The following is a 56,331-nucleotide window of genomic DNA, read 5'->3' on the forward strand; positions in this document are numbered from 1 at the left end:
ACGCCAGGCCCCACAAAAACCCCCCCCCCCCCCCCCCGGCGGGGGGGCCGCGGCGGGCCCCCCCCCCCCCCCACCACACCCCCCCCCCCCCCCCCCCCCCCCCCCACCCCCCCCGGGGGGGGGGGGCGCCCGCCCCCGCCCCCCCCCCCCCCCCCCCCCCCCCCCCCCCCCCCCCCGCCACTAGGGTGCGGGCATGCTGCACCTGCGGATCATCACCCCCGGCCACCTCACCGAGGAGGTGGTCACGCTCGTCGAGAAGACGGTCGGCACCACCCACCTGGTCGTCCTGCCGGGCGCCGCCCGCGACCCGGCCGGTGACGTGGTCCTGTGCGACGTGGCCCGCGAGGCCGCCGACGACGTGCTCACCGGGCTGCGCGCCCTGAAGCTGGACGAGGTCGGCTCCATCTCCGTCGAGAACATCGACCTCTGCCTCTCCGCCTCCGCCGACCGGGCGGAGGCGGACGCCCCGGGCGAGGCGGCGGACGCGGTGATCTGGGAGCACCTGACCGAGGCGACCCACGAGGAGTCCACCCTCTCGGTCACCTACCTGGCCTTCCTCGCCCTCGCCACCATGATCGCGGCCTGCGGTGTGGTGCTGGACAACGCGATCCTGATCGTGGGGGCGATGGCGGTCGGCCCGGAGTTCGGCCCGATCGCCGGGTTCTGCACCGGCCTCGTCCAGCGCTCCGCGCGGCTGGCGGCGCGCTCCCTGACCGCCCTGCTGGTCGGCTTCGCCGTGGCGATGGTGGCCACCACCGGGTTCAGCCTGCTGATGGACGCCCTCGGCCAGTTCGACCGGGACATGCTGGAGAACCCGCGCCCCAACACCAGCTTCATCTGGCAGCCCGACCCGTTCTCCTTCATCGTGGCCGTGCTGGCCGGCGTGGCCGGGACGCTCTCCCTGACCTCCGCGAAGTCCGGGGCCCTGGTCGGCGTGGCCATCTCGGTGACCACCGTCCCGGCCGCGGCCAACGCCGCCGTGGCCCTCGGCTACGGGGAGTACGCCCAGATGTGGGGCTCCGCCGAACAGCTGCTGCTGAACCTCGGCGGGATCATGCTGGCCGGCACGCTGACCCTGCTGACCCAGAAACTGCTGTGGCGCACCCAGCAGAACCGGATGGTCCGGAAGCCGGGCGCGCCACAGAAGGAGAAGCGGACGGGGTGAGTGGACGGGGGTGAGCGGCTCGATCAGCCGAGCGCCGACTTCACGACGTCCGCGAGCCGGCCCGCCACCGCGCGGGCCTGCTCGATGTCGGCGGCCTCGACCATCACCCGTACGAGCGGCTCCGTGCCGGACGGACGGAGCAGCACCCGACCGGTCGCGCCCAGCTCGCGTTCGGCCTCGGTGACCGCCGCCGCCAGCTCGCCGGAGGTCGAGACCCGGGACCTGTCCACGTCGGGAACGTTGATCAGCACCTGCGGCAGCCGCCGCATGACGCCCGCCAGCTCCGCCAGGGACCGGCCCGTCGCCGCGACGCGCGCCGCCAGCAGCAGGCCGGTCAGCGTGCCGTCGCCCGTCGTCGCGTGGTCGAGGATGATCACGTGCCCGGACTGCTCGCCGCCGAGCGCGTAGCCGTTCTCCTTCATCGACTCCAGCACGTACCGGTCGCCGACCCCGGTCTGTACGACCGCGATGCCCTCGGCCTCCATGGCCAGCTTGAAGCCCAGGTTGGACATCACGGTGCCGACCACGGTGTTCTCGCGCAGCTGCCCGGCCTCGCGCATGGCCAGGGCCAGCACCGCGAGGATCTGGTCGCCGTCGATCTCCTCGCCCGCGCCGTCCACGGCCAGGCAGCGGTCCGCGTCCCCGTCGTGCGCGATGCCGAGGTCGGCGCCGTGCTCGATCACGGCCCGCTTGAGCAGGCCCAGGTGGGTGGAGCCGCAGCCGTCGTTGATGTTCAGGCCGTCCGGCTCGGCGCCGATCGTGACGATCTCCGCGCCGGCCCGGGCGAACGCCTCGGGCGAGACGTGGGACGCCGCGCCGTGCGCCTCGTCCAGGACGACCTTCAGGCCGTCGAGACGGTTGGGCAGGACCCCGATGAGGTGGGCGACGTACTTGTCGAAGCCCTCGTCGTAGTCGGAGATCCGGCCGACGCCGGAACCGGTGGGCCGGTCCCAGGGGGCGCCGGTGCGGTGCTCCTCGTAGACGGACTCGATCCGGTCCTCCAGGTCGTCGGCGAGCTTGTGGCCGCCGCGCGCGAAGAACTTGACGCCGTTGTCGGGCATGGCGTTGTGGCTGGCGGAGAGCATCACACCGAGGTCGGCGCCCAGCGCGCCGGTGAGATACGCCACCGCCGGAGTGGGCAGCACACCGACGCGCAGGACGTCCACGCCCGCGCTCGCGAGGCCCGCGACGACCGCGGCCTCAAGGAACTCGCCGGAGGCCCGGGGGTCCCGGCCCACCACGGCGGTCGCCCGGTGGCCCGTGAAGGAGCCCGCTTCGGCCAGTACATGGGCAGCCGCCACGGAGAGGCCGAGCGCGAGCTCCGCCGTCAGATCCGCGTTGGCGACACCGCGTACACCGTCCGTCCCGAAGAGTCGTCCCACTGTTGTCCTCCCGAGTTCACGCTTCGCTTGTGACCACTTGTGACAGATATTGCCGCTTATGGCGGTAAACGAACCGCCCCGACAGCACAGAGAGTGCTGCCGGGGCGGTTTCGTTGCAGAACAGCAGGCGCAGATTAACGCTTGCTGTACTGCGGAGCCTTACGGGCCTTCTTGAGACCGGCCTTCTTGCGCTCGACCGCACGGTCGTCGCGGGAGAGGAAGCCGGCCTTCTTCAGCGCCGGGCGGTTGTTGTCCACGTCCGCCTCGTTCAGCGCACGGGCCACACCGAGGCGCAGGGCGCCGGCCTGGCCGGACACGCCGCCACCCCCGATGCGGGCGACGACGTCGTAGCGGTTGTCCAGCTCAAGGAGCTTGAACGGCTCGTTGACTTCCTGCTGGTGCACCTTGTTGGGGAAGTAGTCCTCAAGGGTGCGACCGTTGATCTTCCACTTGCCGGTGCCCGGAACGATCCGGACGCGGGCGATGGCGTTCTTGCGACGGCCCAGGCCGGCGGCCGGCTGGGGGTCGCCGAAGCGGCCGGCAAGGGACTCGGAGGTGTAGTCGCCCTCGGCGACAACCTCGGTCTCGGTGGTGTACTCCTCGACGCCCTCGAACTCTTCGACGGGGGTCTCGGCGGTGGTCTCGGCCACGATGCTCCTCAGAATTTTCTACGTCTTAGGGGGTGGCCGGAACTACTGCGCGACCTGGGTGATCTCGAACGGCACCGGCTGCTGGGCAGCGTGGGGGTGCTGGTCGCCCGAGTAGACCTTCAGCTTCGAGAGCATCTGACGGCCCAGGGTGTTCTTGGGGAGCATGCCCTTGATGGCCTTCTCGACGGCCTTTTCCGGGTTGTTCGCCAGGAGGTCGTCGTAACGGACCGAACGCAGACCACCCGGGTAGCCCGAGTGGCGGTACGCCATCTTCTGCGTCGCCTTGTTGCCGGACAGGTGAACCTTGTCGGCGTTGACGATGATGACGAAGTCGCCCATGTCCATGTGGGGGGCGTAGGTCGGCTTGTGCTTGCCTCGCAGGAGGGCAGCGGCCTGAGTCGCCAGACGGCCGAGGACAACGTCCTGGGCGTCAATGACGAGCCACTGGCGCGAGATGTCGCCGGGCTTGGGGCTGAACGTACGCACGCGTATGCCTTCGCTTCTTCAGTGGTGGTATCCCACGGGCGCAAGCCCCACGGGAAGGTCCTGACAGGGTCACCACGGACGATCACGACAGCCCTCGTTCGCATCGGGGACGCACCCGCCGCGAACGTGTGAACCGCTGGTCATCGGTCCGGTGGACCGGGCGTAAGGCCCTTTCACGTGAGAATGAGAAAGCCCATACGCATAACAAACCAGCAGGGTACCCAAGCAAACCCGTACGGGTCAAAACGCGGTCCGCGATGCCGACTCCGCCGGCCTCGTGGCGCACTCCGGTTCGGTCCTGGGTGGGGACCCCGCAGTTGTTACGGGCTCCAGAGTAACCCGACCTGGGACCAGCGCACGACGCGCCAGCAGAATCGCGAGCCCGCACAAGGTGGCGCAGTCCTTGAACGCCCGCCGCTTGCGCTCCAGCTCCGAGGGCCACGGGATCCCCGCCACCTGCGGCCCCAGACCCACCCAGAACCAGGGCGAACGCGGCATCGACCCCGGCCGCACCGCCGACGCCAGCAGCAGCGGCACCACCACCAGCAGGTAGTGGTCGAAGGACGGCCGCGAGACCAGGAATGCGGCGAGCATCACCATGCACGCCGTCTCCACCAGCCTCAGCTCACCCCCGTCGGCGTCGTCCGTACGCCGCCACCGCGCCCAGGCCGCCCACAGCCCGACCAGCGCCCCCGCCCCGGCCACCACCAGGGCCAGCGGCCCCGGGACCCCCAGCCGGGGCAGCACCGCGATCGGCGAGGCGTCCCACGGCAGCGCGTACGCGTCCTGCCCCTGCAACAGGAACGGCAGCGTCTTGGTGAAGAACAGCGTCGGGCTCGGCATCAGCAGCGCGCCCACCAGCGAGAGCCCCAGCGGCACCAGCACCGCCACCGCCAGCCCCCGCCACCGCCGGGCCAGCAGGAAGAGCAGCCCCACCGGGACCAGCATCGGCTTGCACGCGATCGCCACCCCCACCACCAGCCCCGCGGCCACCCACGACCGCCGGTGCGCCAGCAGCAGCGCCACCGGCAGCGCCGCCGCCGAGACGGCCGTCCAGTTGCCGATCAGCACGAGGTTCACGTACGGCTTGTAGGCGAGGGCGAACAGCGCGAAGACCCCCACCGCGAACCGGGAGCACAGCGGCACCGAGAACAGCCGCAGCGCCGCCCACCAGCCGACGGCCAGCAGCCCCGACATCCCCACCGGCAGCACCCACCGCAGCACCTCGCGCGGCAGCAGCGCCTCCGGCACCGCCATCAGCACCGCGCTGGGCAGGTAGAGGAACCGCTTGTCCTCGTACGGGGAACCGCCGTCCAGCAGCGCCTGCGCCGCCTTCACCACGAAGGCGTTGTCCGAGCCCCAGTTCGCCCGCAGGCTCGTCGAGACGCAGATCCCCAGGAGCACCACGAGCGAGAGCACCCGCCAGGACCCCGGCGCGGGCCGCAGCAACCACGCGACCCACCGGTTCCCGGACTCCGGCCCCCCCGCCCCGGAACCCGGCTCCTCCCGCTTCATGGGCCAGATGCCCGACCGCAGCCCCACCACGCCTCCCTCGGCCGCCGAGGGACCTCGTTCCCCTAGCGCTTGCGCTCGACCCTACGTTCGTCCCGGACGGGCTCCTGAGACCCGCCCCCTTCGGCCGCCCTCGCACCCCTCGGCCCCAGGGGGCCCCAGGGGCTTCGGGCGGCTGCGTCGGACTCCGTCCGCCGAACGGTCCGCCCCGGTCTCAGCGCCGACGTTCCACACGTCGTTCGTCCCAGACGGGCTCCTGAGTCTCCCTCACGACACCGTCCGAACCGAAGACCAGATAACGGTCAAATGTGCGCGCGAACCACCGGTCGTGCGTGACGCAGAGCACAGTGCCGTCGTACACCTCCAGCCCGTCCTGCAACGCCTCCGCCGACTCCAGGTCCAGGTTGTCCGTCGGCTCGTCCAGCAGCAGGGCCGTGGTGCCCGCCAGCTCCAGCAGCAGGATCTGGAACCGCGCCTGCTGCCCGCCCGAGAGCTTCTCGAAGGGCTGGTCCCCCTGCCGCTCCAGCTCGTACCGGCGCAGCACCGACATCGCGGCGCCCCGGTCCTTGGCGCTCTCCGTCCACAGGATGTCGACCAGCGTGCGCGCGAACAGCTCCGGATGCGCGTGGGTCTGCGCGAAATGGCCGGGGACCACCCTCGCCCCCAGCTTCCAGGCACCGGTGTGCGCCACCTCCTCGCCCGCCAGCAGCCGCAGGAAGTGCGACTTCCCGGAGCCGTTCGAGCCGAGCACCGCGACCCGCTCCCCGTAGAAGACCTCCAGCGAGAACGGCTTCATCAGGCCCGTCAGCTCAAGGTTCTCGACGGTCAGCGCGCGCACGCCCGTACGCCCGCCCCTGAGCCGCATCCGGATGTCCTGCTCGCGCGGCGGCTCCGGCGGCGGGCCGGCCTCCTCGAACTTCTGGAAACGGGTCTGCATCGCCCGGTAGCGCGAGGCCATGTCGGGGCTGATCGCCGCCTGGTTGCGCAGCCGCAGCACCAGGGCCCTCAGCCGGGCGTGCTCCTCGTCCCAGCGCCGCTTGAGCTCCTCGAAACGGGCGAAGCGCTCCTTGCGGGCGTCGTGGTAGGTGTCGAAGCCCGCGCCGTGCACCCAGACGTCGGTGCCCGTGGGGCTCGCCTCCAGACTGATGATCTTCTGGGCGGCCCGGGAGAGCAGCTCCCGGTCGTGCGAGACGAACAGCACCGTCTTGCGGGTGGCCCCGAGCTGCCCCTCCAGCCACCGCTTGCCCGGGACGTCCAGGTAGTTGTCCGGCTCGTCGAGCAGCAGCACCTCGTCCGGCCCGCGCAGCAGCGCCTCCAGCACCAGCCGCTTCTGCTCACCGCCCGACAGCGTGCGCACCTCGCGGAACTGCGCGCTGTCGTACGGGACGCCCAGCGCGGCCACGGTGCAGACGTCCCACAGGGTCTCCGCCTCGTAGCCCTGGACGTCGGCCCAGTCGCTGAGCGCCTGCGCGTACGCCATCTGCGCGGCCTCGTCGTCCACCGTGAGGATCAGCTCCTCGGCCCGGTCGACGGCCGCCGCCGCCTCCTTGATCCGGGGCTGGGAGACCGAGACCAGCAGGTCACGGACGGTCGTCTCGTCCCGCACGGAGCCCACGAACTGCGACATCACGCCGAGCCCGCCGCTGACGGTGACCCCGCCGCCGTGCGGCTGGAGCTCACCGGAGATCAGCTTCAGCAGGGTGGTCTTGCCGGCCCCGTTCGCCCCGACGAGGGCCGCCACGGCCCCCTCCCCCACCCGGAAGGAGACGTCGGGGAGGAGAACCCGCCCGTCGGGAAGGTAGTACTCCAGATGGCCGGCCTCAAGATGTCCCATGCCGGGCATTGTCGCCGCCCGCCCGGCCCCGGCCCAAACCGTTTACCCGGAGCCCGGCCCCGGGCCCTCCCCGGGGCCGTTCCCGACCGCCGCGCGCCGCCGGATCAGCAGCAGCCCGCCCCCGGCAGGGTCCGCACGTTGCGGGCCTCCTTGCTCCGCGCGGCCAGCAGCTCGTCCGCCGGGTAGCCGACCTCCTCCAGCGTCAGCCCGTGCGGCTTCACCACGTGCACCGAGGAGTCCCGCACCCCGGCGGCCAGCACCTTCCCGGGCCACTCCACGGGCCGGTGCCCGTCCCCGACGTGCAGCAGCGCGCCCACCAGCGAGCGGACCATGTTGTGGCAGAAGGCGTCGGCCCGCACGGTCGCGGTGATGATCCCGTCCCCGGCCCGCTCCCAGCTCAGCTGCTGGAGCGTACGGATGGTCGTGGCCCCCTCGCGCTTCTTGCAGTACGCGGCGAAGTCGTGCTCGCCGACCAGCGCGGCGGCGGCCTCGTTCATCGCGTCCACGTCGAGCGGCCACTGGTGCCACAGCACATGGCCCCGGCGCAACGGGTCCACCCCGGCCTGGTGGTCGCCCACCCGGTAGGCGTAGCGGCGCCAGACGGCCGAGAACCGCGCGTTGAAGCCCTCCGGGGCCTCGGCGGCCCGCCACACCCGTACGTCGTGCGGCAGCCGGCCCGCGAGGCGGCGCAGCAGCTTGTCGTGGTGCTCGGCCCACACCTCCTCGGCCAGGTCGAACTGGGCGACCTGCCCGCGCGCGTGCACCCCGGCGTCCGTCCGCCCGGCCACGGTCAGCTCGACCGGTCCGGGCAGCCGCATCACGGTCCGCAGCGCGGACTCCAGCTCGCCCTGGACGGTCCGCAGCACGCGCTGCTTCGCCCAGCCGGAGAAGTCCTTGCCGTCGTAGCTCAGGTCCAGCCGCACCCGGACGTGCCCGGGCTCCACCTCGTCACTCACGTGACCGATCCTCTCAGAAGCACACAAACCCACAGCCGGCCGCGGACAGCCGAGGACAGCCGCGGGCGCAGACGCGGACAACGCAGAACGGGCCCGCCCCGGAAGGGGCGGGCCCGTTCAGAGCCGGTCAAGCAGGCTCGATCCCGGAAGGGGATCAGGCCTCCTCGGCCGAACTACTTGGCCGAGTCCTCGGCGGTCTCGGTCTCGGTGGCCTCGGCCTTGGCCTCCGCCTCCTTGACCGCACGCTTGGTGGCGGCCTCGGCCTCACCGGTGGCGGCCTGGGCCACGGTCAGGGCCTCGACCAGCTCGATGACGGCCATCGGGGCGTTGTCGCCACGACGGTTGCCGATCTTGGTGATGCGCGTGTAACCACCGGGGCGGTTCTCGTAGCGCGGGGCGATCTCGGTGAACAGCGTGTGCACGATGCTCTTGTCCGTGATCGTCTGCAGCACCAGGCGACGGTTGTGGATGTCGCCCTTCTTGGCCTTGGTGACCAGACGCTCGGCGTAGGGACGCAGGCGACGGGCCTTGGCCTCGGTGGTGGTGATGCGGCCGTGCTCGAAGAGCGCCTTCGCGAGGTTCGCGAGGAGGTGCTTCTCGTGCGCGGCGCTGCCGCCCAGACGGGCACCCTTTGCGGGACGCGGCATGGTGATACTCCTTCATATCTGCACCGGCCGTGTCAGGTACCGGTGTCAGTTCCCCCGGGGCGGCTGCCCCGGGAAAGTCTTCGTACTGCTGGGTACGACTAGTACTGCTCGGTCTCGACGAAACCGGCGTCCGCGTCGTCGTCGGCGCCGAAGGCGTCGGCGGCGGCGGTCGGGTCGAATCCGGGCGGGCTGTCCTTGAGCGCCAGGCCCATGCCGGCCAGCTTCGCCTTGACCTCGTCGATCGACTTCGCACCGAAGTTGCGGATGTCGAGCAGGTCCGCCTCGGAGCGGGCCACGAGCTCACCCACGGAGTGGATGCCCTCGCGCTTGAGGCAGTTGTACGAACGGACCGTGAGTTCGAGCTCCTCGATCGGCAGCGCCAGATCGGCGGCCAGGGCGGCGTCCGTCGGGGACGGGCCCATGTCGATGCCCTCGGCGTCGATGTTGAGCTCGCGCGCCAGACCGAACAGCTCGACCAGGGTCTTGCCGGCGGACGCCATGGCGTCACGCGGGCGCATGGCCTGCTTGGTCTCGACGTCGACGATCAGCTTGTCGAAGTCGGTGCGCTGCTCGACTCGGGTCGCCTCGACCTTGTAGGTGACCTTGAGGACCGGGCTGTAGATGGAGTCGATCGGGATGCGACCGATCTCCTGGCCCAGCTGCTTGTTCTGGACGGCGGAGACGTAGCCGCGACCGCGCTCGACGGTCAGCTCCATCTCCAGCTTGCCCTTGCCGTTGAGCGTGGCGAGGACCAGGTCCGGGTTGTGCACCTCGACACCGGCCGGGGGCGCGATGTCGGCGGCGGTGACCAGGCCGGGACCCTGCTTGCGCAGGTACATCACGACCGGCTCGTCGTGCTCCGAGGAGACGACCAGCTGCTTGATGTTGAGGATGAGGTCGGTGACGTCCTCCTTGACACCCGGCACGGTGGTGAACTCGTGCAGGACGCCGTCGACGCGGATGCTCGTGACAGCGGCACCCGGGATCGAGGAGAGGAGCGTGCGGCGCAGGGAGTTGCCGAGGGTGTAACCGAAGCCCGGCTCCAGCGGCTCGATCACGAACCGCGAGCGGTACTCGTCGACGACCTCTTCGGTCAGCGAAGGACGCTGAGCGATCAGCATGTCTGTGTTCCTTCATTCGTGGACGCCCACTATTTGACGCCCGACGGGTACTACGGGAGGGACAAGGGTACGGGCGGTACGTCCCCCGAAGGGTGCGTACCGCCCGGACCCTCAAGAACGCAGCAGGTGCGTCCACCACGCCGGGCTCAGTGGTCCCGGCAGGACCACCGGCCGACGCCAGGCCGTGCGTCAGACGCGGCGGCGCTTCGGCGGACGGCAGCCGTTGTGCGGGGTGGGGGTGACGTCCTGGATCGAGCCGACCTCCAGGCCGGTGGCCTGGAGGGAGCGGATCGCGGTCTCGCGGCCGGAGCCCGGACCCTTGACGAAGACGTCGACCTTGCGCATGCCGTGCTCCTGCGCGCGGCGGGCGGCCGACTCGGCGGCCATCTGCGCGGCGAAGGGGGTGGACTTGCGCGAGCCCTTGAAGCCGACGTGGCCGGCGGAGGCCCAGGAGATCACGTTGCCCGAGGGGTCAGTGATCGACACGATGGTGTTGTTGAACGTGCTCTTGATGTGGGCGTGCCCGTGAGCGACGTTCTTCTTTTCCTTGCGGCGCACCTTCTTGGCAGCGCCCTGACGACCCTTGGGGGGCATCTAAATCTCCTACGGGAGGTGGTCGGTCCTACAGCGCAAGACCGCTGAACAGGACTACTTCTTGCCCGGCTTCTTCTTACCGGCGATCGCGCGACGCGGACCCTTGCGGGTACGGGCGTTCGTGCTGGTGCGCTGACCGTGCACCGGCAGGCCACGACGGTGGCGAATGCCCTGGTAGCACTGGATCTCGACCTTGCGGCGGATGTCGGCCTGGATCTCGCGGCGGAGGTCACCCTCGGTGCGGAGGTTGGCGTCCACGTACTCGCGGATCTTGACCAGGTCTTCTTCGGCCAGGTCACGAACGCGGGTGTTCGGGTTCACACCGGTGGCCTCAAGGATTTCCTTGGACCGGGTGCGACCGACACCGAAGACGTAGGTGAGTGCGATCTCCACACGCTTTTCGCGCGGGATGTCAACACCGGAAACGCGTGCCATTCAATGGCTCCTGTGTGTTCGGGGGTCTTCCGCAGAATCAAACCCCGACCGCCGACCACTCCTGCATGGGTGGTGGTACGTCCGGGTCCCCGGCCCCCGCCGGAGGTGCCGCCGACCCTCTTCAGGGCTGGGCGGACTCTGCGTATGTACGTTTTCTTACGTCGCGCGAAGAACTGCGGAAGGCAGGTCGGTCGGCGTGCGTCAGCCCTGGCGCTGCTTGTGGCGCAGGTTGTCGCAGATGACCATGACCCGACCGTGACGGCGGATCACCTTGCACTTGTCGCAGATCTTCTTGACGCTCGGCTTGACCTTCATGTGGGTGAGGTTCTCCGGGTCAGTGCCACCACCCGCGCCGGGGCGAAATGCCCAGACAGGAGTGAAGACAAGATCTACTTGTATCGGTAGACGATCCGGCCACGCGTCAGGTCGTACGGGGAGAGCTCCACGACAACCCGGTCATCAGGGAGGATGCGGATGTAGTGCATGCGCATCTTGCCGCTGATGTGCGCGAGGACTTTGTGACCGTTCTGCAGTTCCACCTTGAACATCGCGTTCGGGAGGGACTCGATCACGGTGCCCTCGATTTCGATGGCACCTTGCTTCTTGGCCACGCTTCGCCTTTCGAATCGGCTACCTTGATCGACTCACAGGCATGGAGGTGCATGAGAGCCGACGAGTCAGTCTACGTCAGGGCACCCAGAAAGACGAATCCGGAAAGTTTGCCCCACAGTCTAGATCATTAACCTGCCCGGCCCGGCGGGTCACCGCTCCTGGACGCCGTCCGCCGGAGGGGCCCGCAGGCAGCGCGGGCTAACCGAGCGGGTCGGGGGCCGTGGTGACCCCGTACTCCGCCAGCTTCGCCCTGCCGCAGTCCGGACTGGTCAGGACGATCGGTCCGGCCTCCGTCAGTGCGACCGAGTGCTCCCAGTGCGAGGACCAGGTGCCGTCCGTCGTGACGACCGTCCAGTCGTCCGCCAGGACCTCCGTCTGGGCGGTGCCCAGCGAGACCATCGGCTCGATCGCCAGGCAGACGCCCGGAACCAGCTTGATGCCCTTGCCCCGCTTGCGCGAGACGTAGTTCAGCAGGTGGGGGTCCATGTGCATCTCGGACCCGATGCCGTGCCCGCCGTAGTCCTCGATGATCCCGTACTTGCCGGTCGAGGGGCGGGGCTGGCGGCGGATGTACTGCTCGACCGCCTTGGAGATGTCCACGAGGCGGTTGCCGAGCTTCATGGCGGCGATACCGGCCCACATGGACTCCTCGGTCACCCGGGAGAGCTCCAGGAGCTCAGGGGCGTGCCCAGAGCCCACGAAGGCGGTGTAGGCCGCGTCGCCGTGCCAGCCCTCGACGATCGCGCCCGCGTCGATCGAGATGACGTCCCCGTCCTTCAGGACCGTCTTCTCGTCCGGGATGCCGTGGACGACGACCTCGTTCACCGAGGTGCAGATGGTCGCGGGGAACCCGCCGTAACCGAGGAAGTTCGACTTGGCCCCGGCATCGGCGATGACCTTGCGGGCCACCATGTCCAGATCCCGGGTCGTGGCGCCCGGCACGGCCGCCTCACGGGTCGCCGCGTGGATCGCGGCGACGACCAGCCCTGCCTCGCGCATCTTCACGATCTGCTCGGGGGTCTTGAGCTGCACCATGGACGTGCCTTCCCTCTGTGCGGCGAGACCGCCGCCGCTCCCGCGGAGTGGTTGCCCTCCGCTGTCGTTCCTCAATTATCGGCTGATGTCGTGCTGCCCCGCGTCATGCGGACGGCCGCGGCGCCCCGAGGGACACCGCGGCCGTCTCTGCGCGAGCAGGGGTACTACTTCTTCAGGGCGTCCATCGCGCGCCGGGTGACGTCCGCGACGTCACCGAGGGCCGGGATGGTGACCAGGAGACCCTGGGCCTTGTAGTAGTCGATGATCGGCTCGGTCTGCGTGTGGTAGACCTCCAGCCGGTTGCGGACCGTGTCCTCGGTGTCGTCACCGCGCTGGTACAGCTCGCCGCCGCAGATGTCGCAGACACCGTCGGCCTTCGGCGGGGCGTACTCGACGTGGAAGACGTGCGCCGAGTCGTTGCGGCAGGTCCGGCGGCCGGCGATCCGCTTGACCACCTCGTCCTCCTCGACCTCCAGGTCGAGGACGGCGTCCAGCTTCATGTCCTCGGCCTTCAGCATCACGTCGAGCGCCTCGGCCTGCGAGACGTTGCGCGGGAACCCGTCGAGCAGGAAGCCGCCCACGGCGTCCGGCTGCTCCATCCGGTCCTTGGCCATGCCGATGGTGATCTCGTCGGGGACCAGGTCGCCGGCGTCCATGAACGCTTTGGCGCGCTGCCCGAGCTCGGTGTTCCGGCTGATGTTGGCGCGGAACAGGTCGCCCGTGGAGATGTGCGGGATCGAGAGGTTCTTGGCAAGGAACGCGGCCTGCGTTCCCTTGCCCGCACCGGGAGGTCCGACGAGGACGATTCGCATCAGCGGAGGAACCCTTCGTAATTGCGCTGCTGAAGCTGGCTCTCGATCTGCTTCACGGTTTCCAGACCCACACCCACGATGATCAGGATGCTCGTCCCGCCGAAGGGGAAGTTCTGGTTCGCGCCGAAGCCCGCCAACGCCATCGTCGGCACAAGAGCGATGAGACCCAGGTACAGCGACCCCGGCCAGGTGATGCGGTTGAGCACGTAGCTCAGGTACTCAGCGGTCGGCCGGCCCGCCCGGATGCCCGGGATGAACCCACCGTACTTCTTCATGTTGTCCGCGACTTCCTCGGGGTTGAACGAGATCGCCACGTAGAAGAACGCGAAGAACACGATGAGGAGGAAGTAGACCGCGATGTAGTACGGGTGGTCACCCTTGACGAAGTGCTTGTTGATCCACGTGGCCCACCCCGCGGTCGACCCGCTGAACTGGACGACCAGCGCCGGGATGTACAGCAGCGAGGAGGCGAAGATGACGGGGATGATGCCCGCCTGGTTCACCTTGAGCGGGATGTAGGTCGAGGTGCCGCCGTAGGCACGGCGGCCGACCATGCGCTTCGCGTACTGGACGGGAATCCGGCGCTGCGCCTGTTCGACGAAGACCACCAGGCCCACCATCGCGAGCCCGACGAGCATCACGACACCGAACTCGACCCAGCCGTCGGCGATCTTGCCCTGGACCTTGATCGTCCACAGGGCACTGATGAAGCCGGCGGCGATCGAGATGAACATGAGGATCGACATGCCGTTGCCGATGCCCCGGTCGGTGATGAGCTCGCCGAGCCACATGACGACACAGGTACCGGCGGTCATGGTGATGACCATGACCACGGTGGTGAAGATCGAACGGTCGGGGACGATCTGGCTGGCGACCTGGCACCCCTGGAAGAGGGCGCCGGTACGGGCGGTGGCCACGAGGCCGGTGCCCTGGAGGATCGCGAGCGCGACCGTCAGATAGCGCGTGTACTGAGTGATCTTCGCCGTGCCGGACTGTCCCTCTTTCTTGAGGGTCTCCAGCTTCGGGATGACCACGGTCAGCAGCTGCAGGATGATGCTCGCCGTGATGTACGGCATGATGCCGAGCGCGAAGATCGTGATCTGTAGCAGAGCACCACCGCTGAACATGTTGACCAGTCCGAACAGGCTGTTGCCGGTGTCAGCCTGATTGACACAGATCTGGACGTTCTTGTAGTCCACGCCGGGTACCGGGATGTGGGACCCGAGCCGGAACAGCACGATGATGCCGAGCGTGAAGAGCAGCTTCTTGCGCAGGTCGGGCGTCTTGAACGCCCGGGCGAACGCGGTGAGCACGGTGCCTCCTGCGACCCCCGCGCTACTGCGTCAGAGGTGACGGTCTGAATGGATCGACGAATACGTACATGCAAAGGTGCAGGCCACCTTACCGGCGACAGTGCCCCCCGTGGAACGACCAACCGGGGATGCCCCATATGTGAGGCACCCCCGGTAGGGTTTCGAGCTATTTAGTCACGAAAATCGTCTTAGACGAGCTCGGTGACAGTGCCGCCCGCAGCAGCGATCTTCTCCTTGGCGGAGCCGGAGACGGCGTCAACCGAAACCTGCAGCGCCACGGAGATCTCGCCCTGGCCCAGGACCTTGACGAGACTGTTCTTGCGCACCGCGCCCTTGGCGACCAGGTCGGCCACCGTGACCTCTCCACCCTCGGGGTAGAGAGCGCCGAGCTTGTCCAGGTTCACGACCTGGAACTCGGTGCGGAACGGGTTCTTGAAGCCCTTGAGCTTCGGCAGACGCATGTGGAGGGGCATCTGCCCGCCCTCGAAGCGCTGCGGGATCTGGTAACGGGCCTTCTGGCCCTTCGTACCACGACCGGCCGTCTTACCCTTCGACGCCTCACCACGACCGACACGGGTCTTCGCGGTCTTGGCGCCGGGGGCGGGACGGAGGTTGTGGGCCTTCAGCGGGCTGTTCTCAGCCATGTTAGTCAACCTCCTCAACCGTCACGAGGTGGCGGACGGTCTGCACCATTCCGCGGAACTCGGGGCGGTCCTCCTTGACGACCACGTCGTTCAGGCGCTTGAGCCCGAGCGAACGCAGAGTGTCGCGGTGGTTCTGCTTGCTGCCGATGTACGACTTCGTCTGCGTGATCTTGAGGCGAGCCATTACGCACCCGCCCCGGCACGTGCACGAAGCAGAGCCGCGGGGGCGACGTCCTCGAGGGGCAGACCACGGCGAGCCGCGATCTCCTCGGGACGCTGCAGGCCCTTGAGGGCCGCCACGGTCGCGTGCACGATGTTGATCGCGTTGGAAGAGCCGAGCGACTTCGACAGGATGTCGTGAACGCCGGCGCACTCCAGAACGGCGCGCACCGGACCACCGGCGATAACGCCGGTACCCGGGGAAGCCGGCTTCAGCAGCACGACGCCCGCGGCGCGCTCGCCCGTGATCGGGTGAGGAATGGTGCCCTGGATGCGCGGAACCTTGAAGAAGTTCTTCTTGGCTTCCTCGACACCCTTGGCGATGGCCGCGGGAACTTCCTTGGCCTTGCCGTAACCGACACCTACAGTGCCGTCACCGTCGCCCACCACGACCAGCGCGGTGAAGCTGAAGCGGCGACCACCCTTGACAACCTTGGCGACGCGGTTGATCGCGACAACGCGCTCAACGTAAGCGGTCTTCTCGGCGGCAGGGCCACCGTCGCGACCCTTCCGGTCCCGCCGCTCGCCGCCACCGGCACCGCTTCCGCGGCGCTGGGGTCCAGCCATTGGATTACCTCTCTCTGTTACGTCCGTGAGTCCCGGAACCGGGGCTTAGAACTTCAGCCCGGCTTCGCGGGCGGCGTCAGCCAGAGCGGCAATGCGCCCGGCGTATCGGTTGCCACCGCGGTCGAACACGACGGTCTCGACACCCGCGGCCTTGGCACGCTCGGCGACGAGCGCGCCGACAGCCTGGGCCTGGGCGCTCTTGTCGCCTTCGCCACCGCGGATCGAAGCGTCCAGGGTCGACGCCGACGCCAGGGTGTGACCCTGGAGGTCGTCGATGACCTGAGCAACGATGTTGCGGTTGGAACGCGTCACGACGAGGCGCGGACGCTCCGCCGTACCCGAGACGTTCTTGCGAATGCGGATGTGGCGGCGAGCCTTGGCGGCACGCTTGTACGCGTCGCCCTTGGCGATCTTCACACCGTATGCCATGGCTACTTACCAGCCTTTCCGACCTTGCGGCGGATGACTTCGCCGGCGTACTTGACACCCTTGGCCTTGTACGGGTCGGGCTTCCGCAGCTTGCGGATGTTGGCGGCGACCTCGCCGACCTTCTGCTTGTCGATGCCCTCGACCGAGAACTTGGTCGGCGACTCGACCTTGAAGGAGATGCCCTCGGGCGCCTCGATCAGGATCGGGTGGCTGTAACCAAGCTGGAACTCCAGGGAGGAGCCCTTCGCGGCGACGCGGTAACCGACACCGCTGATCTCGAGAGCCTTGACGTATCCCGTGGTCACACCGGTGATCATGTTCGCCACCAGCGTGCGGGACAGGCCGTGCAGGGCCTTGTTCTGACGCTCGTCGTTCGGACGGGCGACGTTCAGAACGCCGTCCTCACCCTTAACGACAACGATGGGCGCGGCCACGGTGTGCGTGAGGGAGCCCTTGGGACCCTTCACAGCGACCGTGCGGCCATCGATGGTGACGTCCACACCGGCGGGAACCTGGATGGGGAGCTTGCCGATTCGCGACATTGCTTTTCCTCCGTTCCCGACTACCAGACGTAGGCGAGGACTTCCCCACCTACGCCCTTCTTGCCTGCCTGCTGACCGGTCAGGAGACCGTGGGACGTGGAGATGATCGCCACGCCCAGGCCGCCGAGGACCTTCGGCAGGTTGGTGGACTTCGCGTACACGCGCAGACCGGGCTTCGAGATCCGCTTGATGCCCGCGATGGAGCGCTCACGGTTCGGCCCGAACTTCAGCTCGAGGACGAGGTTCTTGCCGACCTCGGCGTCCTCGACCTTCCAGCCGGTGATGAAACCCTCCTGCTTGAGGATTTCCGCGATGTGCGACTTGATCTTGCTGTGCGGCATCACGACGGTGTCGTGGTACGCCGAGTTAGCGTTACGCAGACGCGTGAGCATGTCTGCGATCGGGTCAGTCATGGTCATGAAGTGGCCTTCGGCCTCTCTCGCCGGGGTTTCCTGTATGCGCCATCCCTCTCCCCACTCAGTGGCGGGACGGGTGCGGTGCGGGGACCTACGGCGTAGTAAGTCGTTATGGACGGCGGACGCCCAACCCCACAAGCCTACGGCATGCGGGGGAGGGCACCCACCGACCAGATGCTTACCGAGAGTCTCTGGTTACTTCCCAAGTCCTTACGGACGGAAGGGAACTACCAGGAGCTCTTGGTCACGCCCGGCAGCTCGCCACGGTGAGCCATCTCACGAAGGCAGACGCGGCACAGGCCGAACTTGCGGTACACGGAGTGGGGACGACCGCAGCGCTGGCAGCGGGTGTACGCGCGCACACCGAACTTGGGCTTGCGGGCAGCCTTCGCGATGAGAGCCTTCTTCGCCATCTCGCTTACGCCTCCTTGAAGGGGAAGCCGAGGTGACGAAGGAGGGCACGGCCCTCGTCGTCGTTGGTCGCCGTGGTGACCACGGTGATGTCCATACCCCGGGTACGGTCGATCTTGTCCTGGTCGATCTCGTGGAACATGACCTGCTCCGTGAGACCGAAGGTGTAGTTGCCACGGCCGTCGAACTGCTTCGGCGACAGACCGCGGAAGTCACGGATACGCGGCAGCGCGAGCGACAGCGTACGGTCCAGGAACTCCCACATGCGGTCACCACGGAGGGTGACGTGGCAGCCGATCGGCTGACCCTCGCGAAGCTTGAACTGCGCGATGGACTTGCGGGCCTTCGTGACGGCCGGCTTCTGACCGGTGATCGTCGTCAGGTCCTTGATGGCGCCGTCGATCAGCTTGGAGTCGCGGGCGGCGTCGCCCACACCCATGTTGACCACGATCTTCACGAGGCCGGGAATCTGCATGACGTTCTCGTAGGAGAACTCCTCACGCAGCTTGCCCGCGATGTCCTCGCGGTACTTCGTCTTGAGACGCGGAGTGGTAGCCATCAGATGTCCTCACCCGTCCGCTTGGCAACGCGGATCTTGTTGCCCTCGTCATCGAAGCGGAAACCGACGCGGGTAACGACCTTCTGGCCGTCCTTCTCCACAACCAGCTGAACGTTGCTGACGTGGATCGGCGCCTCGGTGATCACGATGCCACCGGTCTGCGAACCACCAGCGGTCTGACCGGCCTTGGTGTGCTTCTTGACCCGGTTGACACCCTCGACCAGGACGCGGTTCTCAGTCGGCATGGCCGCGATGACCTTGCCCTGCTTCCCCTTGTCCTTACCGGTGATGACCTGAACCAGGTCGCCCTTCTTGATCTTCATGCTTACAGCACCTCCGGCGCGAGCGAGATGATCTTCATGAACTTCTTCTCGCGCAGCTCACGGCCCACCGGGCCGAAGATACGGGTGCCGCGAGGGTCGCCGTCGTTCTTCAGAATGACGGCGGCGTTCTCGTCAAAGCGGATGTACGAGCCGTCCTGACGGCGACGCTCCTTGACGGTGCGAACGATGACCGCCTTGACGACGTCACCCTTCTTCACGTTGCCACCGGGGATCGCGTCCTTGACGGTGGCGACGATGACGTCACCGATGCCCGCGTAGCGGCGACCGGAACCACCGAGAACACGGATGCAAAGGATTTCCTTGGCACCAGTGTTGTCGGCGATACGCAGTCGCGACTCCTGCTGGATCACGTGTATCTCCTGTTTGTCTGCCGGTTCCCGGCGGGGGCCTCACTCCGAAGAGCTACCGCCCCCACCGAGCCTGGCGGAACGAACCTGAGGGGCCCCTGGACCTGTTGTCCAGGGCCTCAGATACTTACTTGGCCTTCTCGAGGATCTCGACGATGCGCCAGCGCTTGCTCGCCGACAGCGGACGCGTCTCCATGATGAGGACGCGGTCGCCGACGCCGGCAGCGTTCTGCTCGTCGTGCGCCTTGAGCTTGTTCGTACGGCGGATGACCTTGCCGTACAGGGCGTGCTTCACGCGGTCCTCGACAGCGACGACGACGGTCTTGTCCATCTTGTCGCTGACGACCAGACCCTCACGGGTCTTGCGGAAACCGCGCTCGGTCTTCTCAGTCACGTTGTTCTCGCTCATCAGGCGCTCTCCACCGTCTCGATACCGAGCTCACGCTCGTGCATCAGGGTGTAGATGCGAGCGATGTCCTTACGGACGGACTTGAGCCGGCCGTTGTTCTCCAGCTGACCCGTGGCCGCCTGGAAGCGGAGCTTGAACAGCTCCTCCTTGGCCTCGCGCAGCTTGCCAACGAGCTCCTCGTTGCCGAGCTCACGCAGCTCGGACGCCTTGGTTCCCGTCGCCATCACGACTCACCTGCCTCGCGCCGAACAATCCGGCACTTCATCGGAAGCTTGTGAGCAGCGCGGGTGAGCGCCTCACGAGCAATCTTCTCGTTCGGGTAGGACAGCTCGAACATGACCCGGCCCGGGTGCACGTTCGCGATCCACCACTCGGGAGAACCCTTACCGGAACCCATGCGGGTCTCGGCCGGCTTCTTGGTGAGCGGACGGTCCGGGTAGATGTTGATCCAGACCTTGCCGCCACGCTTGATGTGGCGGGTCATCGCGATACGAGCCGCCTCGATCTGGCGGTTCGTCACGTAGGCGGGGGTGAGCGCCTGGATGCCGTACTCGCCGAACGAGACCTCAGTACCGCCCTTGGCCATACCGCTGCGCTTCGGGTGGTGCTGCTTGCGGTGCTTGACCCTACGAGGGATCAGCATGTCGGTCAGGCCTCCGTTCCGGTGCTCTCGGCCGGAGCGGCGGCGGGGGCGTCGGCCTTGGGGGCCTCGGCACCAGCAGCCTGCTGCGGCTTGCGGCCACCACGGCCGCCGCGCTCGCCACCACGGCCACCACGGCCGGCGGGACGGTCGCCAGCGCCCTGCGCGCCACGGGCCGGGCGGTTACCCGCACGGGCCGCGGCGTTCTCGGCGCGAACCTCGGCGATGTTCTTGACGTCGCCCTTGTAGATCCAGACCTTCACGCCGATACGGCCGAAGGTGGTCTTGGCCTCGAAGAAGCCGTAGTCCACGTTCGCGCGCAGCGTGTGCAGCGGCACACGACCCTCGCGGTAGAACTCGGACCGGGACATCTCGGCGCCGCCGAGACGGCCACCACACTGGATCTTGATGCCCTTGGCGCCGGCCTTCATCGTGCCCTGCATGCTCTTACGCATGGCGCGACGGAAGGAGACGCGGGAGGAGAGCTGCTCGGCAACGGCCTGGGCAACCAGCTGAGCGTCGAGCTCGGGGTTCTTGACCTCGAGGATGTTCAGCTGGACCTGCTTGCCCGTGAGCTTTTCGAGGTCACCGCGGATGCGGTCGGCCTCGGCGCCACGGCGGCCGATGACGATGCCCGGACGAGCGGTGTGGATGTCCACACGCACGCGGTCACGGGTGCGCTCGATCTCCACCTTCGAGATGCCGGCGCGCTCCATGCCGGACGTCATCATCCGACGGATGGCGACGTCTTCCTTGACGTAGTCCTTGTACAGCTTGTCGGCGTACCAACGCGACTTGAAGTCGGTGGTGATGCCGAGCCGGAACCCGTGCGGGTTTACCTTCTGGCCCATTACCGGGAACCTTCCTTGCTGCTGACGACCACGGTGATGTGGCTGGTCCGCTTGCGGATCCGGTAGGCACGGCCCTGCGCACGCGGACGGAACCGCTTCAGGGTCGGGCCCTCGTCCACGAACGCCTCGCTGATGAACAGCGAAGTGGCGTCCGGGTGGTTGTAGTTGTGTGCAGCGTTGGCAATGGCGCTGTCCAGCACCTTGCCAACCGGCACGCTCGCGGCCTGCGGGGCGAAACGCAGGACCGCCTGAGCCTCCGTGGCATCCATGCCACGGATAAGGTCCACCACTCGGCGGGCCTTCATGGGCGTGACGCGGATGTACCGCGCCTGGGCCCTGGCTTCCATGGTTGTCCCTTCGGTGTAAGTCATAGTCGTAACCACCCCGCCTTTAGCGGCGCTTCGACTTCCGGTCGTCCTTGACGTGGCCGCGGAAGGTGCGAGTCGGCGAGAACTCGCCGAGCTTGTGGCCGACCATCGACTCGGTGACGAACACCGGGACGTGGGTCTTGCCGTTGTGCACCGCGATGGTGTGACCCAGCATGCTGGGGATGATCATCGAGCGACGGGACCAGGTCTTGATGACGTTCTTGGTGCCGGCTTCGTTCTGGACGTCCACCTTCTTTACGAGGTGGTCGTCGACGAAGGGCCCCTTCTTGAGACTGCGCGGCATCTAAACCCGCTCCTAGCGCTTCTTGTTCGTCTTGCGGCGGCGGACGATGTACTTGCTCGAAGCCTTCTTCGGCGAGCGAGTACGACCCTCCTTCTGACCCCACGGGGAGACCGGGTGGCGACCACCACTGGTCTTACCCTCACCACCACCGTGCGGGTGGTCGACCGGGTTCATCGCGACACCGCGGACGGACGGGCGAACGCCCTTCCAGCGCATGCGGCCGGCCTTGCCCCAGTTGATGTTCGACTGCTCGGCGTTGCCGACCTCGCCGACCGTGGCGCGGCAGCGCGCGTCGACGAGACGGATCTCACCGGACGGCATGCGAAGGTGGGCCATGGTGCCCTCCTTCGCCAGCAGCTGCACGGAGGCACCCGCGGAGCGGGCGAACTTCGCACCGCCGCCGGGACGCAGCTCGATGGCGTGGATGGTCGTACCGACCGGGATGTTGCGCAGCGCCAGGTTGTTACCGGGCTTGATGTCGGCCGTCGGGCCGTTCTCAATCCGGTCACCCTGCTTCAGGGCCTTCGGCGCGATGATGTAGCGCTTCTCGCCGTCGGCGTAGTGCAGCAGCGCGATGCGCGCGGTGCGGTTGGGGTCGTACTCGATGTGCGCGACCTTGGCCGGCACGCCGTCCTTGTCGTGACGACGGAAGTCGATCACGCGGTAGGCGCGCTTGTGTCCACCACCCTGGTGGCGAACGGTGATCCGACCGGTGTTGTTACGGCCGCCCTTGCTGTGCAGCGGGCGAACCAGCGACTTCTCCGGCGTGGACCGCGTGATCTCGACAAAGTCGGCGACGCTGGAGCCACGACGGCCCGGGGTCGTCGGCTTGTACTTGCGGATACCCATTTCTCAGTCCTCGTCCGATTCCGGACGACTAGGACTCCGTTAGGAGCCCTGGCCGCCGAAGATGTCGATACGGTTGCCCTCGGCAAGGGTCACGATGGCGCGCTTGGTGTTGGCGCGCTTGCCGAAACCGGTCTTGGTGCGCTTGCGCTTACCCTGACGGTTGATCGTGTTGACCCCGGTGACCTTGACCGAGAAAACCGCTTCCACGGCCTGCTTGATCTGGGTCTTGTTGGCGCCGGGCGCGACGATGAACGTGTACTTGTTCTCGTCCAGCAGCGCGTAGCTCTTCTCCGAGACGACCGGCTTGATGAGCAGGTCGCGCGGGTCGGAGAAGGTCTTGCTGGTAACGGTCGCCTCAGACATCAGGCGTCGCTCCCTTCGGTCTCAGCGGTCTGGGGGCCAGACACGAAGGACTCGAAAGCGGCCTGAGTGAAGACCACGTCGTCAGAGACGATCACGTCGTACGTGTTCAGCTGGCCCGGCTCCAGGATGTGAACCTGGGGCAGGTTGCGGGCGGACAGCCACGCGGCCTCGTTGGCGCGCTCGACGACCAGGAGCAGGTTCTTGCGCTCCGAGATCTTGCCGAACAGCGTCTTGGCGGCCTTCGTGGAGGCGGCACCCTCGACCACGTCGGTGATGACGTGGATGCGGGAGTGACGCGCGCGGTCCGAGAGGGCACCGCGGAGAGCGGCGGCCTTCATCTTCTTCGGGGTCCGCTGGGAGTAGTCACGCGGCTGCGGGCCGTGGACGACGCCACCGCCGACGAACTGCGGAGCGCGGGTCGAACCCTGGCGAGCGCGGCCGGTGCCCTTCTGGCGGTACGGCTTGCGGCCACCACCACGGACTTCGCCACGACGCTTGGTCTTGTGCGTGCCCTGACGGGCAGCTGCCAGCTGGGCGACAACGACCTGGTGGATCAGCGGAACGCTGGTCTTCGCGTCGAAGATCTCCGCGGGGAGCTCGACGGTACCGGCCTTGTCGCCTGCCGGCGAAAGGATGTCAATGGTGCTCATTACCTCAAGCCCCCTTGGCCGCGGTACGGACCAGGACGAGGCCGCCGTTCGGACCGGGGACCGCACCCTTGATGAGGAGCAGACCCTTCTCCGCGTCAACCGCGTGGATGGTCAGGTTCTGGGTGGTGACGCGCTCGTTGCCCATACGACCGGCCATGCGCATGCCCTTGAAGACACGCCCAGGGGTGGCGCAGCCACCGATCGAACCGGGGGAGCGGTGCTTGCGCTGCACACCGTGACCGGCGCCGAGGCCCCGGAAGTTGTGCCGCTTCATGACACCGGCGAAGCCCTTGCCCTTGCTGTTGCCCGTGACGTCAACCTTGACGCCGGACTCGAACACCTCAGCAGTGATCTCCTGGCCGAGCGTGTACTCGCTGGCGTCGGAGGTGCGGAGCTCCACCAGGTGGCGGCGGGGGGTGACGTCGGCCTTGGCGAAGTGGCCCTTGAGGGGCTTGTTCACCTTGCGAGGGTCGATCTCGCCGAAGGCGATCTGGACCGACTCGTAGCCGTCGATGTCGTTCGTACGGACCTGGGTAACGACGCAGGGTCCGGCCTTGACCACGGTGACCGGGACGACACGGTTGTTCTCGTCCCAGACCTGGGTCATGCCGAGCTTCTCGCCCAGGACGCCCTTGATCTGCTTTGCCATCTTCTCGACGCCTCTCAGAGCTTGATCTCGATGTCAACGCCGGCCGGAAGGTCCAGGCGCATCAGCGAGTCAACGGTCTTGGGCGTCGGGTCGAGGATGTCGATCAGGCGCTTGTGCGTGCGCATCTCGAAGTGCTCGCGCGAGTCCTTGTACTTGTGCGGCGACTTGATGACGCAGTACACGTTCTTCTCAGTGGGCAGCGGCACCGGGCCCGCGACCGACGCACCAGTGCGCGTCACCGTCTCGACGATCTTCTTCGCCGAGGAGTCGATGACCTCGTGGTCGTAGGCCTTGAGCCGGATGCGGATCTTCTGTCCCGCCATGGCTACTCCGTAGTCCTGTCTCTATGTGGAAACGCTCTGGCTCCCGGTCGGCCGCGGAACTGGTCCGCCGCCTCTCCTCCGACCCACGCGGTCGGGCGTGTCGCACTCCCTCTACAGAAAATTCCCATACGGAAATTCCCTCTCCAAGGGGGTGCGGTCCCAAGACCGCGGTTCGGGGGAGAAACACCCACCGAGCGCCTGGTGTGCGCCGTGCTGACACTTCCCAGAAGATTCCCGTACGTCCGCTCTCATTGCTGCCCCGAGGGGCAGATTAAGGGCGACGAGTACTGTGGGACTCGCTTCCGGTCCTCCCGGCGGGAGGCGCGCAGCATCGGCACTCAACCGAGCAACTTGATTAGTCTGCCACACGAGGCACGTACTGCGCCAATCGGGCCGATGAGAATACCCCGCCGCGCGGAGAGGTCAAACTGCGCGGCGCGACGGGGTCCGGCCCGGAGGGCAGCGGCCGGCCGGGCCGGAGTGGCTCGGACACCTCGCCCGGGGCCCGCGTCGGCACCGGCTCCGCCCCGCCCGCCCTCTGGGGCTGCGGAGGGGCCCCTGGAAGGCCCCGCAGCCCCCGGGCCGGGGGGCAACGACAAAGGGCCCTCTCCCACCGCCGGAGCGGTGGGAGAGGGCCCTTCTGTCCAACATGGTGCCCGCTCGCGCGAGCTACCAGGTCAGCGCACGAAATTACTTCGTGATGCTGATGACCTGGCCGGCGCCGACGGTACGACCACCCTCACGGATGGCGAACTTGAGGCCCTCCTCCATGGCGACCGGCTGGATCAGCTCGACCGTCATCTCGGTGTTGTCGCCCGGCATGACCATCTCCGTGCCGGCCGGCAGGGTGACGACACCCGTGACGTCCGTGGTACGGAAGTAGAACTGCGGGCGGTAGTTGTTGAAGAACGGGGTGTGACGGCCACCCTCGTCCTTCGACAGGATGTAGGCCTGGGCCTCGAACTGGGTGTGCGGCGTGACCGAACCCGGCTTGATGATGACCTGGCCGCGCTCGACGTCCTCGCGCTTGATGCCGCGGAGGAGCAGACCGACGTTCTCGCCGGCCTGGCCCTCGTCGAGCAGCTTGCGGAACATCTCGATGCCGGTGACCGTGGTGGTGGTCTTCTCCTGCTTGATACCGATGATGTCGACGGTCTCGTTGACCTTCAGGACACCACGCTCGATACGGCCGGTGACGACGGTACCGCGACCGGTGATCGTGAAGACGTCCTCGACGGGCATGAGGAACGGCTTCTCGGTGTCACGCGGCGGGGTCGGGATCGCCTCGTCGACGGCGTCCATCAGGCCGAGGAGCTTGTCGCCCCACTCCTTGTCGCCCTCGAGCGCCTTCAGCGCGGAGACGCGGACGACCGGCAGGTCGTCGCCCGGGAACTCGTACTCGGAGAGGAGCTCACGAACCTCGAGCTCGACGAGCTCCAGGATCTCCTCGTCGTCCACCATGTCGGCCTTGTTCAGGGCGACGACGATGTACGGGACACCGACCTGGCGGGCCAGGAGCACGTGCTCCTTGGTCTGCGGCATCGGGCCGTCGGTGGCGGCGACCACGAGGATGGCACCGTCCATCTGCGCCGCACCGGTGATCATGTTCTTGATGTAGTCCGCGTGACCCGGGCAGTCGACGTGGGCGTAGTGACGCGCCTCAGTCTGGTACTCGACATGCGCGATCGAGATGGTGATACCGCGCTGGCGCTCCTCAGGAGCCTTGTCGATCTGATCGAAGGCCGAGGCCGCGTTCAGAGTCGGGTACTTGTCGTGCAGCACCTTGGTAATGGCGGCCGTAAGGGTCGTCTTACCGTGGTCAATGTGACCGATGGTGCCGATGTTGACGTGCGGCTTAGTCCGCTCGAACTTCGCCTTCGCCACGGGGGTCCTCCTGGAGAGTGGTTCTGTACGCCTTGCTCATCGGCGCCAGGTGATCTTTGCTGGATAGCCGGTTCCCCCGGGGCAACGGGAGTTTTGTTCCTGTTGCCCCAGAGGCTCCGGTGACAAGCCTAAAGCGTGAACTCGGAAGAGTTACTCGCCCTTGGCCTTCGCGATGATCTCCTCAGCGACGTTCCGGGGAACCTCGGCGTAGGAGTCGAACTGCATCGAGTAGCTGGCGCGACCCGAGGTCTTGCTGCGGAGGTCTCCGACGTAGCCGAACATCTCCGAAAGCGGCACGAGGCCCTTCACGACGCGGGCGCCGTGACGCTCCTCCATGGCCTGGATCTGGCCACGGCGGGAGTTGATGTCGCCGATGACGTCACCCATGTAGTCCTCGGGCGTGGTGACCTCGACGGCCATCATCGGCTCAAGGAGCACGGGAGAAGCCTTGCGCGCGGCCTCCTTGAAGGCCTGCGAACCGGCGATCTTGAAGGCGAGCTCCGAGGAGTCCACCTCGTGGTAGCCACCGTCGAGAAGAATGACGCGGACGCCGGTCATCTCGTAGCCGGCCAGGATGCCGAACTGCATGGCCTCCTGCGCACCCGCGTCGACCGAGGGGATGTACTCCCTCGGGATGCGGCCACCGGTGACCTTGTTCACGAACTCGTACGCCGGGCCGTCGGGCTCGGTGATGGGCTCGATCGCGATCTGCACCTTGGCGAACTGACCGGTACCACCGGTCTGCTTCTTGTGCGTGTAGTCGTGACGCTCGACGGTCTTGCGGATCGTCTCGCGGTACGCGACCTGCGGCTTGCCGACGTTGGCCTCGACCTTGAACTCGCGCTTCATACGGTCGACCAGCACCTCGAGGTGCAGCTCGCCCATACCGCCGAGGATGGTCTGGCCGGTCTCCTCGTCCGAGTGAACGTGGAAGGAGGGGTCCTCCTCCGCGAGACGCTGGATGGCTACACCCAGCTTCTCCTGGTCACCCTTGGACTTGGGCTCGATGGCGACCTGGATGACCGGAGCCGGGAAGTCCATGGACTCCAGGATCACGGGTGCCTTGTCGTCACACAGCGTCTCACCGGTGGTGGTCTGCTTCAGGCCCATGACGGCGACGATGTCGCCGGCGCCCACCGCGTCGATCTCCTCACGCTTGTTCGCGTGCATGCGGTAGATCTTGCCGATGCGCTCCTTCTTGCCCTTGACGGAGTTCAGCACCGCAGTGCCGGCCTCCAGGCGGCCCGAGTAAACCCGGACGAAGGTGAGCTTGCCGAGGTGCGGGTCGCTCATGATCTTGAACGCCAGCGCCGCGAGGGGCTCGTCGTCGGAAGGCCTGCGCCTCACGACGAGCTCCGCGTCCTTGACGTCGTGGCCTTCGATGGCCTCGATGTCCAGGGGCGACGGGAGGTAGCGGACGACCGCGTCGAGCAGGGGCTGGACGCCCTTGTTCTTGAAGGCCGTGCCACAGAACACCGCGGTGATCGTGGCGCCGTCGCCCTTGCCCGAACCGATGATGATCCGGCGGACGGCGGCGTGCAGCTGCTCGACGGTGGGCTCGATGCCCTCCAGGAACAGCTCCATGAGCTGGTCGTCGTTCTCGGCGACCGTCTCGACCAGCTTGGCGCGCCACTCTTCAGCGGCCTCGGTGTGCGTGGCCGGGATGTCGACGATGTCGTACATCTCGCCCTTGGTCGCCTCGGCGGACCAGACGAACGCCTTCATGGTGACCAGGTCGACAACGCCCTGGAAGTCCATCTCGGCGCCGATGGGGAGCTGCATGACGATCGGGACCGCGCCGAGGCGGGACTCGATCATGTCGACACAGCGGTGGAACTCGGCACCGGTACGGTCGAGCTTGTTGACGAAGCAGATGCGCGGCACGCCGTAGCGGTCCGCCTGACGCCAGACAGTCTCGGACTGCGGCTCCACACCGGCGACACCGTCGAACACGGTGACGGCACCGTCGAGGACGCGGAGCGAACGCTCCACCTCGACGGTGAAGTCCACGTGACCCGGGGTGTCGATGATGTTGATGGTGTGGTCGACGTCCTCGAGCGGCCAGTGGCAGGTCGTCGCGGCGGACGTGATCGTGATGCCGCGCTCCTGCTCCTGCTCCATCCAGTCCATCGTGGCTGCGCCGTCGTGGACTTCACCGATCTTGTAAGACACACCGGTGTAGAACAGGATGCGCTCGGTGGTGGTCGTCTTGCCCGCGTCGATGTGGGCCATGATCCCGATGTTGCGGACCTTGGCCAGGTCAAGCGAAGTGGTAGCCATAAGGCTTCGGTCTTCTCTCGGTCTCGATGTGGGGTGGGACTACCAGCGGTAGTGCGCGAAGGCCTTGTTGGACTCGGCCATCTTGTGGGTGTCCTCGCGCTTCTTGACGGCAGCGCCAAGACCGTTGGAGGCGTCGAGCAGCTCGTTCATGAGGCGCTCGGTCATGGTCTTCTCACGACGGGCGCGGGAGTAACCCACGAGCCAGCGGAGCGCCAGGGTCGACTGGCGACCCGGCTTGACCTCGACGGGGACCTGGTAGGTCGCGCCACCGACACGGCGGGACTTGACCTCCAGCGACGGCTTGACGTTCTCCAGCGCGCGCTTCAGCGTGATGACCGGGTCGTTGCCGGTCTTCTCGCGGAGGCCTTCCATGGCGCCGTAGACGATGCGCTCGGCGGTGGAGCGCTTGCCGTTCAGGAGGATCTTGTTGATGAGCGACGTCACCAGAGGAGATGCGTAGACCGGGTCGATGATGACCGGGCGCTTCGGGGCGGGGCCCTTACGAGGCATTCTTACTTCTCCTTCTTGGCGCCGTAGCGGCTGCGGGCCTGCTTGCGGTTCTTGACAGCCTGGGTGTCAAGCGCACCGCGGATGATCTTGTAACGAACACCCGGCAGGTCCTTCACACGGCCACCACGCACGAGCACGATCGAGTGCTCCTGCAGGTTGTGTCCCTCACCCGGAATGTAAGCGGTGACCTCGATGCCGGAGGTCAGACGCACACGCGCGACCTTACGCAGCGCCGAGTTCGGCTTCTTCGGGGTGGTCGTGAACACACGCGTGCAGACGCCGCGACGCTGGGGCGAAGCCTCAAGCGCGGGGGTCTTAGTCTTCTCGACCTTGTCCTGCCGGCCCTTACGGACCAGCTGCTGGATCGTAGGCACTACTTCTCCGGTTTCTGTGTGCCGTGTAGTGAAGCTAACCTGGAACTTTGCCGACCCACGCGGTCGGGTGTGTCGCATCCTGCGGACCTCCGCGCAAGCACGGAAACGCATGGATGACGGTGGCTCTTGCGACTCGCGTGCGGTTGATGGACACGCACGGGAGCCCAGGCACACCCCAGGCACAAGGTCTGAGCGTACCTACCTCATCCACTCCGGTCAAAACAAAGGCCGGCCACCCTAGCCCGCGGACGGCCACGACCCGTACCCCGCACGGCCCGCGGCGCCGGCGGGACCCGTCACGGACGACCGGGCAGCGCTTACACTGCCCAGCGGTTCGGCGAGATCAGCACCACCAGCAGGGAGCGGGACATTGAGCACGGTCACCCCGGAGCCGACGCCGTCGGCGTCCCCGCCCCCCGGAACCGGCCGGGAACCCGCCCCGTCCCGCCACGGGGCCTCCCGGCTCCCCCGGCCGTACGGGCCCCTGCTCGCCTTCCTGCTGACCTCGGCGGCCTTCTGCTCGGCCTGGGCCCTGCGGGGCACCTTCCCCTTCGGGAACACCGGCCGGGCCCTCAACGACCAGGCCAACCAGTACGTGCCCTTCCACCAGGCGCTGTGGGACCTCGTCCACGGCCAGGCCGCCGGCGACCTGCTCTTCACCTGGCGCGGCGGCTTCGGACAGCAGTTCCTGTCCGACTACTACACGTACCTGGGCAACCCCTTCTCGTGGCTGGCCGTCCTCGTCCCGCGCGCCCACGTCGACCTCGCCGTCTTCGTGATCACCCCGGTGACGATGGGCACCGCCGCCGCCGTGATGGCGGTGTACCTGGGCAAGCTCCACCCCGGCCCCTGGTGGCAGCGCGGTGTCCTCGGCGCCTGTTACGGGCTGTGCGGATGGGCGCTCAGCGACGCCTCGTACATCCCGATGTGGCTCTGGGGGCTGGTGGCGCTCCCGATGCTCGGGATCGCCGTCGAGTGGTGCCTGGAGGGGCGCCGCTGGCCGGGTGTGGCCGCGCTGGTGGCGCTCGCCTGGTTCGGGAACTTCTACACCGCGATGATGGCCACGATGGCCGCCTGCGTCCTGCTGGCCGTCCGGCTGGTGCTGCGCGACCTGACCGGCCGGCAGCGGATGCTGGCGGTGTGGCGGGCCGCGACCGCCGCCGCGACCGGCATCCTGCTCACCCTGCCCCTGCTGCTGCCCTCGTTCCTGTCCAGCGGCGCCGCCCAGCCCACCGGGGCCGCCGCCTTCACCCCGGTGCGGACCGAGATCTTCCTCGCTGGCCTGCTCCCGGCCACCCACCTGTGGGGCGGCCGTCCCCGGCTGTACGTGGCCTCGCTCGCCCTGATCCTGGCCGGGGCCTTCCTCCTCAACAGCCGGATCGCGGGGAGGACCCGGCTGGTGTGGACCGCCGCGACGGTGCTCGTCGCCGCCTCCTTCCAGTTCCCGCCCACCCAGTACCTGTGGCACGGGCTGGCCGTGCCCAACGGCAACCCGTACCGCGAGACCTTCGTCCTCAGCGCGATGCTCGTCGTCCTGGCCTGGCTGTCGCTGGCCCACCGGCCGCGCCCGCTCCACCTCGCGCTCGCCGCCGCCCTGCTGGTCGTGGCCGCCTTCGCGCTGCGCCGCACGGACGACTTCGGCGGCTGGACCTGGCCCGCCGTGCTCGGCGGCGGGGCGCTCTCGCTGCTGGCCCTGACCCTGCTCGCGCTGGGTGAGCGGCGCCGCGTCCTGGTCCCGGTCGCCGCCGTGCTGATGGCCGGGGTCGTCCTCGCCGAGTCCACCGCCGCCGCCGCGAACGCGGACGCCCGCCGGGCCCGGGAGCGCTGGGCGAAGCCCGTCCCGACCTCCAGCCAGTCGATCACGCACCACTTCGACGCCGTCCGGGAGGTGGACGGCTGGCCCGCCTACCGGACCGACTCCGGCGCGCCGCAGACCTCGTACAACGACGCCCTGGCCCTGCGGGCGGAGGGTCCGCAGTACTACAGCAGCTACCTGCCGGCCACCACCTACCAGGCGCTGGAGCCGCTGGGCTACGGCTACAAGAACGACGGGCGGACCTTCTTCGGCGCCGACAACCCGGTGCTCGACGCGATCTTCTCGATCGGCGCGCGGGTACGCCCGGGCGCCACGAAGGACAGCTGGACGGGCTCGACGTTCCCCGCTCCCCCGCTGGTCACCGTCCGGGACGGGGCGTACACCTCGCCCAACCCGGCGGGCAGCGTCTACGCCCACCAGGAGAACGTCCTGGGCGCCACCGTCTACGAGGTTCCCCGGGTCACGCGCGGCGGCGGGGCCGGGGAGCAGACGTACACGGCCCGGTGCGTGCCGGGCTCCGAGTCCTACTGGTTCTCCCCCGGGATCTACGGGACCCTGCGCGCGGGCGGCGCCGAGCACCGGCTGGAGGACCGGATGTCGGGCGTGCTCCGGCTCGGCCCGGTGCCCGCCTCGGGCCGGGTCGAGGTGGACGTGAGCACCCGGACCGCGGACGCGGACGCCGGGGAGCACCCGATCGGCTGTCTGGACCGCGCCGGGCTGGACACGGCCGTGCGCCACCTCACCGCCACCGGGGCCACCGGGGTCTCGGTGGGCGGCCACACCATCGAGGCCACGCTGGCACCCGGGGCCACCGGGACCGCCGTCGTCGCCATGACGAACGTCCCCGGCTGGCGGTGCGCGACGGGCCCGGGGGCGTCCGGTCCGGCGACCGCCCCCGGCGGCTTCCACGGCCTGGTCGCCCTGGAGCTGACCCCGGGCACCGACCGGATCTCCTGCGCCTTCACCCCGAGGGGCCTCCTCCCGGGCCTGGCCGGAGCCGCCCTCGCCCTCCTGACCCTCCTCCTGGTCCCCCTCACCCCCCACCTGCGCCGCCGCCGCAAACCCCGGTCGGCCTGAAAGGCGGGGGCGCCGTCGCTCTCAGCAGTGGTTCGCTCACCACGGGTTCCCGCGTTCCGGGGCCACGCGGACCCGGTTGTCAGTACATTGACCGCCGTGACGACCGGGGGGACCGCATGGCTCTGGAACACCTCCCGGGCGACGGAGGGCTGGACGACCGGGTCCCCTTCCTGGCCCGGCTGGAGAACGAGGACGGCACGGCATTACGGGCGCTCGGCCGCGAACTGTCCTTCGCGCCCCGGGACACCCTCATCCACCAGCACGAACCCTCCTCGCACATCCTGTTGATCCTGCGAGGCTGGACCAAGGTCACCGCCTCCGCGGCCAACGGCTACGAGGCCCTGCTCGCCCTGCGCGGGCCCGGCGACATCATCGGCGAGTCCGCCGGGCTGACCGGGCGCCCGCGTGCCGCCACAGTGACCGCGCTCGAACCGGTCCTCGCCGTGGCCGTGGAGCTGGAGCGCTTCCGGGAGTTCCTGGGCCGCTGTCCCGCCGTCATGTTCCAGTTGCTCGCCCTCACCTCCGACCGGAGCCGGGCCGGCGACCGGCGTCGGCTGGAGTTCGCGTCGCTGAGCGTGCGCGAGCGGCTCGCGGTCCTGCTGCTGGACCTCGCCCGGACCCACGGCCGGCGGACCGAGGAGGGCATGGAGATCGCCGTCGCGCTCAGCAAGCAGGAACTCGCCGGAGCCGTGAGCGCCTCGCGCGAGATGGTGCAGCGCCAGCTCAAAGAGTTCCGTGAGCGCGGGATCGTCAGTACGGGCCGCCGCGCGCTGGTGATCGTACGGCCGGACGTGCTGCGGCGGATCGCGCGTTCGCAGCCCCCGCCCGCCGGGTTCTGACCTCTTTCCTCCCTCCCGGCTCCGCCCGCCCGGCCCGTCGCGTCCCTCGCGTCGCGCCTTCTGTGCACACCGTCACACTCCGGGTGCGTCATCCGCCCTCACGGCGGTGCGCCCAGCTGCCGCAATCTCTCTTCCAGCAGGGATTCCCGACGAGAGGCGATCATGACCGACCCACTGTCCCGCACCTTGTTCCTGGTCGACACGGAGCGATTCAGCGACCGTGACGACGTCCAGCAGGGGTACCTGCGCCGGATGCTGTACGGCATCGTCGACCGGACCCTGCTGGCCGCCGGGGTCGACCAGACGTCACGGCTGCGCGCCGACCGGGGCGACGCGATCATGGAGCTGATCGATCCGCGGGTCCCGCTCACCACCCTCCTGCGGGCCCTGATCACCGAGGTACCCGCCGAGCTCCACGCGGTGAACCGGATGGCGGCGAGCACGGCACAGATCCGGCTGCGGGCGGTGCTCTCCGTCGGGTACGTGGCGATCGACGAGTACGACGGCTGGGTCGGTACCGACCTCAACCAGGCGTGCCGGCTCCTGGACGGCGAGCCCCTGCGGGCCGCGCTGCGCGAGCGTACGGACGACTACGCGCTCTGCGTCTCGGAGCCGGTCTACACGGGCATCGTCCGCCACGGCCACCGGGGCATCCCGGCCGGGAAGTTCGCCGAGATCACCGTGGACAGCAAGAACGGGCCGCTGCGGGCCTGGCTGTACGGGGACCTGCCGTCGGGTCCCACGGTGCCGGGGCCGGGCGGCGTTCCGGAACCGGCGACCGGACCGACGGCCGCTGGACCGGCGGCTGCGGCCCTCGCCCCGGAACCCGACGCGGCCCCCGCCTCCCCGGCCGGTGTCCGGTTTCACGGGGTCAACCACGGCATCGTGGCCGGAGGCATCCACGGCGGCGTCACCTTCGGCGCACCCGCACCCGCACCCGCACCCCGGGGACCCGGTGAGCCCGCGTGAGCACCGAAGCCGCCGGGCCGGAGCAGTCCGTACCGGCCACGGGCGACTCCACGGCGGAGCAGCTCCAGGGCGGAAAGGAGGCGGACGCCCCGAAGGAACGGGCCCAGGAGGCCTGGGACACCCGGCGCGACCTGGACGCCCACGCCCCGGATTCGATGCGGTTCGACGGCGTCAACCACGGCGCCGTCGCCGACCTGATCGTCGGCGACGTCGTCATGGGCGGCAAGACCGAGGTCCACTACCAGTTCGGGGGCTTCGGCACCGCCCACACCTCCGGCGAGATCCCGCGGGCGACCCTGGACCGGCTGGCCGGCACCTTCGTCGCGGACGGGACCCCCTTCGAGGCCTTGCTGGAACGGCTGCGCGAGGAACGGGTCCTCGTCCTGACCGGAACCCCGTTCACCGGCCGCCGCACGGCGGCCCTGATGCTGCTGCACCGCCTGGGCGCCACCCCGGTCCACGCACTGGACCGGGAGACCTCCCCCGGGGAGCTGGGCCGGATGTTCACCGCATCCGGCGAGGCCCGCGGTCATCTGCTCTGCGATCTGGCGACCGACCGTGACCAGCCGCTGCGCGAGGCCCAGCTGCTGGCCCTGCGCGGCCGGATGCGGGAGCACGACGGCTACCTGGTGATCACCACCGGCCACAGCCCGTACATCGAGACCGACATCCGCACCGCCTCCTGGTCGCCGCCCGCGGCCCGGGCCGTCCTGTCGGCCCGGCTGCACCGGCAGGCCGGGCCCGAGGCCGCCGGACGGCTGCTGGCGCTGCCCGCGGTCGCCGGGTTCCTCGCCCGTGACCACCAGGTGCGGGAGGCCGCCGGGTACGCGGCCGTCCTCATCCGGCACGCCCAGGACGACGGGGACCCGTCCCGGATCGAGCGGTACTCCCTGTCCCGGCTGGAGAGCCAGATCCAGGAGTGGTTCTCGGAGGCCGAGACCACCCTGCACCTGCGGGAGAAGGCGTTCCTGATCGCGCTGGCCGCCTTCGACGGCGGGCCGTACGCGCTGACCGCCGAGCTCAGCGACCTCCTCTACACGGAGCTGCGGCGCACGGGCGACCCCCAGCAGCAGACCCCGATCCCGGTCTTCGGCACCCACATCGGCAGGCGGCTCCAGGTGGCCAGGGCCATCACGCGTCAGGCGAGCGAGGAGACCGAGTGGGGTCCGGTCACCCAGGTGACGGCCTCGTTCCTGGACGACCGGACCCCGCTGGTGCTGCTGCGCGAGGTGTGGACCGGGCACCCGTCCGCCCGGCCCGCGCTGGTCAACTGGCTCGACCGGCTCGCCCTGGACGGCCGACCGCTGGTGCGGACCCGGGCCGCCGCCACCGTGGCCGTCCTCGCCTACACCGATCTGCCGTCCGCGATGGCCCTGGTGATCGAGGTCTGGGCGACGTCCCGGCGGGTCCGCCGGCGCACCACGGCCGTCACCGCGCTCACCCTCGCCCACCGGATCGGCGCCCCGAACATCCCCCGGATCATCGACGACTGGAGCACCGGTTCCGGGGAACCGGAGCGTTGCTGGGTCGCGGTCCGGGCCCAGGGGCTCATCGGCTCCGAACGCCCGGAACAAGCCCTGGCCGCCCTGCGGTCCCAGGCCCGCAGCCAGAGCGTCAGGAGCGGTGAGGACGGCAGGAGCGACACGGCCGACTCGCTGGTGGCCAAGGAGCTCCCGGTCTCCGTCGGCCTGCTGCTGCTCTCCCCCAGGGCCGACGAGGTCCTCGCCGAGCTGCTGCGCACCCTGCACGACCACCGGTCGTCCCTGGAACTGGCCGTCGGAGGCTTCCTGGCCGCCTGCCGCCGCAACGACGACGACGAGGGCGGCCGGGAACGGCCGCTGGTCCTGGAGTGGTACGCCCGGTCCGGGCGGACCCGGACCCCGGCCGCGTCCGGCATCGCCCTGCTGCTGCGCACCGCCCTCGCCGACCGCCGGTTCACCGCCGACGCCACCGAGGTGCTGCGCGGCTGGGTGCTCGCGGCCGACCGGGACGAGGACACCGAATGGGCGCTGGCCGCGCTGCTGCCCGCCCTGGTCACCACCGCGCGCGAACGCGACCGGCTGGACTACCTGCTGCGCAAGCCCCAGGGAGACGAGGGCGGCGCGTTCCCGGAGGCCGCAGCCCGGCTGCGCACCGTGCTCCCGCACACCGGACCCGCCTGAAGACCCGTACGCCGTCAAGGAGACCCGTACCCATGGCCCACTTCCTCCGCCCGCCCGACTGGGACCCGCACACCCACCGGCACAGCGAGCTCGTCGACCCGGTGGTCACGGTCCGCCAGTTCGGCCGGTTCGGCCTCACCCGCAAGGCGCCGACCCGGATCGACCACGCGCTCGTCTACGTGACGCCGAAGGGCACGTACGAGGCGTACCCGCCGCCGCACCGGCCGGGCACGGCCCGGCGCTACACCGCCGTGTACGAGGTGGACATGGGCGTCCATCCCGTCGACGTGGCACTGCGGTTGCCGAGCGACAACGACGCCCACGAGTTCGTCGCGACCGCCGGGCTCACCTGGCAGGTCACCGATCCGGCGCAGTACGTACGCAGTGGCTGCCGTGACGTGCCCCGGCTGCTGACCGGCGAACTGGAGCAGGTGTCCCGGCCGGTGACCCGGCACTTCCCGATCGGGTCGAGCGCGGCGGCGGAGGACGCGCTGCTGACGGCCCTGCGGTGCGGCAAGCCGCTGGGCGAGGCGGCGGGGCTGCACACCACCTGGACGGTACGGCTGCGCCGGGACACGGACGGCATCGCGCACGAGCGGCGGCTCCAGGCCATCCACCACGCGGCGCGGGAGGAGATCCTCGTGCAGCGGCGCGGCGCGGAGGTCGACGCGGGCATCGGCGCGCGGGACCTGGAGAACGGGCGCCACCTGCACGAACAGGAGATCCAGCGACAGCGCTGGGAGCGCGAACGGGCGCTGGAGCGGGCCCGGTACGAGCTGGAGCTCCAGCGGTACGAGGCCCAGAAGATCGACTTCTACCAGCGCCACCTGGCCCACGGCGGGGTCCAGGCGTGGGCCCTGCAACTGGCCCGGCGCCCGGAGGACACCGAGCTGGTCCTGAAGGGGATGCGGGACCACGAGCTAGCACTGATCCAGGCCCAGGTGACCCTGGTCCAGAAGCTGCTGGGCTCGGAAGGGGGCGAGGCTCACCAGGTCGAGGGACCCCAGCAGCTGATGCTCCAGATGATCCACGACTTCTTCGCCCAGCGGCTCCCCCGGGCCGCCACCCTGGAGCTGCCGGAACTCCCCGGGTGGCAGCCGCCGCCCGGCTACGGCCTGACCGCCGCCCCTCCGGAGACCACCGGGAGCGAAAAGGGCACGGGTGATCGCGGCGGCCGGAAGAACCCCGGCAGTCCCGGTCCCGGTACACCCGGCGGCCCCGACGGTTCCCGCACCTCCGGCCGTCCCGGCGATTCCGGCGATGATCCCCGGTGACCGTCCCGGCCGGCCACGAAGCCACCCTCCGGCTGCTCGCCGAGCTGCGCGCGGAGATCGCCAGGGCCGACAGCAAGGCCTCGGTACTGGTCGGAGCACTCGGCATGACGGCCGGGCTGGTCAGCGCCCTGCTCGCCGGACAACGCTGGCAGCCGGGTCTGCTCTCCACCGCCGGAACCGCCGTCTGGTACACGGGGGCCGGGGCGCTCGTCGTGGCCCTGCAGTCGCTGCTGCTGGCGGTGCTCCCCCGGTACCGCACCGATGCCTGGCAGTCCGGGACTCCCCTCTCGTACTTCGGGGACATCCGTTCCGCGTACCGGCAGGGACGCCTCGCCGAGGCCCTGGCCGACACCGAGCGCGATCCCGGTACCTCCCTGGTCGCGGCCCTGGCGGAGAACAGCCGGATCGCCGCCCGTAAGCACCAATGGATCAGGACGGGTCTGGCCGCCTTCTGCACCGGCGCCCTGCTGCTGCCCGTCGCCCTGCTCATCGGCTGAGACCGGCCCGGAGGAACCTCGTGAACCCGTCACCCGATCCTCGGTACCCCGCGCGCCCGGCGGCTCCGGTGTACCCCACGGCCCCCACGACCCCGGTGTACCCGGCAGCCCCTGCCGGTCCCCTCCACACCACGCCTCCCGCAGCTCCCGCGCCTTCCGTACCTCCGGTCCCGGCCACCCCGTGCCCGTACCCTCCGCACCCGGCCGCCGCCCCGGCGCCTTTTCTCCGGCCCCCGCAACCCCCGCCGGAGGCGGGCCCGTACTCGGGCGGCCCCGACGACCTGGAGTACCGCACCGCCCCGGGCACCCGTGTCGTCCACCGCGCCCGGCAGCGCGGCGCCGACGCCACCGCCTGGGGGCAGCTCCTGCTCCACGTCCCCGGTTTCCTGCTGAGCCTGGCCGTGGTGGCATCGGCCGCCGTGCTCCTCGAACACGGGGCCCGGCTGCCCTCCTGGCTGCCTGTCCTCCTCTGGACCCTCTCCGGCGCGCTCGTCTTCCACCGCCCCAGCGAACGGCTCCTCGCCCGCCACCTGCACGGACTGCAGCACCCGCTCCCCGACGAGCTCGCCGTGCTCACCCCGGTCTGGCGCGAGGTCACCGCGCGCGCCGGTGTCGACGGCAGCCGCTACGAGCTGTGGATCGAGAACAGCGGGCATCCGAACGCGTCCGCGGCGGCCGGTCACCTCGTCGGCGTCACCCGGTACGCCGTGGAGAGACTCCCCCGGTCCCAGCTGGCCGCCGTCCTGGCCCACGAACTCGGCCACCACACCGGCGGCCATGCCTGGTCGGGCCTGCTCGGCTGGTGGTACGGGCTGCCCGGACGGGCCCTGTGGTGGTTCCTCCTGCGGGCGGCGCACCTCGTACTGCGGTCCGCTCGGCCCTCCGCCGGGAGGCGGCGCTCCGGCCCGGCCCTCCTCGTCCTCCTGGCGGGCATCCTCCTGACCGCCCTCGCCGGCTGGTTCGCCGTCCGCGCCGTCGCAGCCCTGTACGGGCTCCCGCTGGTCCTGATTGGCCTCCCCTGCGCCATGGCCGCGCTGCGCCGCCGCGCCGAGCTGCGGGCCGACGCGCACGCCGCCGCGCTGGGCTTCGCCCCCGGCCTCGCCCGGATGCTCCACGACACGCTCGCCGAGGAGGAGGAGCGGGGCGGCCCCGGGTCCCGGGGGCGGGCCGCCTTCGCCGGGGCCGGCCTGCTGGCGCGGCTGCTCTCGTCCCACCCTGACCACCGGACCCGGCTGCACCACCTCCGGCCGTACCTGAGGGCCACCCCCGGAACGCCGCAGGGCGGCCACCCTTTCGGGTGACCGCCCTGCGGTCCTGCGGTTACTGCTCGGGTCGGACTCAGCCGTTGTACGGGCCGTAGTCGTAGTCCTCCAGCGGGACAGCCTGGCCGGAGCCGGTGCCGAAGGGCGAGTAGTCGATGTCGTCGTAGCCGACGGCCGAGTACATCGCGGCCTTGGCCTCCTCGGTGGGCTCCACCCGGATGTTGCGGTAGCGGGCGAGACCCGTACCGGCCGGGATGAGCTTGCCGATGATGACGTTCTCCTTGAGGCCGATCAGGGAGTCGGACTTGGCGTTGATCGCCGCGTCCGTCAGAACCCTGGTCGTCTCCTGGAAGGACGCCGCCGACAGCCACGACTCGGTGGCGAGCGAGGCCTTGGTGATACCCATCAGCTGCGGACGGCCGGAGGCGGGGTGACCGCCCTCGGTGACCACACGACGGTTCTCGGTCTCGAACTTCGACCGCTCGACGAGCTCGCCCGGCAGGAGCTCCGCGTCGCCGGACTCGATGATCGTCACGCGGCGCAGCATCTGCCGGATGATGATCTCGATGTGCTTGTCGTGGATCGACACGCCCTGCGAGTTGTAGACCTTCTGGACTTCGCCGACCAGGTGGACCTGGACGGCACGCTGGCCGAGGATGCGCAGCACGTCGTGCGGGTTGGTGGCACCCATGGTGAGCTTCTGGCCCACCTCGACGTGGTCGCCCTCGTGCACGATGACCTTGGCGCGCTTGGAGATCGGGAACGCCGTCTCCTCGCTGCCGTCGTCGGGCGTGATGACGATCTTCTTCGTCTTCTCGGTCTCCTCGATCCGCACGCGGCCGGCGGCCTCGGAGATCGGGGCGACACCCTTCGGGGTACGGGCCTCGAAGAGCTCGACGACACGCGGCAGACCCTGCGTGATGTCGTCACCGGCCACACCACCGGTGTGGAAGGTACGCATCGTCAGCTGGGTACCGGGCTCACCGATGGACTGGGCGGCGATGATGCCGACCGCCTCACCGATGTCGACCAGCTTGCCGGTGGCCAGCGAGCGGCCGTAGCAGAAGGCACAGGTGCCGACCGCGGACTCGCAGGTCAGGACCGAGCGGGTCTTGACCTCCTCGACGCCGTTGGCGACCAGGGCGTCGATGAGCACGTCACCGAGGTCGACGTTGGCCGGCGCGATGACCTTGCCGTCGATGACGACGTCCTCGGCCAGCATGCGGGCGTAGATCGAGGTCTCGACGTCGTCGGCCTTGCGCAGCGCGCCGTCCTCGCCGCGAACGGCGATCTTCAGCTTCAGACCGCGCTCGGTGCCACAGTCCTCCTCGCGGATGATGACGTCCTGCGAGACGTCCACCAGACGACGGGTGAGGTAACCCGAGTCGGCGGTACGCAGGGCGGTGTCCGCCAGACCCTTACGGGCACCGTGCGTGGAGATGAAGTACTCCAGAACGGTGAGGCCCTCACGGAAGGACGCCTTGATCGGACGCGGGATGGTCTCGTTCTTCGCGTTCGACACCAGACCACGCATACCGGCGATCTGTCGCATCTGCATCATGTTTCCTCGGGCACCCGAGTCAACCATCATGAAGATGGGGTTCGTCTTGGGGAAGTTCGCGTTCATCGCCTCGGCAACCTCGTTGGTCGCCTTGGTCCAGATCGCGATGAGCTCCTGCGTGCGCTCGTCCTTGGTGATCAGACCGCGCTCGTACTGCTTCTGGACCTTCTCGTCCAGCTCCTCGTAGCCCTTGACGATGGCCTTCTTGGCCTCGGGCACGACGATGTCGGAGATGGCCACGGTGACGCCCGAACGGGTCGCCCAGTGGAAGCCGGCCGCCTTCAGGTTGTCGAGCGTCGCCGCCACGATGACCTTGGGGTAGCGCTCCGCCAGGTCGTTGACGATCTCGGAGAGCTGCTTCTTGCCCACCGAGTAGTCGACGAACGGGTAGTCCTCGGGCAGCAGCTCGTTGAAGAGCGCGCGGCCCAGCGAGGTGCGCAGCCGGAAGCTGTCGCCCTGCTGGAACTCCGGCTCGCCCTCCTCGGTGACCGGCGGCACCCAGCCGCGCGGCGGGATGGTGCCCACCGGGAAGCGGATGTCGACGGACGACTGGAGCGCGAGCTCGCCGTTGTCGAACGCCATGGTCGCCTCGGCGGTCGAGCCGAACGCGCGGCCCTCGCCCTTGACGTCACGGAGCTCACCGTCGGTGGTCAGGAAGAACAGACCGAGGACCATGTCCTGGGTCGGCATCGTGACCGGACGGCCGTCGGCCGGCTTGAGGATGTTGTTCGAGGACAGCATCAGGATGCGGGCCTCGGCCTGCGCCTCCGCGGAGAGCGGCAGGTGCACGGCCATCTGGTCACCGTCGAAGTCCGCGTTGAACGCGGTGCAGACGAGCGGGTGGATCTGGATGGCCTTGCCTTCGACCAGCTGGGGCTCGAAGGCCTGGATGCCGAGACGGTGCAGCGTGGGCGCACGGTTCAGCAGCACCGGGTGCTCGGCGATGACCTCTTCGAGCACGTCGTAGACGACCGTACGGCCGCGCTCGACCATGCGCTTCGCCGACTTGATGTTCTGCGCGTGGTTCAGGTCGACCAGGCGCTTCATCACGAACGGCTTGAAGAGCTCCAGCGCCATGGCCTTCGGCAGACCGCACTGGTGCAGCTTGAGCTGCGGACCGACGACGATCACGGAACGCGCGGAGTAGTCCACGCGCTTGCCGAGGAGGTTCTGGCGGAAGCGGCCCTGCTTGCCCTTCAGCATGTCGCTGAGGGACTTCAGGGGGCGGTTGCCGGGACCGGTCACCGGACGACCACGACGACCGTTGTCGAAGAGGGCGTCGACGGCCTCCTGGAGCATGCGCTTCTCGTTGTTCACGATGATCTCGGGGGCACCGAGGTCGAGAAGGCGCTTCAGGCGGTTGTTGCGGTTGATCACGCGGCGGTACAGGTCGTTCAGGTCGGAGGTCGCGAAGCGGCCACCGTCCAGCTGCACCATCGGACGCAGGTCCGGCGGGATGACCGGCACGCAGTCGAGCACCATGCCCTTGGGGCTGTTGCTGGTCTGCAGGAAGGCGGAGACGACCTTGAGGCGCTTGAGCGCACGGGTCTTCTTCTGGCCCTTGCCACTGCGGATGATCTCGCGGAGGCGCTCGGCCTCCTCCTCCAGGTCGAAGGACTCCAGACGCTTCTGCAGCGCCGCGGCGCCCATCGAGCCGTCGAAGTAGGTCCCGAAGCGGTCGCGCAGCTCGCGGTAGAGCAGCTCGTCGCCCTCCAGGTCCTGGACCTTGAGGTTCTTGAAGCGGTTCCAGACCTCGTCCAGACGGTCGATCTCGCGCTGGGCGCGGTCACGGAGCTGCTTCATCTCGCGCTCGGCGCCTTCGCGCACCTTGCGGCGCACGTCGGCCTTGGCGCCCTCGGCCTCAAGCTCGGCCAGGTCGGTCTCGAGCTTCTTGGCACGGCCTTCGAGGTCCGCGTCACGGCGGTTCTCGATCTGCTGGCGCTCGATGGAGACGTGGGTCTCCAGCGACGGGAGGTCGCGGGTGCGACGCTCGTCGTCCACGAACGTGATCATGTACGCGGCGAAGTAGATGACCTTTTCGAGGTCCTTCGGCGCGAGGTCCAGCAGGTAGCCGAGGCGCGACGGGACGCCCTTGAAGTACCAGATGTGGGTGACGGGAGCGGCAAGCTCGATGTGGCCCATCCGCTCACGGCGCACCTTGGCACGCGTGACCTCTACGCCACAACGCTCGCAGATGATGCCCTTGAAGCGGACACGCTTGTACTTACCGCAGTAGCACTCCCAGTCCCGGGTCGGACCGAAGATCTTCTCGCAGAAGAGTCCGTCCTTCTCGGGCTTGAGGGTGCGGTAGTTGATGGTCTCCGGCTTCTTGACCTCGCCGTGGGACCAGGTTCGGATGTCGTCCGCGGTGGCAAGGCCGATCCGCAGCTCGTCGAAGAAGTTGACGTCGAGCACTGTGCGTCAATCCCTCTTTCGGGGTCGAGTCTCAATCATGGTCTGAACGGTCCCGGGGGCGACGGGGGGCTCACTCAGGGAGCCCCCCGTCAGGCCCGTCAGACCTCTTCGACGCTGCTCGGCTCACGCCGGGACAGGTCGATACCGAGCTCCTCCGCCGCGCGGAAGACGTCCTCGTCGGTGTCGCGCATCTCGATGGACATGCCGTCCGAGGACAGCACCTCCACGTTGAGGCAGAGCGACTGCATTTCCTTGATGAGCACCTTGAAGGACTCGGGAATGCCCGGCTCGGGGATGTTCTCGCCCTTGACGATGGCCTCGTAGACCTTCACGCGGCCGGTGACGTCGTCGGACTTGATGGTCAGCAGTTCCTGGAGGGCGTAAGCGGCGCCATAAGCCTCCAGCGCCCACACCTCCATCTCACCGAATCGCTGGCCACCGAACTGTGCCTTACCACCCAGCGGCTGCTGCGTGATCATCGAGTACGGACCGGTCGACCGGGCGTGGAGCTTGTCGTCGACCAGGTGGTGGAGCTTGAGGATGTACATGTACCCGATCGAGACCGGGTCCGGGAACGGCTCGCCGGAGCGGCCGTCGAACAGACGCGCCTTGCCGGACGGGAGGACCAGGCGGTCGCCGTCGCGGTTCGGGATGGTGTGCTCGAAGAGGCCGGCGAGTTCGTCCTCACGGGCACCGTCGAACACCGGGGTGGCGACGTTGGTACCGGGCGCGACCTTGTCGGCGCCGATGACCTTCAGCCGCTCGGCCCACTCCTCGCCGAGCCCGGAGACGTCCCAGCCGCGGCTGGCGAGCCAGCCGAGGTGGATCTCCAGGACCTGTCCCGGGTTCATTCGGGACGGGACACCCAGCGGGTTCAGGATGATGTCGACCGGGGTGCCGTCCTCCAGGAACGGCATGTCCTCGATCGGAAGGATCTTGGAGATGACGCCCTTGTTGCCGTGACGGCCGGCGAGCTTGTCACCATCGGTGATCTTGCGCTTCTGGGCGACGTAGACGCGGACCAGCTGGTTCACGCCCGGGGGAAGCTCGTCGCCCTCCTCGCGGTCGAAGACGCGGACACCGATGACCTTGCCGATCTCACCGTGAGGAACCTTGAGCGAGGTGTCGCGCACCTCGCGGGCCTTCTCACCGAAGATCGCGCGGAGCAGTCGCTCCTCCGGGGTCAGCTCGGTCTCACCCTTGGGCGTGACCTTGCCGACCAGGATGTCACCGGCGACGACGTCCGCACCGATGCGGATGATGCCGCGCTCGTCGAGGTCCGCGAGGACCTCCTCGGAGACGTTCGGGATGTCCCGGGTGATCTCCTCGGGGCCGAGCTTGGTGTCACGGGCGTCGACCTCGTGCTCCTCGATGTGGATCGAGGAGAGGACGTCGTCCTGGACGAGGCGCTGCGACAGGATGATCGCGTCCTCGTAGTTGTGACCCTCCCACGGCATGAACGCGACGAGCAGGTTCTTGCCGAGGGCCATCTCGCCCTCTTCGGTCGCCGGACCGTCGGCGAGGACCTGGGCCTCGATGATCCGGTCACCCTCGTTGACGATGACCTTCTGGTTGACCGAGGTGCCCTGGTTCGAGCGGGAGAACTTGGCGACGCGGTACGTGGTGTACGTGCCGTCGTCGTTGGCGACGGTGATGTAGTCGGCCGAGACCTCCTGGACGACACCGTCCTTCTCCGCCTTGATCGAGTCACCGGCGTCGACCGCACAGCGGTACTCCATGCCGGTGCCGACGAGCGGGGCCTCCGCCTTGATCAGCGGAACGGCCTGGCGCATCATGTTCGCGCCCATGAGGGCACGGTTGGCGTCGTCGTGCTCCAGGAAGGGGATCATCGCGGTCGCGACGGACACCATCTGGCGCGGGGAGACGTCCATGTAGTCGACGTCGTCGCCGGCGATGTAGTCGATCTCGCCGCCACGACGGCGGACCAGCACGCGGTTCTCGGTGAAGCGCATGTCCTCGGACAGGCCGGCGTTGGCCTGGGCGATGACGAAGCGGTCCTCCTCGTCGGCGGTCAGGTAGTCGACCTCGTCGGTGACGACACCCTCGATGACCTTGCGGTACGGGGTCTCGACGAAGCCGAAGGCGTTGACCCGGCCGTAGGAGGCGAGCGAGCCGATCAGACCGATGTTCGGGCCTTCGGGGGTCTCGATCGGGCACATGCGGCCGTAGTGCGAGGGGTGCACGTCACGGACCTCGAAGCCGGCCCGCTCACGGGAGAGACCGCCGGGACCCAGCGCCGAGAGACGACGCTTGTGCGTCAGACCCGACAGCGGGTTGTTCTGGTCCATGAACTGCGACAGCTGGCTGGTGCCGAAGAACTCCTTGATGGAGGCGACGACCGGCCGGATGTTGATCAGGGTCTGCGGCGTGATCGCCTCGACGTCCTGGGTGGTCATCCGCTCGCGGACGACGCGCTCCATACGAGCCAGACCCGTGCGGACCTGGTTCTGGATGAGCTCGCCGACGTTGCGCAGACGACGGTTGCCGAAGTGGTCGATGTCATCGGTCTCGACCACGATCGAACGGCCGGACTCGCCGGTCGTCTCGGTCTCGCCGGCGTGCAGCTTGACCAGGTACTTGATCGTCGCGATGACGTCGTCGGTGGTGAGCACACCGGCGTCGAGCGGCTCGTCGGCGCCGAGCTTCTTGTTCACCTTGTAGCGGCCGACCTTCGCGAGGTCGTAGCGCTTCGGGTTGAAGTAGAGGTTCTCGAGCAGCGTCTGAGCGGCCTCACGGGTCGGCGGTTCGCCCGGACGCAGCTTGCGGTAGATGTCGAGCAGCGCGTCGTCCTGACCCTGGGTGTGGTCCTTCTCCAGGGTGGCGCGCATGGACTCGTACTCGCCGAACTCCTCAAGGATCTGCTCGGTGGTCCAACCGAGAGCCTTCAGGAGAACGGTGACGGACTGCTTGCGCTTGCGGTCGATGCGGACACCGACCATGTCGCGCTTGTCGATCTCCATCTCCAGCCAGGCACCCCGGGACGGGATGATCTTGGCGGAGAAGATGTCCTTGTCGGACGTCTTGTCGATGGAGGAGTCGAAGTAGACACCGGGGGAACGGACGAGCTGCGACACGACGACACGCTCGGTGCCGTTGATGACGAAGGTGCCCTTGTTGGTCATGAGCGGGAAGTCGCCCATGAAGACCGTCTGAGACTTGATCTCACCGGTCTCGTTGTTCGTGAACTCGGCGGTGACGAACAGCGGCGCCGCGAAGGTGAAGTCGCGGTCCTTGCACTCGTCGACGGAGTTCTTCGCCGGCTCGAAACGGTGGTCGCGGAAGGTCAGCGACATCGACCCGGAGAAGTCCTCGATCGGCGAGATCTCCTCGAAGATCTCTTCCAGACCTGACTTGGTGGGGACGTCCTGTCCACTCTCGAGCGCCGACTCGACGCGAGACTTCCAGGCCGCGTTCCCGAGCAGCCAGTCAAAGCTCTCGGTCTGCAGCGCCAGGAGGTTCGGAACCTCGAGGGGCTCCTTGATCTTTGCAAAGGAGATGCGCAGCGGGGCGGTGCTGGCACCGTTGTTCGTATTGGTCGAGGCGTTGCGCGAGGCGGCCAAGAGGGGGTCCTTCCGAGGGCTCGGACTCACTACGCGCGTACCGGTCCCAGCCGACACAGAAGACCGATGCTCCCGATCTGGAAGAAGACCAGGTCAGTGCGGTTCAATCAGTGTGCTCAAGCGTGGGTATGCCCCTGGCGACGGGCAGGGGGCAGCTAACAGGCAGCGCAAAGGGTCAGTGTAGCCACTTGGCTCACTGATGTCCAGACCAGGTTTCCGGAAACCGGCAACAGGCCCTTCCCCTTGTAGTCCAATGCTGCGGCTCTGGTACACAGAGCGCGTATCAGTACTGCCCTCTTCGTAGCCGATCCATGCCTCGAATCCTGGATCGGGCTGTCCGAGCGTGCGACGGATCTGAGAATTGCGCGCCGCGTGCCGTTCGTCAAGGCCCCCTGCTCCGTGCGGATCATCACCGGACCCTGGCGCGGGGCAACGAAGATCACCCTACTCCCCCGTGAGACCAGGGCAAATCAGGCACCCCGGGTACGCCGAAGGGCGACCACCCTTACGGGTGATCGCCCTTCACTGAGGCCTCGTGGAGGCCCCAGAGGTGTTACTTGACCTCGACCGAGGCGCCGGCACCCTTGAGGGCCTCGGCAGCCTTCTCCGCGGCCTCCTTGGCAACCTTCTCCAGGACGGGCTTCGGAGCGCCGTCGACGAGGTCCTTGGCCTCCTTCAGACCCAGGGAGGTCAGCTCGCGCACGACCTTGATGACCTGGATCTTCTTGTCACCGGCGGCGGTGAGGACGACGTCGAACTCGTCCTGCTCCTCGACGGCCTCGGCGGCGGCCGGGCCGGCGGGGCCGGCAACGGCGACGGCCGCGGCGGCGGTGACGTCGAACTTCTCCTCGAAGGCCTTCACGAACTCGGAGAGCTCGATGAGGGTCATGTCCTCGAACTGGCCGAGGAGGTCATCCTGAGAGAGCTTCGCCATGATGGGCGATCCTTCCACTAAATCGGCAGGTGCCGGATGTATATAGAGGCGGGCGTCACGGCCCGCTACGACCCGCGCGCTAGGCGGCGCGGATCAGTGCGCGAGCCGAATTACTCGGCACCGCCCTGCTCGGCGAGCTTGACGCGAAGCGCTTCCGCGGTGCGGACGAACTTCGACGGCAGCGCCTGGAAGAGCGAGGCAGCCTGAGACTGCTTGCCCTTGAACGCGCCGGCCAGCTTGCTGAGCAGAACCTCGCGGGACTCGAGGTCCGCGAGCTTCTTGATCTCATCGGCGGTGAGCGCCTTACCATCAAGGACACCCGCCTTGATGATGAGGTTCGGGTTGTCCTTGGCGAAGTCACGCAGGCTCTTCGCCGACTCCACCGGGTCACCGGTGATGAAGGCGACCGCGGTCGGACCAGCGAAGTGCTCGTCCAGCGCGGTGATCCCGGCCTGGTTGGCCGCAATCTTGGTCAGCGTGTTCTTCACCACGGCGTACTGGGCGTTCTCACCGAGCGAACGACGCAGCGTCTTGAGCTGCGCGACGGTGAGACCCCGGTACTCGGTCAGCACAGCGGCGTTCGAGCTCTGGAACTGGTCCGTGAGCTCGGCTACCGCGGCAGCCTTGTCGGGCCTTGCCATAGAGCGTCGGCCTCCTTCCGGGTGATGAGGACCGCTCAGAAGGGGCTGGACAATACGAAACGCCCCGGCGCAAGCGCACGGGGCGTAAGCTCGACCGAAATGAATCCGGGAGCCTTTCCACGAACACCTGCGCAGGTCGTTCGCATTCAGCGAATCCTTCGGTCACCGCACCCTTTCAGGCACAGCAACGACCAGCGGTCTTTGGCTTCCTCGGAAGAGTACGTGAACGGTGCCCCGGCGAGCAAATCGGCCGAAGACCGGCCTCCGCGCCGCACCGCCCCGGGTGTCCGGACACCTGGAAGAGCCTCCCGAGGGGGCTCGCTCCCCCGCCTCCGAGGGGGGAGAGGTCCCCGCCAGGCCCCGCACCTGGCACGCTACGCACCCCTGCCCCCGTACCTGCGCGCACGGGCGTGCGAGCCCCCGTACCCGGCCTGACCCTGGCCTCCGGGGCCCGTAGCGGGAAGCTGGGACTGCCAGGGCCTGCCGGACACGCGAACGGGCCCCCCGCCGCCCCGGTGAGGGGGAGGCGAGGGGCCCGTTCAGTCACTCAGGGTGAGCCGTCAGGCCCGGACCCTTCAGACCGCGGCCGGGTCTTCCTCGACGAGGAGGTTCCGGGTGCGGTTGGAGTCCAGCTGGATGCCGGGGCCCATGGTGGTGCTCAGGGCGGCCTTCCTGATGTAGCGGCCCTTCGCGGCGGACGGCTTCAGACGAAGGATCTCGTCCAGGGCCGCACCGTAGTTCTCGACCAGCTGCTCATCGGAGAAGGAGACCTTGCCGATGATGAAGTGCAGGTTCGAGTGCTTGTCGACGCGGAACTCGATCTTGCCACCCTTGATCTCGGTGACAGCCTTGGCGACGTCCATGGTGACGGTGCCGGTCTTCGGGTTCGGCATCAGGCCACGGGGACCGAGCACGCGGCCGAGGCGGCCGACCTTGCCCATGAGGTCCGGGGTGGCGACGACCGCGTCGAACTCGTTGAGGCGGTTGCCCTTGGCGATCTCGTTGATCAGCTCGTCATCGCCGACGATGTCGGCGCCGGCGGCTTCCGCAGCCGCAGCACGGTCACCGGTCGCGAAGACCAGGACCCGGGCGGTCTTGCCGGTGCCGTGCGGGAGGTTGACGGTGCCACGGACCATCTGGTCGGCCTTGCGCGGGTCGACACCCAGACGGAAGGCGACCTCGACGGTGCTGTCGAACTTGGTCGCGGAGGTCTCCTTGGCGAGACGGACGGCCTCGAGCGGGGCGTAGAACTTGTCCCGGTCGATCTTGGCGTCCGCAGCGCGGAGAGTCTTGCTGCGCTTCACTTCTGCTCCTGTGTTGTGACTTCAGGTGTGGAGTCGTGGTGCGGACCAGCGCTTGGTCCTACCACTTGGTGCTGGGGGCTGGATCAGCCTTCGACGGTGATGCCCATCGAGCGCGCGGTACCGGAGATGATCTTCTCCGCGGCGTCGATGTCGTTGGCGTTCAGGTCGGGCATCTTGAGCTCGGCGATCTCGCGGACCTGGGCGCGCGTCAGCTTCGCGACCTTGGTCTTGTGCGGCTCGCCGGAGCCCTTCTCCACACCAGCGTGCTTCAGGATGAGGCGCGCGGCCGGCGGGGTCTTGGTGATGAAGGTGAAGGAACGGTCGTCGTAGACCGTGATCTCCACCGGCACGACCATGCCACGCTGCGACTCGGTCGCGGCGTTGTAGGCCTTGCAGAACTCCATGATGTTGACGCCGTGCTGACCGAGCGCGGGGCCGACCGGCGGAGCCGGGTTGGCCGCACCGGCCTTGATCTGGAGCTTGATAAGCCCCGTGATCTTCTTCTTCTTGGGAGGCATTGCTCTCTCCGGGTCCTAGTGAGAGTTTTCAGCCGCCGATCCGGTCATCCGGACGGAGGCATACCGCACCACGATAACGGGTATCGGCACGGGGCCAAAAACCGAGCAGGTCAGACCGCCCTCGAAGGGTGGTCTGACCTGTCCGGAAGCTGTGGTTCAGAAGCCGTGTCCCACGCGGGGCACGAGGTGGGATCAGTTCTTCTGAATCTGGTCGAAGCTGAGCTCGACCGGGGTCTCGCGACCGAAGATCTCGACGAGGCCCTTGACCTTCTTCGAGTCCGGGTTGATCTCGTTGATGGTCGCCTGGAGCGTCGCGAACGGGCCGTCGGTGACGGTGACCGAGTCGCCGACCTCGAAGTCGAGCACCTGGATCTCGCGCTTGACGTGGGGCGCGGGCAGACCGGCCTCTTCGGCGGCGGCCTTGGCGGCCTTCTCCTGCGCCTCCGGGGCGAGCATCTTGACGATCTCGTCCAGGGTCAGCGGGTACGGGTCGTACGCGTTGCCGACGAAGCCGGTGACACCAGGCGTGTTGCGCACGACGCCCCAGGACTCGTTCGTCAGATCCATGCGGACGAGAACGTAACCGGGCAGCTTGTTCTGCCGGACGTTCTTGCGTTCGCCGTTCTTGATCTGGACGATCTCTTCCTCGGGCACTTCGGCCTGGTAGATGAACTCCTCGACGTTCAGCGAGACGGCGCGCTGCTCCAGGTTGGCCTTCACGCGCTTCTCGTAGCCCGCGTAGGTGTGGATGACGTACCACTCGCCCGGCAGGAGACGGAGCTCCTCGCGCAGGGCCTGGACGGGGTCGACCGGCTCGGCCGGGGCGGCCTCTTCGGCCTCCGCGTCGTCAGCCTCGACCTCGGCCTCAGCCTCGGTCTCGACCGTGGCTTCGGCCTCGTCGTCAGCCTGGTCCGTGTCGTCGGCCTCGTCCTCGACGTGCACCGCGGCCTCTTCGGCGGCGACACCCGCCTCGGCGTCGGCGAGCTCGGCCTCGTCGGGGTCCACAGCGTCTGCCGCCTCGACGATGTCGAGCTCGTCCTCGACGGACTCGACGGAGTCGTGGCTCACGTTCAGGTTCGGGTCAGACACGGTGGCTGCTTCTTCCTGGATACAAAAGGTGGTGGAACATGCGAAAACGGGCGGCACCCATCAAGGCGCCGCCCTCCGCGGGGATCAGCCGAAGACGAACTTGATGGCTTCCTGGAACCCATAGTCAATCACGGTCACCAGACCGATCATGATGACCACGAAGACAATCACCACAGTGGTGTACGTCGTGAGCTGGTTGCGAGTGGGCCATACAACCTTGCGGAGTTCCGCGACGATCTGGCGGTAGAAAAGCGCGAGCCGGCCCACAGGGCCCTTCTTGCCGCGCTTGCCGCCCTTGCGGGCCTTCTTCTCGCGAGTGTCGTCCTCGGCGTCAGGCACGTCGATGGAGCCCAGGGCGTCCGTCATGTCTCTCACCTGAATCCGGGTCGTGGCCGTACCGCGCCCGGTTGCGCCGCACGGCGTTGCATCGAAGTACGTACCTGCGCACACACGTCCTAGAAGGAGTGTGGAGCAGGGCCGGAGGGACTCGAACCCCCAACCGCTGGTTTTGGAGACCAGTGCTCTACCAATTGAGCTACGACCCTTTGCGTTCCCCAACCTACCGCATCCGGACGAGTGCACGGAGTGCTCACGCTCTGGAGCGGCTGGCGAGGTCCAACGACAGGTGAGTGTACGTGCTCCGGGCCCTGACGTCGAACAGAACCCGACCTGACATCCTCCGGCCCGGTAACCGAAACGGTGTGCGGCGCTTCTGGGCCGTCTGGGACGATGGCTCGCATGACCTCTGCAACGCCTTCCTCCGAGCGCCGGGTGTCCGCCCGTATCGGCGCCATTTCCGAGTCCGCCACCCTCGCCGTGGACGCCAAGGCCAAGGCCCTCAAGGCCGCCGGGCGTCCGGTGATCGGCTTCGGTGCGGGCGAGCCCGACTTCCCGACCCCGGACTACATCGTCGAGGCCGCGGTCGAGGCGTGCCGCAACCCGAAGTACCACCGCTACACGCCCGCGGGCGGTCTGCCCGAGCTGAAGGCCGCGATCGCCGCGAAGACGCTGCGCGACTCCGGCTACGAGGTCGACGCCTCGCAGGTCCTGGTGACCAACGGTGGCAAGCAGGCGATCTACGAGGGGTTCGCGGCCATCCTGGACCCGGGTGACGAGGTCATCGTCCCGGCCCCCTACTGGACCACCTACCCGGAGTCCATCCGTCTCGCCGGCGGTGTCCCGGTCGAGGTCGTCACCGACGAGACCACCGGCTACCGGGTCTCCGTCGAGCAGTTGGAGGCCGCGCGCACCGAGCGCACCAAGGTCCTCGTCTTCGTCTCCCCCTCGAACCCGACCGGCGCCGTCTACAACGAGGCCGACGCCGAGGCGATCGGCCGCTGGGCCGCCGAGCACGGCCTGTGGGTGCTGACGGACGAGATCTACGAGCACCTCGTCTACGGCGACGCGAAGTTCGTCTCGCTGCCCGCGATCGTCCCCGAGCTGCGCGACCGCTGCATCGTGGTCAACGGCGTCGCCAAGACGTACGCGATGACCGGCTGGCGGGTGGGCTGGGTGATCGGCCCGAAGGACGTCATCAAGGCCGCGACCAACCTCCAGTCGCACGCCACCTCCAACGTCTCCAACGTGGCCCAGGTCGCGGCGCTGGCCGCCGTCACCGGCGGCCTGGACGCGGTCACGGAGATGCGGTCCGCCTTCGACCGCCGCCGTCAGACGATCGTGCGGATGCTGAACGAGATCGACGGCGTGCTCTGCCCGACCCCGGAGGGCGCGTTCTACGTGTACCCCTCGGTCAAGGCGCTGCTGGGCAAGGAGATCCGCGGCAAGCGCCCGCAGACCTCGGCCGAGCTGGCCACGCTGATCCTCGACGAGGCCGAGGTGGCGGTCGTCCCGGGTGAGGCGTTCGGTACCCCGGGCTACCTGCGGCTGTCGTACGCCCTGGGTGACGAGGACCTGGTGGAGGGCGTCTCCCGCCTCCAGAAGCTGCTGGCCGAGGCGAAGGCCTGATCCAGTACCCCGGAACGGGCGGTGCCGCACCTGCGGCGCCGCCCGTTTCCGCGTTCGGGTGGGCACCCGATCGGGAAAACCCCCTCCCGCCAGGGCTCTTCGTACGGCAGGATCACCGGATGACGGTCCTTCCCGGGGGACAGCCCCCCACTGCCCCGACCACCCCGCACCCCCCGCAGGCACGCGATCTCCGGCTTCTGCCCAAGGCCCACCTGCACCTGCACTTCACCGGATCGATGCGGCCGTCGACCCTGCTGGAGCTCGCCGACAAGTACGGCGTGCGGCTGCCCGACGCGCTGACCGCCGGGGAGCCGCCCAAGCTGCGGGCCACCGACGAGCGGGGCTGGTTCCGTTTCCAGCGGCTCTACGACGCCGCCCGCTCCTGCCTGCGCGAGCCCGACGACATCCGGCGGCTGGTCCGCGAGGCCGCGGAGGAGGACGTACGGGACGGCAGCGGCTGGCTGGAGATCCAGGTGGACCCCACCTCGTACGCGCCGTTGCTCGGCGGGATGATCCCGGCCGTGGAGATCATCCTGGACGCCGTGGACGCGGCCTCCCGGGAGACCGGGCTCGGGATGCGGGTGGTGATCGCCGCCAACCGCATGAAGCACCCCCTCGACGCCCGCACCCTGGCCCGTCTCGCCGTCCGCTACGCGGACCGGGGCGTCGTCGGCTTCGGGCTCTCCAACGACGAGCGGCGCGGGATGGCCCGTGACTTCGACCGGGCCTTCGCCATCGCCCGTGAGGGCGGGCTGCTCGCGGCCCCGCACGGCGGCGAGCTGACCGGCCCGTCCTCCGTCCGGGACTGCCTCGACGACCTGCACGCCGCCCGGATCGGGCACGGGGTCCGGGCCGCCGAGGACCCCCGGCTGCTGAAGCGGCTCGCGGACCGGCAGATCACCTGCGAGGTCTGCCCGGCCTCGAACGTCGCCCTCGGGGTGTACGAGCGGCACGAGGACGTCCCGCTGCGGACGCTCTTCGAGGCCGGGGTGCCGATGGCACTGGGCGCCGACGACCCGCTGCTGTTCGGGTCCCGGCTGGCGGCGCAGTACGAGATCGCGCGCCGCCACCACGCCTTCACGGACGCGGAGCTCGCCGAGCTGGCCCGGCAGTCGGTGCGGGGTTCGGCCGCGCCGGAGGAGGTCCAGGGCAAGCTGCTGGCCGGGATCGACCACTGGCTGGCGGGCTGACCGGTCCGCGCGGGGGCGGTGGGGTGGGCCGGGCGGGTCAGCGGGTCAGCCTCAGGTCGCCCTCCCAGCAGTCGGCCCGGACCCGGTCGCCGTCCGCGAAGGCGATCTCCAGGTGGGTGCGGCCGGTGCGCGGGGCGGCGACCTCGGCGACCGAGGCGACTCTCTGGCCGAGGTGGCGCAGGAAGGGGTGGTCCCCGAGGTCCTCGCCGACCTCGACGCGGCCCCACTCCCCCATGTCGCAGGGCCCGTGCGGGGCGGCGGACTCGACGATGAGGCACCGGTCGGACCCGGTGGTGATCCGCGTGGAGTCGCCGAGGCTGTCGATCAGCCAGACGTCGAGCGGCGCCTCGGACCGCTCGCCCTCGCTGACGTGCCAGGACGCGACGACTCTGCGGAGTGTGCGCCCCACGAGGCGGGTGGGGTCCGTACCGGCCCCGTGCAGGGGACAGACCATGGGCGGCCGGGGCTCCTCAGATGCTGACGCCGACCGTCACCGGCTCGTTGACCAGGGTGACGCCGAATGCCTCGTGGACGCCCGCGACGACCTCGCGGGCCAGGGTGAGGAGGTCTTCGGTGGTGGCCTCGCCGCGGTTGGTGAGGGCGAGGGTGTGCTTGGTGGAGATGCGGGCGGGGCCGCTGCCGTAGCCCTTGGCGAAGCCGGCCTTGTCGATCAGCCAGGCCGCGCTGGTCTTCGTACGGCCGTCGCCCGCGGGGTAGGCGGGCGGGGCGGCGGCGGGGCCGAGGCGGTCCTGGACGCGGGCGAGGAAGGACGCGTACGCCTCGTCGGTCAGGACCGGGTTGTGGAAGAAGGAGCCGGCCGACCAGGTGTCGTGGTCGGCGGGGTCGAGGACCATCCCCTTGCCGGCGCGCAGGCGCAGCACGGTCTCGCGGGCGGTGGCGGCGGGGACCCGGTCGCCCGCCTCGACACCGAGGGCGCGGGCGGTCTCGGGGTACTTGACCGGCGCGGAGAGGCCGCCCGCGTCCTCCAGGGCGAAGCGCACGCGCAGGACGACGTAGCGGCCGGGCCGGTGCTTGAAGAGGCTGTCGCGGTAGGAGAAGGCGCAGTCCGCGGCGGGGAGGGTGACCGTCTCGCGGCGGGTGCGGTCGTAGGCGACGACCTCGGTGATGGTGTCGCCGACCTCCTGGCCGTACGCGCCGACGTTCTGGATCGGGGTCGCACCGGCGGAGCCGGGGATTCCGGCGAGGCATTCGATGCCGGCGAGGCCCGCTTCGACGGTGCGGGCGACGGCCTCGCTCCAGTTCTCGCCCGCGGCGAGCTCCAGGGTGGTGCCGGTGAGGGTGAAGCCGGTGGTGGCGATGTGCAGGGCGGTGCCGTCGAAGCCCTGGTCGCCGATGACCAGGTTGCTGCCGCCGCCGATGACCAGGAGCGGGGTGCCGCCGGCGTCCGCGGCGCGGACGGCTTCGACCACCTCGGCGTCGGTGGTCGCGGTGACCAGGCGGGCGGCGGGGCCACCGAGACGGAAGGTGGTCAGCGGGGCGAGGGGGGCGTCGTGGAGTTCCTGCACGTGGACAAGAGTACGGTCCGGGCCCCGCGCATCCCGGCGGGGCGCGGGCCGCGGGCCCGGGCCGCACCGGTTGTCCCCCGTGCGGCCCGTTCCGGGCGGGGCCCCGGCCGGGGTGCGCGGGGTCAGCGGGCGGCGGTGACCTTGCCGACCGGCCCGGCGGGGGTGGCGGTGGCGGCCGGGTCGGTGGCGGTCAGGTCGGAGGCGGTCAGGTCGGAGGCGGTCAGG

The 56,331-nt window shown here is 68.8% G+C and carries 61 protein-coding genes and 1 tRNA gene (1 of these 62 only partly in view); 10 read left to right on the plus strand and 52 right to left on the minus strand.

What is annotated here, in order from left to right:
* Positions 1-193: 193 nt before the first annotated feature.
* Entirely contained in the window at positions 194-1,165 is a 972-nt protein-coding gene (locus ACIA5F_RS25775; protein ID WP_399356890.1) for a DUF389 domain-containing protein, read from the plus strand.
* A 23-nt stretch (positions 1,166-1,188) separates the two neighbouring features.
* Here ACIA5F_RS25775 and glmM read toward each other — a convergent pair whose 3' ends face one another.
* The 40 genes from glmM to rpsL all read right to left on the minus strand — a co-directional run bounded on the left by glmM (position 1,189) and on the right by rpsL (position 29,486).
* Positions 1,189-2,547: a phosphoglucosamine mutase gene (glmM, locus tag ACIA5F_RS25780; protein WP_399356892.1), complete on the minus strand. Its 1,359-nt coding sequence runs from the start codon at positions 2,545-2,547 to the stop codon at positions 1,189-1,191.
* A 134-nt stretch (positions 2,548-2,681) separates the two neighbouring features.
* Positions 2,682-3,197, minus strand: a complete 516-nt coding sequence (rpsI, locus tag ACIA5F_RS25785) for a 30S ribosomal protein S9 (RefSeq protein WP_399356894.1) — start codon at positions 3,195-3,197, stop codon at positions 2,682-2,684.
* 42 nt (positions 3,198-3,239) lie between these two features.
* Positions 3,240-3,683 (minus strand): 50S ribosomal protein L13, encoded by a 444-nt coding sequence (rplM, locus tag ACIA5F_RS25790; RefSeq protein ID WP_073912858.1) that lies wholly within the window; start codon positions 3,681-3,683, stop codon positions 3,240-3,242.
* A 240-nt stretch (positions 3,684-3,923) separates the two neighbouring features.
* Positions 3,924-5,225 (minus strand): glycosyltransferase family 87 protein, encoded by a 1,302-nt coding sequence (locus tag ACIA5F_RS25795; protein ID WP_399356897.1) that lies wholly within the window; start codon positions 5,223-5,225, stop codon positions 3,924-3,926.
* Between the two features lie 184 nt (positions 5,226-5,409).
* Entirely contained in the window at positions 5,410-7,029 is a 1,620-nt protein-coding gene (locus ACIA5F_RS25800; RefSeq protein ID WP_399356899.1) for an ATP-binding cassette domain-containing protein, read from the minus strand.
* A gap of 104 nt (positions 7,030-7,133) precedes the next feature.
* A complete protein-coding gene (gene truA / locus ACIA5F_RS25805; protein ID WP_399356901.1) occupies positions 7,134-7,985 on the minus strand; it encodes a tRNA pseudouridine(38-40) synthase TruA in 852 nt (283 codons plus the stop codon).
* A gap of 173 nt (positions 7,986-8,158) precedes the next feature.
* Positions 8,159-8,632, minus strand: coding sequence for a 50S ribosomal protein L17 (rplQ, locus tag ACIA5F_RS25810; protein WP_399356903.1), 474 nt, complete (start codon positions 8,630-8,632; stop codon positions 8,159-8,161).
* A gap of 98 nt (positions 8,633-8,730) precedes the next feature.
* Complete coding sequence (locus tag ACIA5F_RS25815) at positions 8,731-9,753, minus strand: DNA-directed RNA polymerase subunit alpha (protein WP_355410237.1); 1,023 nt, start codon at positions 9,751-9,753, stop codon at positions 8,731-8,733.
* 189 nt (positions 9,754-9,942) lie between these two features.
* Positions 9,943-10,347, minus strand: coding sequence for a 30S ribosomal protein S11 (rpsK, locus tag ACIA5F_RS25820; RefSeq protein ID WP_003956432.1), 405 nt, complete (start codon positions 10,345-10,347; stop codon positions 9,943-9,945).
* A gap of 54 nt (positions 10,348-10,401) precedes the next feature.
* Entirely contained in the window at positions 10,402-10,782 is a 381-nt protein-coding gene (gene rpsM / locus ACIA5F_RS25825) for a 30S ribosomal protein S13 (protein WP_214936437.1), read from the minus strand.
* Positions 10,783-10,983: 201 nt separating this feature from the next.
* Positions 10,984-11,097: a 50S ribosomal protein L36 gene (gene rpmJ, locus ACIA5F_RS25830; RefSeq protein WP_003956441.1), complete on the minus strand. Its 114-nt coding sequence runs from the start codon at positions 11,095-11,097 to the stop codon at positions 10,984-10,986.
* A 74-nt stretch (positions 11,098-11,171) separates the two neighbouring features.
* Positions 11,172-11,393 carry a translation initiation factor IF-1 gene (gene infA / locus ACIA5F_RS25835; protein WP_003956442.1) on the minus strand — a complete coding sequence of 74 codons (222 nt, stop codon included), beginning with the start codon at positions 11,391-11,393 and terminating at the stop codon, positions 11,172-11,174.
* Between the two features lie 199 nt (positions 11,394-11,592).
* Entirely contained in the window at positions 11,593-12,429 is an 837-nt protein-coding gene (gene map, locus ACIA5F_RS25840) for a type I methionyl aminopeptidase (protein WP_399356906.1), read from the minus strand.
* Positions 12,430-12,593: 164 nt separating this feature from the next.
* The gene (locus ACIA5F_RS25845; protein ID WP_399356908.1) at positions 12,594-13,241 is read right to left on the minus strand and encodes an adenylate kinase; all 648 of its coding nucleotides are present in this window, start codon (positions 13,239-13,241) and stop codon (positions 12,594-12,596) included.
* Complete coding sequence (secY, locus tag ACIA5F_RS25850) at positions 13,241-14,554, minus strand: preprotein translocase subunit SecY (protein ID WP_399356910.1); 1,314 nt, start codon at positions 14,552-14,554, stop codon at positions 13,241-13,243. Before secY ends, ACIA5F_RS25845 begins: the two co-directional genes overlap by 1 nt.
* A gap of 188 nt (positions 14,555-14,742) precedes the next feature.
* Positions 14,743-15,198, minus strand: a complete 456-nt coding sequence (gene rplO, locus ACIA5F_RS25855) for a 50S ribosomal protein L15 (protein WP_053682613.1) — start codon at positions 15,196-15,198, stop codon at positions 14,743-14,745.
* Position 15,199: 1 nt separating this feature from the next.
* The gene (gene rpmD, locus ACIA5F_RS25860) at positions 15,200-15,382 is read right to left on the minus strand and encodes a 50S ribosomal protein L30 (RefSeq protein ID WP_053682614.1); all 183 of its coding nucleotides are present in this window, start codon (positions 15,380-15,382) and stop codon (positions 15,200-15,202) included.
* Complete coding sequence (gene rpsE, locus ACIA5F_RS25865) at positions 15,382-15,984, minus strand: 30S ribosomal protein S5 (protein ID WP_053682615.1); 603 nt, start codon at positions 15,982-15,984, stop codon at positions 15,382-15,384. The genes rpmD and rpsE overlap by 1 nt, the downstream gene beginning before the upstream one ends.
* Before the next feature lie 45 nt (positions 15,985-16,029).
* Positions 16,030-16,413, minus strand: coding sequence for a 50S ribosomal protein L18 (gene rplR / locus ACIA5F_RS25870; RefSeq protein ID WP_030026334.1), 384 nt, complete (start codon positions 16,411-16,413; stop codon positions 16,030-16,032).
* 2 nt (positions 16,414-16,415) lie between these two features.
* A complete protein-coding gene (gene rplF, locus ACIA5F_RS25875; RefSeq protein ID WP_399356913.1) occupies positions 16,416-16,955 on the minus strand; it encodes a 50S ribosomal protein L6 in 540 nt (179 codons plus the stop codon).
* A 20-nt stretch (positions 16,956-16,975) separates the two neighbouring features.
* Complete coding sequence (gene rpsH / locus ACIA5F_RS25880; protein WP_007265911.1) at positions 16,976-17,374, minus strand: 30S ribosomal protein S8; 399 nt, start codon at positions 17,372-17,374, stop codon at positions 16,976-16,978.
* 224 nt (positions 17,375-17,598) lie between these two features.
* Positions 17,599-17,784, minus strand: coding sequence for a type Z 30S ribosomal protein S14 (locus tag ACIA5F_RS25885; RefSeq protein ID WP_003956452.1), 186 nt, complete (start codon positions 17,782-17,784; stop codon positions 17,599-17,601).
* A gap of 5 nt (positions 17,785-17,789) precedes the next feature.
* On the minus strand, positions 17,790-18,341 hold the full coding sequence (rplE, locus tag ACIA5F_RS25890; RefSeq protein WP_030388859.1) for a 50S ribosomal protein L5: 552 nt from the start codon (positions 18,339-18,341) through the stop codon (positions 17,790-17,792).
* Positions 18,341-18,664 carry a 50S ribosomal protein L24 gene (rplX, locus tag ACIA5F_RS25895; protein WP_399356915.1) on the minus strand — a complete coding sequence of 108 codons (324 nt, stop codon included), beginning with the start codon at positions 18,662-18,664 and terminating at the stop codon, positions 18,341-18,343. The genes rplE and rplX overlap by 1 nt, the downstream gene beginning before the upstream one ends.
* A gap of 2 nt (positions 18,665-18,666) precedes the next feature.
* The gene (gene rplN, locus ACIA5F_RS25900) at positions 18,667-19,035 is read right to left on the minus strand and encodes a 50S ribosomal protein L14 (protein ID WP_008739701.1); all 369 of its coding nucleotides are present in this window, start codon (positions 19,033-19,035) and stop codon (positions 18,667-18,669) included.
* A gap of 124 nt (positions 19,036-19,159) precedes the next feature.
* Positions 19,160-19,441 carry a 30S ribosomal protein S17 gene (rpsQ, locus tag ACIA5F_RS25905; protein WP_030008467.1) on the minus strand — a complete coding sequence of 94 codons (282 nt, stop codon included), beginning with the start codon at positions 19,439-19,441 and terminating at the stop codon, positions 19,160-19,162.
* Entirely contained in the window at positions 19,441-19,665 is a 225-nt protein-coding gene (rpmC, locus tag ACIA5F_RS25910) for a 50S ribosomal protein L29 (RefSeq protein WP_008739703.1), read from the minus strand. Before rpmC ends, rpsQ begins: the two co-directional genes overlap by 1 nt.
* A complete protein-coding gene (rplP, locus tag ACIA5F_RS25915) occupies positions 19,665-20,084 on the minus strand; it encodes a 50S ribosomal protein L16 (RefSeq protein ID WP_112447745.1) in 420 nt (139 codons plus the stop codon). Before rplP ends, rpmC begins: the two co-directional genes overlap by 1 nt.
* Positions 20,085-20,089: 5 nt before the next feature.
* The gene (rpsC, locus tag ACIA5F_RS25920; RefSeq protein ID WP_008739710.1) at positions 20,090-20,932 is read right to left on the minus strand and encodes a 30S ribosomal protein S3; all 843 of its coding nucleotides are present in this window, start codon (positions 20,930-20,932) and stop codon (positions 20,090-20,092) included.
* Positions 20,932-21,279: a 50S ribosomal protein L22 gene (gene rplV, locus ACIA5F_RS25925; protein ID WP_266938741.1), complete on the minus strand. Its 348-nt coding sequence runs from the start codon at positions 21,277-21,279 to the stop codon at positions 20,932-20,934. The genes rpsC and rplV overlap by 1 nt, the downstream gene beginning before the upstream one ends.
* 43 nt (positions 21,280-21,322) lie before the next feature.
* A complete protein-coding gene (rpsS, locus tag ACIA5F_RS25930; RefSeq protein WP_008739713.1) occupies positions 21,323-21,604 on the minus strand; it encodes a 30S ribosomal protein S19 in 282 nt (93 codons plus the stop codon).
* A gap of 12 nt (positions 21,605-21,616) precedes the next feature.
* Positions 21,617-22,453, minus strand: coding sequence for a 50S ribosomal protein L2 (rplB, locus tag ACIA5F_RS25935; protein ID WP_008739715.1), 837 nt, complete (start codon positions 22,451-22,453; stop codon positions 21,617-21,619).
* 39 nt (positions 22,454-22,492) lie between these two features.
* On the minus strand, positions 22,493-22,816 hold the full coding sequence (rplW, locus tag ACIA5F_RS25940; protein ID WP_399356917.1) for a 50S ribosomal protein L23: 324 nt from the start codon (positions 22,814-22,816) through the stop codon (positions 22,493-22,495).
* Positions 22,816-23,466, minus strand: a complete 651-nt coding sequence (rplD, locus tag ACIA5F_RS25945) for a 50S ribosomal protein L4 (protein WP_399356919.1) — start codon at positions 23,464-23,466, stop codon at positions 22,816-22,818. The genes rplW and rplD overlap by 1 nt, the downstream gene beginning before the upstream one ends.
* A gap of 4 nt (positions 23,467-23,470) precedes the next feature.
* Complete coding sequence (rplC, locus tag ACIA5F_RS25950) at positions 23,471-24,115, minus strand: 50S ribosomal protein L3 (RefSeq protein ID WP_007265899.1); 645 nt, start codon at positions 24,113-24,115, stop codon at positions 23,471-23,473.
* Between the two features lie 14 nt (positions 24,116-24,129).
* Complete coding sequence (gene rpsJ / locus ACIA5F_RS25955) at positions 24,130-24,438, minus strand: 30S ribosomal protein S10 (protein WP_003948644.1); 309 nt, start codon at positions 24,436-24,438, stop codon at positions 24,130-24,132.
* A gap of 690 nt (positions 24,439-25,128) precedes the next feature.
* Positions 25,129-26,322 (minus strand): elongation factor Tu, encoded by a 1,194-nt coding sequence (tuf, locus tag ACIA5F_RS25960; RefSeq protein ID WP_399356921.1) that lies wholly within the window; start codon positions 26,320-26,322, stop codon positions 25,129-25,131.
* A gap of 150 nt (positions 26,323-26,472) precedes the next feature.
* A complete protein-coding gene (gene fusA / locus ACIA5F_RS25965) occupies positions 26,473-28,602 on the minus strand; it encodes an elongation factor G (RefSeq protein WP_399356923.1) in 2,130 nt (709 codons plus the stop codon).
* Positions 28,603-28,641: 39 nt separating this feature from the next.
* Complete coding sequence (rpsG, locus tag ACIA5F_RS25970) at positions 28,642-29,112, minus strand: 30S ribosomal protein S7 (protein ID WP_007265894.1); 471 nt, start codon at positions 29,110-29,112, stop codon at positions 28,642-28,644.
* 2 nt (positions 29,113-29,114) lie between these two features.
* On the minus strand, positions 29,115-29,486 hold the full coding sequence (gene rpsL / locus ACIA5F_RS25975) for a 30S ribosomal protein S12 (RefSeq protein WP_007265893.1): 372 nt from the start codon (positions 29,484-29,486) through the stop codon (positions 29,115-29,117).
* 370 nt (positions 29,487-29,856) lie between these two features.
* Here rpsL and ACIA5F_RS25980 point away from each other — a divergent pair, with 370 nt between their 5' ends.
* The 7 genes from ACIA5F_RS25980 (at position 29,857) to ACIA5F_RS26010 (ending at position 39,421) form a co-directional block, all read left to right on the plus strand.
* Entirely contained in the window at positions 29,857-32,379 is a 2,523-nt protein-coding gene (locus tag ACIA5F_RS25980; RefSeq protein WP_399356925.1) for a YfhO family protein, read from the plus strand.
* Between the two features lie 116 nt (positions 32,380-32,495).
* A complete protein-coding gene (locus ACIA5F_RS25985; protein WP_399356927.1) occupies positions 32,496-33,218 on the plus strand; it encodes a Crp/Fnr family transcriptional regulator in 723 nt (240 codons plus the stop codon).
* A gap of 162 nt (positions 33,219-33,380) precedes the next feature.
* On the plus strand, positions 33,381-34,187 hold the full coding sequence (locus tag ACIA5F_RS25990) for a hypothetical protein (protein WP_399356929.1): 807 nt from the start codon (positions 33,381-33,383) through the stop codon (positions 34,185-34,187).
* Positions 34,184-36,349, plus strand: a complete 2,166-nt coding sequence (locus ACIA5F_RS25995; RefSeq protein ID WP_399356931.1) for a hypothetical protein — start codon at positions 34,184-34,186, stop codon at positions 36,347-36,349. Before ACIA5F_RS25990 ends, ACIA5F_RS25995 begins: the two co-directional genes overlap by 4 nt.
* A 32-nt stretch (positions 36,350-36,381) precedes the next feature.
* Entirely contained in the window at positions 36,382-37,623 is a 1,242-nt protein-coding gene (locus tag ACIA5F_RS26000) for a hypothetical protein (protein WP_399356933.1), read from the plus strand.
* Positions 37,620-38,120, plus strand: a complete 501-nt coding sequence (locus ACIA5F_RS26005) for a Pycsar system effector family protein (protein ID WP_399356935.1) — start codon at positions 37,620-37,622, stop codon at positions 38,118-38,120. The genes ACIA5F_RS26000 and ACIA5F_RS26005 overlap by 4 nt, the downstream gene beginning before the upstream one ends.
* Before the next feature lie 95 nt (positions 38,121-38,215).
* Positions 38,216-39,421 carry a M48 family metalloprotease gene (locus tag ACIA5F_RS26010; RefSeq protein WP_399356937.1) on the plus strand — a complete coding sequence of 402 codons (1,206 nt, stop codon included), beginning with the start codon at positions 38,216-38,218 and terminating at the stop codon, positions 39,419-39,421.
* Positions 39,422-39,458: 37 nt separating this feature from the next.
* Here ACIA5F_RS26010 and ACIA5F_RS26015 read toward each other — a convergent pair whose 3' ends face one another.
* From ACIA5F_RS26015 to ACIA5F_RS26055, 9 genes are all read right to left on the minus strand, one after another.
* On the minus strand, positions 39,459-43,358 hold the full coding sequence (locus ACIA5F_RS26015) for a DNA-directed RNA polymerase subunit beta' (protein ID WP_399356939.1): 3,900 nt from the start codon (positions 43,356-43,358) through the stop codon (positions 39,459-39,461).
* A 98-nt stretch (positions 43,359-43,456) separates the two neighbouring features.
* A complete protein-coding gene (gene rpoB / locus ACIA5F_RS26020; RefSeq protein ID WP_399356941.1) occupies positions 43,457-46,939 on the minus strand; it encodes a DNA-directed RNA polymerase subunit beta in 3,483 nt (1,160 codons plus the stop codon).
* Between the two features lie 553 nt (positions 46,940-47,492).
* Positions 47,493-47,873: a 50S ribosomal protein L7/L12 gene (gene rplL / locus ACIA5F_RS26025; protein ID WP_399356943.1), complete on the minus strand. Its 381-nt coding sequence runs from the start codon at positions 47,871-47,873 to the stop codon at positions 47,493-47,495.
* Positions 47,874-47,983: 110 nt separating this feature from the next.
* Positions 47,984-48,514, minus strand: coding sequence for a 50S ribosomal protein L10 (rplJ, locus tag ACIA5F_RS26030; RefSeq protein ID WP_030710304.1), 531 nt, complete (start codon positions 48,512-48,514; stop codon positions 47,984-47,986).
* Between the two features lie 575 nt (positions 48,515-49,089).
* Positions 49,090-49,818 (minus strand): 50S ribosomal protein L1, encoded by a 729-nt coding sequence (gene rplA / locus ACIA5F_RS26035; protein WP_399356945.1) that lies wholly within the window; start codon positions 49,816-49,818, stop codon positions 49,090-49,092.
* A gap of 83 nt (positions 49,819-49,901) precedes the next feature.
* Positions 49,902-50,336 (minus strand): 50S ribosomal protein L11, encoded by a 435-nt coding sequence (gene rplK / locus ACIA5F_RS26040; protein WP_150518347.1) that lies wholly within the window; start codon positions 50,334-50,336, stop codon positions 49,902-49,904.
* Positions 50,337-50,528: 192 nt separating this feature from the next.
* Entirely contained in the window at positions 50,529-51,425 is an 897-nt protein-coding gene (gene nusG / locus ACIA5F_RS26045) for a transcription termination/antitermination protein NusG (protein WP_399356947.1), read from the minus strand.
* Between the two features lie 84 nt (positions 51,426-51,509).
* A complete protein-coding gene (secE, locus tag ACIA5F_RS26050) occupies positions 51,510-51,791 on the minus strand; it encodes a preprotein translocase subunit SecE (protein WP_399356949.1) in 282 nt (93 codons plus the stop codon).
* A 106-nt stretch (positions 51,792-51,897) separates the two neighbouring features.
* Positions 51,898-51,970: transfer RNA gene (locus ACIA5F_RS26055), tRNA-Trp, on the minus strand.
* Between the two features lie 193 nt (positions 51,971-52,163).
* On the opposite strand from ACIA5F_RS26055, the gene ACIA5F_RS26060 reads away from it, so the two are divergent.
* Positions 52,164-53,390 (plus strand): pyridoxal phosphate-dependent aminotransferase, encoded by a 1,227-nt coding sequence (locus ACIA5F_RS26060; protein ID WP_399356951.1) that lies wholly within the window; start codon positions 52,164-52,166, stop codon positions 53,388-53,390.
* A gap of 119 nt (positions 53,391-53,509) precedes the next feature.
* Positions 53,510-54,580 (plus strand): adenosine deaminase, encoded by a 1,071-nt coding sequence (locus tag ACIA5F_RS26065; protein ID WP_399356953.1) that lies wholly within the window; start codon positions 53,510-53,512, stop codon positions 54,578-54,580.
* Between the two features lie 37 nt (positions 54,581-54,617).
* On the opposite strand, the gene ACIA5F_RS26070 is transcribed toward ACIA5F_RS26065, so the two are convergent.
* From ACIA5F_RS26070 to ACIA5F_RS26080, 3 genes are all read right to left on the minus strand, one after another.
* On the minus strand, positions 54,618-55,034 hold the full coding sequence (locus ACIA5F_RS26070) for a hypothetical protein (RefSeq protein WP_399356955.1): 417 nt from the start codon (positions 55,032-55,034) through the stop codon (positions 54,618-54,620).
* Positions 55,035-55,050: 16 nt separating this feature from the next.
* The gene (locus tag ACIA5F_RS26075) at positions 55,051-56,106 is read right to left on the minus strand and encodes a UDP-N-acetylmuramate dehydrogenase (protein WP_399356957.1); all 1,056 of its coding nucleotides are present in this window, start codon (positions 56,104-56,106) and stop codon (positions 55,051-55,053) included.
* Positions 56,107-56,228: 122 nt separating this feature from the next.
* Positions 56,229-56,331, minus strand: the 3' end of a protein-coding gene (locus ACIA5F_RS26080) for a DHA2 family efflux MFS transporter permease subunit (protein WP_399356959.1). 1,469 nt of this gene lie beyond the right edge of the window; 103 of the gene's 1,572 nt are visible here — the last part of the coding sequence; its start codon lies off the right edge, out of view; its stop codon occupies positions 56,229-56,231.

It is taken from the genome of Streptomyces sp. NPDC051567, from assembly GCF_044454165.1.
Classification (GTDB): Bacteria; Actinomycetota; Actinomycetes; order Streptomycetales; family Streptomycetaceae; genus Streptomyces.

Bases quoted from the DNA above. Each gene is read 5' to 3' on its own strand.
- rpsG (WP_007265894.1), bottom strand. From the start codon at position 29,112: ATGCCTCGTAAGGGCCCCGCCCCGAAGCGCCCGGTCATCATCGACCCG.
- map (WP_399356906.1), bottom strand. From the start codon at position 12,429: ATGGTGCAGCTCAAGACCCCCGAGCAGATCGTGAAGATGCGCGAGGCA.
- rplQ (WP_399356903.1), bottom strand. From the start codon at position 8,632: ATGCCGCGTCCCGCAAAGGGTGCCCGTCTGGGCGGCAGCGCCGCGCAC.
- rpsC (WP_008739710.1), bottom strand. From the start codon at position 20,932: ATGGGCCAGAAGGTAAACCCGCACGGGTTCCGGCTCGGCATCACCACC.
- ACIA5F_RS26070 (WP_399356955.1), bottom strand. From the start codon at position 55,034: ATGGTCTGTCCCCTGCACGGGGCCGGTACGGACCCCACCCGCCTCGTG.
- rplE (WP_030388859.1), bottom strand. From the start codon at position 18,341: ATGGCTACCACTCCGCGTCTCAAGACGAAGTACCGCGAGGACATCGCG.
- rplC (WP_007265899.1), bottom strand. From the start codon at position 24,115: ATGGCAAAGCAGATCAAGGGCGTCCTGGGCGAGAAGCTCGGCATGACC.
- ACIA5F_RS25990 (WP_399356929.1), top strand. From the start codon at position 33,381: ATGACCGACCCACTGTCCCGCACCTTGTTCCTGGTCGACACGGAGCGA.
- ACIA5F_RS25845 (WP_399356908.1), bottom strand. From the start codon at position 13,241: ATGCGAATCGTCCTCGTCGGACCTCCCGGTGCGGGCAAGGGAACGCAG.
- rplV (WP_266938741.1), bottom strand. From the start codon at position 21,279: ATGGAAGCCAGGGCCCAGGCGCGGTACATCCGCGTCACGCCCATGAAG.
- rpmC (WP_008739703.1), bottom strand. From the start codon at position 19,665: ATGGCGACGGGAACCAAGGCGTCCGAGCTGCGTGAGCTCGGCAACGAG.
- rpmD (WP_053682614.1), bottom strand. From the start codon at position 15,382: ATGGCTCGCCTCAAGATCACGCAGACGAAGTCGTACATCGGCAGCAAG.
- rplB (WP_008739715.1), bottom strand. From the start codon at position 22,453: ATGGGTATCCGCAAGTACAAGCCGACGACCCCGGGCCGTCGTGGCTCC.
- rpsH (WP_007265911.1), bottom strand. From the start codon at position 17,374: ATGACCATGACTGACCCGATCGCAGACATGCTCACGCGTCTGCGTAAC.
- rplK (WP_150518347.1), bottom strand. From the start codon at position 50,336: ATGCCTCCCAAGAAGAAGAAGATCACGGGGCTTATCAAGCTCCAGATC.
- rplP (WP_112447745.1), bottom strand. From the start codon at position 20,084: ATGCTGATCCCTCGTAGGGTCAAGCACCGCAAGCAGCACCACCCGAAG.
- rplW (WP_399356917.1), bottom strand. From the start codon at position 22,816: ATGTCTGAGGCGACCGTTACCAGCAAGACCTTCTCCGACCCGCGCGAC.
- ACIA5F_RS26000 (WP_399356933.1), top strand. From the start codon at position 36,382: ATGGCCCACTTCCTCCGCCCGCCCGACTGGGACCCGCACACCCACCGG.
- rpmJ (WP_003956441.1), bottom strand. From the start codon at position 11,097: ATGAAGGTCAAGCCGAGCGTCAAGAAGATCTGCGACAAGTGCAAGGTG.
- rplJ (WP_030710304.1), bottom strand. From the start codon at position 48,514: ATGGCAAGGCCCGACAAGGCTGCCGCGGTAGCCGAGCTCACGGACCAG.
- ACIA5F_RS25815 (WP_355410237.1), bottom strand. From the start codon at position 9,753: ATGCTGATCGCTCAGCGTCCTTCGCTGACCGAAGAGGTCGTCGACGAG.
- rplL (WP_399356943.1), bottom strand. From the start codon at position 47,873: ATGGCGAAGCTCTCTCAGGATGACCTCCTCGGCCAGTTCGAGGACATG.
- ACIA5F_RS25775 (WP_399356890.1), top strand. From the start codon at position 194: ATGCTGCACCTGCGGATCATCACCCCCGGCCACCTCACCGAGGAGGTG.
- rplR (WP_030026334.1), bottom strand. From the start codon at position 16,413: ATGGCATACGGTGTGAAGATCGCCAAGGGCGACGCGTACAAGCGTGCC.
- rpsQ (WP_030008467.1), bottom strand. From the start codon at position 19,441: ATGAGCGAGAACAACGTGACTGAGAAGACCGAGCGCGGTTTCCGCAAG.
- rplF (WP_399356913.1), bottom strand. From the start codon at position 16,955: ATGTCGCGAATCGGCAAGCTCCCCATCCAGGTTCCCGCCGGTGTGGAC.
- rpsM (WP_214936437.1), bottom strand. From the start codon at position 10,782: ATGGCACGCGTTTCCGGTGTTGACATCCCGCGCGAAAAGCGTGTGGAG.
- rpsE (WP_053682615.1), bottom strand. From the start codon at position 15,984: ATGGCTGGACCCCAGCGCCGCGGAAGCGGTGCCGGTGGCGGCGAGCGG.
- ACIA5F_RS26060 (WP_399356951.1), top strand. From the start codon at position 52,164: ATGACCTCTGCAACGCCTTCCTCCGAGCGCCGGGTGTCCGCCCGTATC.
- secE (WP_399356949.1), bottom strand. From the start codon at position 51,791: ATGACGGACGCCCTGGGCTCCATCGACGTGCCTGACGCCGAGGACGAC.
- rplO (WP_053682613.1), bottom strand. From the start codon at position 15,198: ATGGCTGAGAACAGCCCGCTGAAGGCCCACAACCTCCGTCCCGCCCCC.
- ACIA5F_RS26065 (WP_399356953.1), top strand. From the start codon at position 53,510: ATGACGGTCCTTCCCGGGGGACAGCCCCCCACTGCCCCGACCACCCCG.
- ACIA5F_RS25885 (WP_003956452.1), bottom strand. From the start codon at position 17,784: ATGGCGAAGAAGGCTCTCATCGCGAAGGCTGCCCGCAAGCCCAAGTTC.
- rpsJ (WP_003948644.1), bottom strand. From the start codon at position 24,438: ATGGCGGGACAGAAGATCCGCATCCGGCTCAAGGCCTACGACCACGAG.
- rplD (WP_399356919.1), bottom strand. From the start codon at position 23,466: ATGAGCACCATTGACATCCTTTCGCCGGCAGGCGACAAGGCCGGTACC.
- ACIA5F_RS25985 (WP_399356927.1), top strand. From the start codon at position 32,496: ATGGCTCTGGAACACCTCCCGGGCGACGGAGGGCTGGACGACCGGGTC.
- ACIA5F_RS25800 (WP_399356899.1), bottom strand. From the start codon at position 7,029: ATGGGACATCTTGAGGCCGGCCATCTGGAGTACTACCTTCCCGACGGG.
- rplX (WP_399356915.1), bottom strand. From the start codon at position 18,664: ATGAAGATCAAGAAGGGCGACCTGGTTCAGGTCATCACCGGTAAGGAC.
- fusA (WP_399356923.1), bottom strand. From the start codon at position 28,602: ATGGCTACCACTTCGCTTGACCTGGCCAAGGTCCGCAACATCGGGATC.
- rpsK (WP_003956432.1), bottom strand. From the start codon at position 10,347: ATGCCCCCCAAGGGTCGTCAGGGCGCTGCCAAGAAGGTGCGCCGCAAG.
- rpsS (WP_008739713.1), bottom strand. From the start codon at position 21,604: ATGCCGCGCAGTCTCAAGAAGGGGCCCTTCGTCGACGACCACCTCGTA.